The sequence below is a fragment of the Kitasatospora sp. NPDC002543 genome, from assembly GCF_053594915.1.
In genome coordinates this window covers 56,594-101,497 of record NZ_JBSFWR010000018.1, presented here as the reverse complement: position 1 = coordinate 101,497, position 44,904 = coordinate 56,594, and the positions used below count along the sequence as shown (strand labels likewise).

45 protein-coding genes, 1 tRNA gene and 1 pseudogene (1 of these 47 running past the window's edge) are annotated in these 44,904 nt (G+C 72.6%); 16 read left to right on the top strand and 31 right to left on the bottom strand.

Annotated features, from left to right (window positions below; all coding sequences use genetic code 11):
• Positions 1-687 precede the first annotated feature (687 nt).
• The 3 genes and pseudogenes from ACWD4P_RS11210 to ACWD4P_RS11200 form a co-directional block, all read left to right on the top strand.
• Positions 688-1,140: pseudogene (locus ACWD4P_RS11210) on the top strand (GNAT family N-acetyltransferase); the annotation flags it as partial.
• A gap of 265 nt (positions 1,141-1,405) precedes the next feature.
• Positions 1,406-1,639 (top strand): DUF2992 family protein, encoded by a 234-nt coding sequence (locus ACWD4P_RS11205; protein WP_449779398.1) that lies wholly within the window; start codon positions 1,406-1,408, stop codon positions 1,637-1,639.
• Between the two features lie 200 nt (positions 1,640-1,839).
• Positions 1,840-2,238 carry a hypothetical protein gene (locus tag ACWD4P_RS11200; RefSeq protein ID WP_449779397.1) on the top strand — a complete coding sequence of 133 codons (399 nt, stop codon included), beginning with the start codon at positions 1,840-1,842 and terminating at the stop codon, positions 2,236-2,238.
• 54 nt (positions 2,239-2,292) lie between these two features.
• Here the strand turns inward: ACWD4P_RS11200 and ACWD4P_RS11195 are convergent, their stop codons facing one another.
• From ACWD4P_RS11195 to ACWD4P_RS11140, 12 genes are all read right to left on the bottom strand, one after another.
• The gene (locus ACWD4P_RS11195) at positions 2,293-2,883 is read right to left on the bottom strand and encodes a hypothetical protein (RefSeq protein ID WP_449779396.1); all 591 of its coding nucleotides are present in this window, start codon (positions 2,881-2,883) and stop codon (positions 2,293-2,295) included.
• Between the two features lie 111 nt (positions 2,884-2,994).
• The gene (locus tag ACWD4P_RS11190; protein WP_449779395.1) at positions 2,995-3,792 is read right to left on the bottom strand and encodes an ABC transporter permease; all 798 of its coding nucleotides are present in this window, start codon (positions 3,790-3,792) and stop codon (positions 2,995-2,997) included.
• Positions 3,789-4,793 carry an ATP-binding cassette domain-containing protein gene (locus ACWD4P_RS11185; RefSeq protein WP_449779402.1) on the bottom strand — a complete coding sequence of 335 codons (1,005 nt, stop codon included), beginning with the start codon at positions 4,791-4,793 and terminating at the stop codon, positions 3,789-3,791. Before ACWD4P_RS11185 ends, ACWD4P_RS11190 begins: the two co-directional genes overlap by 4 nt.
• Positions 4,793-5,632 (bottom strand): DUF4097 family beta strand repeat-containing protein, encoded by an 840-nt coding sequence (locus tag ACWD4P_RS11180; RefSeq protein ID WP_359819425.1) that lies wholly within the window; start codon positions 5,630-5,632, stop codon positions 4,793-4,795. The genes ACWD4P_RS11185 and ACWD4P_RS11180 overlap by 1 nt, the downstream gene beginning before the upstream one ends.
• Positions 5,633-5,748: 116 nt before the next feature.
• The gene (locus ACWD4P_RS11175) at positions 5,749-6,339 is read right to left on the bottom strand and encodes a toxin-antitoxin system HicB family antitoxin (protein WP_449779394.1); all 591 of its coding nucleotides are present in this window, start codon (positions 6,337-6,339) and stop codon (positions 5,749-5,751) included.
• A 307-nt stretch (positions 6,340-6,646) separates the two neighbouring features.
• Positions 6,647-7,708 (bottom strand): adenosine deaminase, encoded by a 1,062-nt coding sequence (locus ACWD4P_RS11170; protein ID WP_449779401.1) that lies wholly within the window; start codon positions 7,706-7,708, stop codon positions 6,647-6,649.
• Between the two features lie 114 nt (positions 7,709-7,822).
• On the bottom strand, positions 7,823-9,118 hold the full coding sequence (locus ACWD4P_RS11165; RefSeq protein WP_449779393.1) for a DUF445 domain-containing protein: 1,296 nt from the start codon (positions 9,116-9,118) through the stop codon (positions 7,823-7,825).
• 125 nt (positions 9,119-9,243) lie between these two features.
• Complete coding sequence (locus ACWD4P_RS11160; RefSeq protein WP_359819495.1) at positions 9,244-10,539, bottom strand: nucleotide sugar dehydrogenase; 1,296 nt, start codon at positions 10,537-10,539, stop codon at positions 9,244-9,246.
• Positions 10,540-10,541: 2 nt separating this feature from the next.
• Positions 10,542-11,780: a glycosyltransferase family 2 protein gene (locus tag ACWD4P_RS11155; protein ID WP_449779392.1), complete on the bottom strand. Its 1,239-nt coding sequence runs from the start codon at positions 11,778-11,780 to the stop codon at positions 10,542-10,544.
• A gap of 211 nt (positions 11,781-11,991) precedes the next feature.
• Positions 11,992-12,954 (bottom strand): ABC transporter ATP-binding protein, encoded by a 963-nt coding sequence (locus ACWD4P_RS11150; protein WP_449779391.1) that lies wholly within the window; start codon positions 12,952-12,954, stop codon positions 11,992-11,994.
• Positions 12,955-12,984: 30 nt separating this feature from the next.
• Positions 12,985-13,887: an ABC transporter permease gene (locus ACWD4P_RS11145; RefSeq protein WP_359819435.1), complete on the bottom strand. Its 903-nt coding sequence runs from the start codon at positions 13,885-13,887 to the stop codon at positions 12,985-12,987.
• Complete coding sequence (locus ACWD4P_RS11140; RefSeq protein WP_449779390.1) at positions 13,880-14,677, bottom strand: ABC transporter permease; 798 nt, start codon at positions 14,675-14,677, stop codon at positions 13,880-13,882. The genes ACWD4P_RS11145 and ACWD4P_RS11140 overlap by 8 nt, the downstream gene beginning before the upstream one ends.
• Before the next feature lie 224 nt (positions 14,678-14,901).
• On the opposite strand from ACWD4P_RS11140, the gene ACWD4P_RS11135 reads away from it, so the two are divergent.
• Complete coding sequence (locus ACWD4P_RS11135; RefSeq protein ID WP_449779389.1) at positions 14,902-17,247, top strand: transglycosylase domain-containing protein; 2,346 nt, start codon at positions 14,902-14,904, stop codon at positions 17,245-17,247.
• A 21-nt stretch (positions 17,248-17,268) separates the two neighbouring features.
• On the opposite strand, the gene ACWD4P_RS11130 is transcribed toward ACWD4P_RS11135, so the two are convergent.
• The 3 genes from ACWD4P_RS11130 to ACWD4P_RS11120 all read right to left on the bottom strand — a co-directional run bounded on the left by ACWD4P_RS11130 (position 17,269) and on the right by ACWD4P_RS11120 (position 19,371).
• Positions 17,269-18,438 carry a winged helix DNA-binding domain-containing protein gene (locus tag ACWD4P_RS11130; RefSeq protein WP_359819442.1) on the bottom strand — a complete coding sequence of 390 codons (1,170 nt, stop codon included), beginning with the start codon at positions 18,436-18,438 and terminating at the stop codon, positions 17,269-17,271.
• Positions 18,439-18,544: 106 nt separating this feature from the next.
• Positions 18,545-18,847: a GroES family chaperonin gene (locus ACWD4P_RS11125; RefSeq protein WP_188306426.1), complete on the bottom strand. Its 303-nt coding sequence runs from the start codon at positions 18,845-18,847 to the stop codon at positions 18,545-18,547.
• A gap of 182 nt (positions 18,848-19,029) precedes the next feature.
• On the bottom strand, positions 19,030-19,371 hold the full coding sequence (locus ACWD4P_RS11120) for a DUF3618 domain-containing protein (protein WP_359819444.1): 342 nt from the start codon (positions 19,369-19,371) through the stop codon (positions 19,030-19,032).
• A gap of 165 nt (positions 19,372-19,536) precedes the next feature.
• Between ACWD4P_RS11120 and bcp the strand changes: the two genes are divergently transcribed.
• The gene (bcp, locus tag ACWD4P_RS11115; protein WP_359819446.1) at positions 19,537-20,010 is read left to right on the top strand and encodes a thioredoxin-dependent thiol peroxidase; all 474 of its coding nucleotides are present in this window, start codon (positions 19,537-19,539) and stop codon (positions 20,008-20,010) included.
• A gap of 131 nt (positions 20,011-20,141) precedes the next feature.
• Here the strand turns inward: bcp and ACWD4P_RS11110 are convergent, their stop codons facing one another.
• Entirely contained in the window at positions 20,142-22,613 is a 2,472-nt protein-coding gene (locus tag ACWD4P_RS11110; protein ID WP_449779388.1) for a chitinase C-terminal domain-containing protein, read from the bottom strand.
• A gap of 265 nt (positions 22,614-22,878) precedes the next feature.
• On the opposite strand from ACWD4P_RS11110, the gene ACWD4P_RS11105 reads away from it, so the two are divergent.
• Both ACWD4P_RS11105 and ACWD4P_RS11100 read left to right on the top strand, forming a co-directional pair.
• Positions 22,879-23,526: an HNH endonuclease signature motif containing protein gene (locus ACWD4P_RS11105; protein WP_449779387.1), complete on the top strand. Its 648-nt coding sequence runs from the start codon at positions 22,879-22,881 to the stop codon at positions 23,524-23,526.
• A 73-nt stretch (positions 23,527-23,599) separates the two neighbouring features.
• Positions 23,600-23,674, top strand: a tRNA-Leu gene (locus ACWD4P_RS11100).
• A gap of 66 nt (positions 23,675-23,740) precedes the next feature.
• Here the strand turns inward: ACWD4P_RS11100 and rdgB are convergent.
• From rdgB to ACWD4P_RS11080, 4 genes are all read right to left on the bottom strand, one after another.
• Positions 23,741-24,346 (bottom strand): RdgB/HAM1 family non-canonical purine NTP pyrophosphatase, encoded by a 606-nt coding sequence (rdgB, locus tag ACWD4P_RS11095; protein ID WP_449779386.1) that lies wholly within the window; start codon positions 24,344-24,346, stop codon positions 23,741-23,743.
• Between the two features lie 38 nt (positions 24,347-24,384).
• On the bottom strand, positions 24,385-24,774 hold the full coding sequence (locus tag ACWD4P_RS11090; RefSeq protein ID WP_359819455.1) for a hypothetical protein: 390 nt from the start codon (positions 24,772-24,774) through the stop codon (positions 24,385-24,387).
• A gap of 318 nt (positions 24,775-25,092) precedes the next feature.
• A complete protein-coding gene (gene rph, locus ACWD4P_RS11085) occupies positions 25,093-25,818 on the bottom strand; it encodes a ribonuclease PH (RefSeq protein WP_359819458.1) in 726 nt (241 codons plus the stop codon).
• A gap of 244 nt (positions 25,819-26,062) precedes the next feature.
• Complete coding sequence (locus tag ACWD4P_RS11080) at positions 26,063-26,296, bottom strand: glucose PTS transporter subunit EIIB (RefSeq protein ID WP_030060521.1); 234 nt, start codon at positions 26,294-26,296, stop codon at positions 26,063-26,065.
• Between the two features lie 402 nt (positions 26,297-26,698).
• Here ACWD4P_RS11080 and ACWD4P_RS11075 point away from each other — a divergent pair, with 402 nt between their 5' ends.
• From ACWD4P_RS11075 to ACWD4P_RS11060, 4 genes are all read left to right on the top strand, one after another.
• A complete protein-coding gene (locus ACWD4P_RS11075; protein WP_359819461.1) occupies positions 26,699-28,000 on the top strand; it encodes a PTS transporter subunit EIIC in 1,302 nt (433 codons plus the stop codon).
• A 432-nt stretch (positions 28,001-28,432) separates the two neighbouring features.
• Positions 28,433-29,710 (top strand): PTS transporter subunit EIIC, encoded by a 1,278-nt coding sequence (locus tag ACWD4P_RS11070; RefSeq protein ID WP_359819464.1) that lies wholly within the window; start codon positions 28,433-28,435, stop codon positions 29,708-29,710.
• A 429-nt stretch (positions 29,711-30,139) separates the two neighbouring features.
• Positions 30,140-31,210 carry an LLM class flavin-dependent oxidoreductase gene (locus tag ACWD4P_RS11065; protein WP_449779385.1) on the top strand — a complete coding sequence of 357 codons (1,071 nt, stop codon included), beginning with the start codon at positions 30,140-30,142 and terminating at the stop codon, positions 31,208-31,210.
• Positions 31,207-32,493: an LLM class flavin-dependent oxidoreductase gene (locus tag ACWD4P_RS11060; protein ID WP_449779384.1), complete on the top strand. Its 1,287-nt coding sequence runs from the start codon at positions 31,207-31,209 to the stop codon at positions 32,491-32,493. The genes ACWD4P_RS11065 and ACWD4P_RS11060 overlap by 4 nt, the downstream gene beginning before the upstream one ends.
• Positions 32,494-32,560: 67 nt before the next feature.
• Here ACWD4P_RS11060 and ACWD4P_RS11055 read toward each other — a convergent pair whose 3' ends face one another.
• Both ACWD4P_RS11055 and ACWD4P_RS11050 read right to left on the bottom strand, forming a co-directional pair.
• Entirely contained in the window at positions 32,561-33,307 is a 747-nt protein-coding gene (locus ACWD4P_RS11055) for an MBL fold metallo-hydrolase (protein ID WP_359819472.1), read from the bottom strand.
• Positions 33,308-33,549: 242 nt separating this feature from the next.
• Positions 33,550-33,741, bottom strand: a complete 192-nt coding sequence (locus ACWD4P_RS11050; RefSeq protein WP_359819474.1) for a MarR family transcriptional regulator — start codon at positions 33,739-33,741, stop codon at positions 33,550-33,552.
• A gap of 200 nt (positions 33,742-33,941) precedes the next feature.
• Between ACWD4P_RS11050 and ACWD4P_RS11045 the strand changes: the two genes are divergently transcribed.
• A complete protein-coding gene (locus ACWD4P_RS11045) occupies positions 33,942-34,394 on the top strand; it encodes a type II toxin-antitoxin system PemK/MazF family toxin (protein WP_449779383.1) in 453 nt (150 codons plus the stop codon).
• 44 nt (positions 34,395-34,438) lie between these two features.
• Here the strand turns inward: ACWD4P_RS11045 and ACWD4P_RS11040 are convergent, their stop codons facing one another.
• From ACWD4P_RS11040 to clpS, 7 genes are all read right to left on the bottom strand, one after another.
• Positions 34,439-35,407 (bottom strand): PLP-dependent cysteine synthase family protein, encoded by a 969-nt coding sequence (locus ACWD4P_RS11040; RefSeq protein ID WP_359819476.1) that lies wholly within the window; start codon positions 35,405-35,407, stop codon positions 34,439-34,441.
• Between the two features lie 97 nt (positions 35,408-35,504).
• Positions 35,505-35,783, bottom strand: a complete 279-nt coding sequence (locus tag ACWD4P_RS11035) for a MoaD/ThiS family protein (RefSeq protein ID WP_030242903.1) — start codon at positions 35,781-35,783, stop codon at positions 35,505-35,507.
• 118 nt (positions 35,784-35,901) lie between these two features.
• Positions 35,902-36,021, bottom strand: coding sequence for a putative leader peptide (locus ACWD4P_RS11030; RefSeq protein ID WP_310593142.1), 120 nt, complete (start codon positions 36,019-36,021; stop codon positions 35,902-35,904).
• A gap of 138 nt (positions 36,022-36,159) precedes the next feature.
• Positions 36,160-36,591 (bottom strand): M67 family metallopeptidase, encoded by a 432-nt coding sequence (locus tag ACWD4P_RS11025; RefSeq protein WP_359819478.1) that lies wholly within the window; start codon positions 36,589-36,591, stop codon positions 36,160-36,162.
• 54 nt (positions 36,592-36,645) lie between these two features.
• The gene (locus ACWD4P_RS11020) at positions 36,646-38,097 is read right to left on the bottom strand and encodes an amino acid permease (protein WP_449779400.1); all 1,452 of its coding nucleotides are present in this window, start codon (positions 38,095-38,097) and stop codon (positions 36,646-36,648) included.
• 210 nt (positions 38,098-38,307) lie between these two features.
• Positions 38,308-38,880, bottom strand: coding sequence for a DUF2017 domain-containing protein (locus ACWD4P_RS11015; protein ID WP_449779382.1), 573 nt, complete (start codon positions 38,878-38,880; stop codon positions 38,308-38,310).
• 130 nt (positions 38,881-39,010) lie between these two features.
• On the bottom strand, positions 39,011-39,304 hold the full coding sequence (gene clpS, locus ACWD4P_RS11010) for an ATP-dependent Clp protease adapter ClpS (RefSeq protein WP_049654313.1): 294 nt from the start codon (positions 39,302-39,304) through the stop codon (positions 39,011-39,013).
• 140 nt (positions 39,305-39,444) lie between these two features.
• On the opposite strand from clpS, the gene ACWD4P_RS11005 reads away from it, so the two are divergent.
• Together ACWD4P_RS11005 and ACWD4P_RS11000 are read left to right on the top strand one after the other, a co-directional pair.
• Complete coding sequence (locus ACWD4P_RS11005; protein WP_449779381.1) at positions 39,445-40,785, top strand: nicotinate phosphoribosyltransferase; 1,341 nt, start codon at positions 39,445-39,447, stop codon at positions 40,783-40,785.
• A 266-nt stretch (positions 40,786-41,051) separates the two neighbouring features.
• A complete protein-coding gene (locus ACWD4P_RS11000; RefSeq protein WP_359819485.1) occupies positions 41,052-41,642 on the top strand; it encodes an isochorismatase family protein in 591 nt (196 codons plus the stop codon).
• A gap of 160 nt (positions 41,643-41,802) precedes the next feature.
• Here the strand turns inward: ACWD4P_RS11000 and ACWD4P_RS10995 are convergent, their stop codons facing one another.
• On the bottom strand, positions 41,803-42,816 hold the full coding sequence (locus ACWD4P_RS10995) for a hypothetical protein (protein WP_449779380.1): 1,014 nt from the start codon (positions 42,814-42,816) through the stop codon (positions 41,803-41,805).
• Positions 42,817-43,072: 256 nt separating this feature from the next.
• Here ACWD4P_RS10995 and ACWD4P_RS10990 point away from each other — a divergent pair, with 256 nt between their 5' ends.
• Both ACWD4P_RS10990 and ACWD4P_RS10985 read left to right on the top strand, forming a co-directional pair.
• Complete coding sequence (locus ACWD4P_RS10990) at positions 43,073-43,756, top strand: hypothetical protein (RefSeq protein ID WP_449779379.1); 684 nt, start codon at positions 43,073-43,075, stop codon at positions 43,754-43,756.
• 540 nt (positions 43,757-44,296) lie between these two features.
• Positions 44,297-44,737: a hypothetical protein gene (locus tag ACWD4P_RS10985; protein ID WP_359829573.1), complete on the top strand. Its 441-nt coding sequence runs from the start codon at positions 44,297-44,299 to the stop codon at positions 44,735-44,737.
• A gap of 75 nt (positions 44,738-44,812) precedes the next feature.
• Here ACWD4P_RS10985 and ACWD4P_RS10980 read toward each other — a convergent pair whose 3' ends face one another.
• On the bottom strand, positions 44,813-44,904 hold the 3' end of the coding sequence (locus ACWD4P_RS10980) for a DinB family protein (protein ID WP_449779378.1). The gene runs 523 nt beyond the window's last position; only the last 92 of its 615 coding nucleotides appear in the window; the start codon falls outside the window, past its right edge; it ends in the stop codon at positions 44,813-44,815.

Here is a 44,904-nt window from a genome sequence, read left to right as displayed (position 1 = left end):
GGAAGAGTCCGTGCGACCCGGGCCTGGCGCTCCACAGTCGGAAGGGTCCGGCACCCACCAAGGTGCCGGACCCTTCCGCGTTTCCCACAGCCTGTGGACGGAGCCCCGGAGCGGGAAGTCGGACCCGCCGACTTCCCACTCCGGGCGAAGAACCGGTCAGCCGTGGCGGCGGCTGAGAACGAAGGCCAGACCGCCCAGGACGAGCAGGGCGCCACTCTGATCGCGGCCGTGGTGACCACGGTGGCACCGGTGGACGACGGCGCCGGGGTCGGCGCCGGGGTGCTTCCGGCCGGACCCGTGTGGTCGGTCTCGCGACCCTTCCCGGTGTCGCAGGTGCCGCGCTTGTCGTCGGAGGTGGCGACCGCGCCGTGCAGCCGGCCGTCACCCCCGCCGGTCACGGTCACGGAGTACGTGACCGTCACACCGGAGCCTCGCCCATCGCCACCCCGAGCGGGGCCGTCCCCGTGGGGAGCTCGATTCGGCACACGGCAGCTGAGCTGCTAATATTCCTGATGTCGCGAGGGACATGAGCCCTCGTCAGGCGTCAGCGGTGCTACCAGAGCACGTCCTACTTTCAGTAGGAAGAGTCCGTGCGACCCGGGCCTGGCGCTCTACAGTCGGAAGGGTCCGGCACCTCCCAAGGTGCCGGACCCTTCCGCGTTTGCCGCCCCAGGAACAGGAGCACCGGTGAAGATCTCGACGGACGACCTCTCCGGCCCCGAGATCGCCCGGTTCCTCGACGAGCACGTCCAGCAGATGCGGGCCACCTCCCCTCCCGAGAGCACCCACGCCCTCGACCTCGACGCCCTCCGTCGGCCCGGGATCACCTTCTGGTCGGTGCGGGACGGTGGCGTGCTGGTGGGCTGCGGTGCGGTCAAACGACTGGACGCGGACCACGCCGAGCTGAAGTCGATGCGCACGGCACCCCTGCGCAAGCGCAGCGGCGTCGCCTCCTCGCTGCTGGAGCACATCCTCGCCGAGGCCGCACGCATGGGTTTCACCCGGCTGAGCCTGGAGACCGGCTCGGCAGAGTTCTTCCTGCCCGCCCGGAAGCTGTACGAGAAGTTCGGGTTCACCCCCTGCGAGCCCTTCGGGGACTACCGGCCGGACCCGAACAGCGTCTTCATGACGCGAGAGCTCCAGCGGACCGCGCCCGGGCAGTCGCCGACCGGGTCGAGGCCCCCGAGTTCCGACGGCCTCCGGAAAGCCATGTGAATCCGGCCCGCTCGCGCCCGTGCGGTCCGTCGCGGAGCACGCGAGACCACGGCTCCCGGTCGGTAGTCCGGGCGCCGTCGGCGGTGGCCGGCGGTCAATAACCTCCCTCCCGGGGTGTCCGGTGCGTTTCCTCCCGGCGCGCGGCCGCGCGCGTGGGAAGCGGCACGACACCCATGGGAGGAAACGCACCATGCCGAACACGTTCACCGTGTTCTTCGAAGGCCCGTTCCGGGTCGGGGTGCTGGAGATCGCGGGCCCGCCAGGGGTCCGTGCGGCACGCCATGTCTTCGGGGCCGAACCGGGCAACGCGGAGCTGCTGGAATTCGTCCGCGGGGACTACGGCCGGCTGCTGGACGCCGCGCTCGCGGCGCCGGAGGTGGCGGCCGACGGGCGGCGGGCGGGGCAGCGGCACCGGGGCCGCTGAGCCCCCATGCCGCGGCCAGTTCAATGCTATTGAAGCAAAATCAGGAAAAGGCTTGATCTCATCCTCTCCGAACTCCCGGAGCGGAAGCCGGTTTTCCGCCACCGGCGGCCGGGGTAGGGCGGAGACGTTCGCACCCCTACTGTTTCGCCGACCGTTTCGGGGCGAATCCTTGACACTTTTCTTCTCGGAAGGACACCCTCATGCACAGGACCCTTCGGAACGCCCTCGCCTCCGTCATCGTGACGGGCGCGCTCACCGCCGCAGCCACCCCCGCCGCCGTGGCCGCCGAGCAGGCGCAGTCGACGGCCGGGGTACAGGCGGAGCTCCGCAACCCGAAGACGATCAAGGTCGCCGACTACAACCAGGCCAGCAGCACCCTGATCAACGCCGGCAGCAAGACCGCCGCCAAGTCCCACCCGGCGCACGGCACCAAGGACGTCCCGGTCTCCCACGGCACCAGCCTGCTGGCGGAGGCCCGCGACGAGTTCCGCGCCGCCGACCGGAACCTGCCGGCGAGCCAGAAGAAGTCCGACATGTCGATCCCGCACTACAACGCCATCCACAGCGCGGCCGGGACCATGGGCATCGACCGCTGGTGACGCCCGCCCGCCGAGGCGGCCGGGGCGGCCGGGGCGTCACCGGGCCTTGGGGTATCACCGGGCCCGGGAGGTCACCTCGGGGCTGCTCAGCGTCCCGTCCTCGTCCACGGTGAAGACCTGGATCTCCTTCTCCGAGGTCACCGTGATCCGCCCCGGGCCGGACCATTCGGCCCTGACGAAGCCGTCCTCCTCCTCCCAGGTCCCGAGGCCCCAGTGGCGGGCCGACCAGCCGCTGCCGGTCACCAGCTCCACCCGGTAGACCGGATCGATCGAGAAGGCGATGTCGGTGACGCTCAGTACGTGGTCGGAGCGGCTCGGGTCAGGCTTTCTGTCGACCAGCCGGCCCTCGCCGCCGAAGAAGTACGCCAAGGCTCCGACCGCGGCCCCGATCACGAGGAGCGGGGAGACGACGGCCGCGCAGCCGATGTGCGCCCACCTGGTGCGGAACTCGACCTGGGCCACGGCCGAGGCCACGGCCAGCGCGACCGCCGTCCCGAGCAGCGGCACCGGGTGGTTCAGCCAGCGCTCGACCTCGACCAACCCGCCCTGGCGGGAGGAGAAGTAGCCCGGCAGGTACACCAGGAAGGACGCCAGCGCCGCACCTCGGAGCCACCACACGATCCGTCTGCGGCGCGTTACCGTCATTTGCTCCCCCCGGAGTCGTCCTTTGCCGGGACATTACTACGGGGGTGCCGGACGGCCCGGACGACGGGTGCTCCGCCGTCCGGGCCAGGCGTCCTGCCGGCCGCTCCCCTGTCACCGCCGGTAGAACACGCTCCGCGACCAGAAGTAGCCGACCAGCGTCAGCCCGGTGCACCAGGCCAGGGCGCTCCAGGCACTGGTACCGATCCCGGTGCCCATCAGCAGGCCGCGCAGGGTCTCGATCATGGGGGTGAAGGGCTGGTACTCGGCGAACCAGCGCAGGGCCGTCGGCATGGAGTCGGTCGGCACGATGGCGCTGCCGACGAACGGCAGGAACTGCAGCGGCATCGGCATGTTGCTGGCGCTCTCGACCGTCTTGGCCACCAGGCCGATGCCGGCCGATATCCAGGTCAGGGCGATGGTGAGGAAGAGCAGCAGGCCCGTCGCGGCCAGCCACTCCACCGGACCGGCGTTCGGCCGGAACCCCATCGCGAGGGCCGCGCCGATCACCAGCACCAGCCCGATCATGGTCTGGACGACGCTGCCGACCACGTGCCCCGCCAGGAAGGCGGAGCGCGATATGGCCATCGTGCGGAAGCGGTTGACGATGCCCTCGGTCATGTCGGTGCAGATGCCGATCGCGGTGACCAGCGACCCGGAGGTGGCCGCCATCAGCACGATACCGGGCGCGACGTAGTCGATGTAGTGGCCGCCGCCGATGCCCGCGCCCAGCGTGCTGCCGTAGGCGTAGTTGAAGAGCAGCAGCATCATGACCGGCGTCACCACGACCGCGAAGGTCAGGGACGGGTACCGCAGCGCGTGCTTGAGGTTGCGCCGCAGCATGGTCAGCGAGTCGCCGAGCGCGTGGCCGACCGCACTCGTGGCCGTACTCGTGGCCGTGGCCGTGCTCATCGTGCCCCTTCCCCGGTCAGTTGGAGGAACGCGTCGTCCAGGCCGGCCGTCTCGACGACCAGCGACTCGGCCTGCACGGAGGCGTTGTCGAGCGCGTCCAGCACGGCCCTCACGGTGACGACGGAGTTGTCCCCCGGGATCTCCAGCCACAGCGCCTCGGCATCGACGGTGGCGTACTCGAACAGCGCGGCGGCGGCGGCCAGTCGGCCGGCGTCCGCGAACCGGAGCCGGATCCGCCCGCCGGGGGCGTACCGCTTCAGCTCCTCGGCCGTGCCCTCGGCGACGATCCGGCCGCCGTCCAGGACGGCTATCCGGTCGGCGAGTTGGTCGGCCTCCTCCAGGTACTGGGTGGTGAGGAAGATCGTCACCCCGTGGTCGGCGACCAGACTCCGGATGATCTCCCACATGGTCCGCCGGCTCCGTGGGTCCAGCCCGGTGGTCGGCTCGTCCAGGAAGATCACCTGTGGTTCCCCGACCAGGGTCATCGCGAGGTCGAGCTTGCGCCGCATGCCTCCTGAGAAGGTGATGACGGCCTTGCGGGAGGCCTCGGTGAGATCGAAGCGCCGCAGCAGTTCCTCCGCCCGCCTCCGCCCCTCCCGACGGCGGAGGTGGTTGAGGTCGGCCATCAGCATCAGGTTCTCCTCGGCGGTGAGCAGGTTGTCCACCGCCGAGAACTGGCCCGTCACGCCGATCGCCTTCCGCACCGCGTCGGCCTCGCGCTCCACGTCGTGCCCGGCCACCCGGGCCGAGCCGCCGTCGGCGGGGATCAGGGTGGAGAGGATCTGCACCGTGGTGGTCTTGCCCGCCCCGTTGGGCCCGAGCAGGGCGAACACGCTGCCCGCCGGGATCTCCAGGTCGATGCCCTCGAGCACCGCCTTGTCCCCGTAGGACTTGGTCAGCGCGGTCGCCGAGATCGACGAGGCCGCCGGGCTCGCCGGGCGCCCGCGGGCCGACGAAACCGAGGAGGCCGAGGATGCCGGGATCCGCCCGTCCGCCGTCATCACGCCCGCCGGACGATGACGTTGCCGACATTGGTGCGGCCGCGGACCTCCACCGTCTCCACCGCGTCCCCGGGGCCCTGGGTGGGGCCGAGGTCGTTGCGGACGCCGCCGACCCTGCTGTGCACGTCGAGCCAGGCCGCGGTGCCCTCCGCGATGCCGACCTCGACGTCCCCCACGCTGGTCTGGAGGGTGACCTGCCCGCGGACCACCCGGCCGATCCGGACGTGCCCGTGCGCCGAGGTGGCCTCCACGTTCCCCTCGGCCCGGCCGACCTGGATCCGGCCGCTGGAGGCGTTGGCCTGGAGCTCGCCGCGCACCTCGTCGATCTCGATGTCGCCGTTGCTGTTCTTGACCGTCAGCCGGCCCCCGACGGAGCCGATCTCGATCCGGCCGGTGCCGGACACCTCGGCGTCCCAGGCGGTGCCCCCGAGCCGGATGTCCCCGAAGCCGGTGTCCAGCCGGGCGCTGTCGGCCTGCTCCACCTGGATCCGGCCGAGCGAGGTCTTCAGCCGGCAGGCGCCGAGCGGCCCCTCGGTGACGAACTCGGCCATCGGGGACTCGCTGTGGACCTCGGAGCCGATCGGCAGCTCGACCAGGACCTCGACCGCGCCCTTCTTGGCGGAGAAGACGCTGCGCTGCTTGGGCGCCTTGACCCCGAGCCGGCCACCGGAGAAGTCGACCTGGGTCTGCTCGGCGGCCTTGACGTCCGCCTCCTTGGCCGGGTTGGCCGGCCGGACCTCGACCACGGCGTCGGTGCGCTTGCTCGCCTTGATCCAGACCGAGCCGATGTCGAACTCGAGGATGGCGGAGATCGGTCCGTCGGTCTCGTACGTGGGCATGGCTGTCCCGTCCTCTTGACTCGTGTGGTGTTCCCGCTGGTCGGAGCGGGGGTGACGTCGAAGGTGCAGAAGGTGGTGCGGGAGGTCGTACGGGTGTTTCGGATACCGCGGAGGCGCTAGTGGACCCAGCCGGTGAAGCCCTGGCTGCCGATGCTGCGGGCGACCCGGCCACCCGGCTCGGGGGCCGGCCGGCGGGCCGGCTCGCCGCCCTCCAGCGCGCCGGCCAGGGCCCGGACCAGCCAGGCGTTGAGCGAGAGGCCGGCCTCGGCGGCGGCCTCCTCCGCCCGCGCCTTGAGGTGAGCGGGCAGGCGGAAGTTGATCCGGGCGGTGCCCGTCTCGTCCGACTCCGCCGCCCCCGGCGGGACCGCCGGCGGCACCACTGGCGCCAGTGGTGCCAGCTGTGGCGCCAGTGGTGCCGACGGTGGCACCGCCGGCGGCAGATCGCCGTGGAAGGCACCCGACCCGGGCGGCGCCGTCACCACGAACTCCGGGTCGAGTCCGCGCAGGCGCACGTCCACCGAGCCGGGGGCGAGGTCACGGGTGACCTCGCCCATGGCGGCCGAGAGCGCGTTGAGCAGGGTGAGCCGCACGGCCGACTCCAGCGGAAGCGTCAGCCGCTCGGCCAGCGCGCGGGCCTCGTCCCCGCCGGCGGCGGCGGCCACCGCGAGCTCGTTCCGGAGGTTTTCCACGTACGGCGTCAGGTCCATGGCCGACAGCTTGGCACAGCGATGGCGCCATGTCGAGGCATTTGTGGCACCACTTTGGCGCCATCACCCGAACGAGGGATCGGCACCCCCCGGCACCAGCCAGCACCACCCGGCGACACCCGGCACGGAGCCGCACGGACAAGCAGAACCGCCCCGCCGACCGAGGTCGACGGGGCGGTCCGGAGGCGTGCTCCCGGGCGATCCCCGGGTGGTCCCGGGCTGGTCCCCCGACTGGTCCGCCCCCGGGGTCCCCGGGTGGTCCGCCCCCGGGGTCCCCGGGTGGTCCGCCCCCGTGGCCCCCGGCCGGCTACGCCTGCCGCCAGGCCGCCAGGTGGGCGTCGATCTCCCCCGCCAGCCGTTCCTTGCCCGCCCGGTCCAGGAAGGAGGCCTCGACCGCGTTGCGGGCCAGCCCGGCCACCCCGGCCTCGTCCAGGTCCAGCAGCCGCGCCGCCACCGCGTACTCGGTGTTGAGGTCGGTGCCGAACATCGGCGGGTCGTCGGAGTTGACCGTCACCAGCAGCCCGGCGTCCACCATCCGCTTGATCGGGTGGTCCTCGATCCGCTCCACGGCCCGGGTGGCGATGTTGGAGGTCGGGCAGACCTCCAGCGGGATCCGGTGCTCGCCGAGGTGGTCGATCAGTGCCGGGTCCTTCACCGCCTGGGTGCCGTGCCCGATGCGCTCGGCGCCGAGCACCCGGATCGCGTCCCAGACCGTCTCCGGCCCGGTGGTCTCGCCCGCGTGCGGGACGCTGTGCAGGCCGGCCGCCCGGGCCCGGTCGAAGTACGGCTTGAACTGCGGGCGCGGCACGCCGATCTCCGGGCCGCCCAGGCCGAAGCTGACCAGGCCCTCGGGGGCCAGCTCGGTGGCCAGCCGGGCGGTCACCTCGGCCGACTCCAGCCCGGCCTCGCCCGGAATGTCGAAGCACCAGCGCAGCACCACGCCGAGTTCCTTCTCGGCGCGCAGCCGGGCGTCCTCGATCGCCTCCATGAAGGCGACCTCGGGGATGCCCCGCCGGACCGAGGAGTACGGGGTGATGGTCAGCTCGGCGTACCGGATGTTCTGCCGGGCCATGTCCTCGGCCACGCCGTAGGTGAGCGCGCGCACGTCCTCGGCGTCCCGGACGAGGTCCACCACGCTCAGGTAGACCTCGATGAAGTGCGCGAAGTCGGTGAAGGTGAAGTACTCGGCGAGCGCCGCCGGGTCGACCGGCACCTTGGAGTTCCCGGCGTGCCGGGCGGCCAGCTCCGCGACGACGCGCGGCGAGGCCGATCCGACGTGGTGGACGTGCAGTTCCGCCTTGGGCATCCCGGCGATGAACGCCTCGATGCTCCGGTCCGGGGTTGCGATCCGAGTGACACTGGGGCCGATCCGACTTCCGTCCGGCTGGACCACGGTGGTTCCCTTCTTCCTTCTCCGTGCTTCTACGCGCGTATCGCGGATTTCGGCCCAGGATAGGCCCAAGTCGGGTGCGTGGTGGCCCGATCACCCGCCGAGCGCGACCGCCACGGTGTGGATCAGCAGTCCGGCCAGGGCGCCGACCACGGTGCCGTTGATCCGGATGAACTGGAGGTCGCGGCCGACGTTGGCCTCGATCTTGCGGGAGGCGTCGTCGGCGTCCCAGCTCGCCACCGTCTCGGAGATCAGCGAGGTGATCTCGGCGCGGTAGGTGTCGACCAGGTACTGGGCGGCGTCCTGGAGCCAGCCGTCCGCCTTGGCCTGGAGCTTGGGGTCGGTGGCCAGGCGCTCGCCGAAGCAGCGCACGCCGTCGCGGATGCGCCGGCGCAGTTCACTGTCCTCGTCCTCGGCCGCGCCCATCACCAGGGTGCGCACGGCCGCCCAGGTGGAGTTGATCAGGTCCTGGACCTCGGGGCGGGCGAGCAGTTCGGCCTTGGCCCGCTCGACCCTGGCGATGGTCTCCGGGTCGGTCTGCAGCTCGGTCGCGAAGTCGGCGAGGAAGTTGTCGATCGCGCCGCGGGCCGGGTGGTTCGGGTCGTCCCGGATGTCGGTGACGAAGCGCATCAGCTCCTTGTAGACCCGCTCGCCGACCTGGTGGTCGATGAACCGGGGCGTCCAGCCCGGGGTCTTCTGGGTGACCTTCCGGACCACGTCCTCGTGGTTGGCGGTCAGCCAGCCGTGCGCCCGGACGGCGACCAGGTCCACCACCCCGTGGTGGCCGCCGTCCGCGACCACCTTGCCGAGCATCCGGCCCATCGGCTCGGCCACCGAGGTGGCGGCGGCCCGCCTGGTCACGGCCTCGGCGACCACCTCCCGCACGTCGTCGTCGCGGAGCACCGCGAGCAGCCCGCGCAGCGCCGCCGAGGCCTCCTTGGTGACCCGTTCGGCGCTGCCCGGCGCGGCCAGCCACTCCCCCAGCCGCCGGCCGATGCCGAGCGCCGCCAGGCGGCCGCGGACCACGTGGCCGGAGAGGAAGTTCTCGCCGACGAAGTCGCCGAGCGACCGGCCGAAGGCGTCCTTCTTGGTCGGGATGATCGCGGTGTGCGGGATCGGCAGGCCGAACGGCCGGCGGAACAGCGCGGTCACCGCGAACCAGTCGGCCAGCGCACCGACCATGCCCGCCTCGGCGGCGGCCGCCACGTACCCGGCCCACGGGCCGGCGCCGGCCGCCTTGGCCCAGGTGGCCAGGGCGAAGACCAGGGTCGCGAAGGCCAGCAGGCCGGTCGCGATGGTCTTCATCCGGCGGACGCCGCGTCTCTTCTGCTCGTCGGCCGCGGTGAACCGGACCCCGGGGCCCTTCCCGCTGAAGGCATCGTCACTCACCCCGCCAGTCTGCCCGCTGACCGGCGCGAACGGGGGCGCGCCCCGCGATCACGCGCTCCGGCCGGACATCGCGAGCTGGGCATGACAGGCCGCGCGCCCCCACCCGGAGCGCGCGGGAGGCCTCTTCACTCCCCGCCCAGCACCATCCGCCGCACCTCCGCGCCCGCCCAGCGCTTCGGGTCCGTGCACCGCCGCCCGTCCAGCAGCACCCGCACCCCCGGCAGGTCCACCGGCGTCAGGTCCCGGTACTCCGGGTGGTCCGCCTGCAGCACCGCCGCCACCACCGGCTCCCCGCCGTACGGCGGCAGACCGAGCGCCGCCAGCTCCTCCGCCTCGTAGAGCGGGTCGCTGACGTACGGCCGCGCACCCGCCGAACGCACCGCCTCCACCAGCGGGAACACCCCGGAGTACGCCGTCTCCTTGACCCCGCCCCGGTACGAGGCGCCGAGCACCAGCACGCCCTGCCCGGCGATCCCGCCGGGCACCGCGCCCGCCAGCACGCCCACCGCGTACCCCGGCACCGCCAGGTTGGCCTCGCGCGCCGCCCGGACCACCGTCGCGCCCGGGTCGTTCCACAGGTACAGCCGCGGGTACACCGGGATGCAGTGCCCGCCGACCGCGATGCCCGGCCGGTGCAGGTGGCTGTACGGCTGCGAGTTGCAGGCGTCGGCGATCTCCGCGAAGTCCACCCCCACCTCGTCCGCGTACCGGGCGAACTGGTTGGCCAGCGCGATGTTGACGTCCCGGTACGTGGTCTCGGCGAGCTTGCTGAACTCGGCCGCCTCCACCGAGGCCAGCTCCCAGACGCCGTTGGGCCGGGGCAGGTCCGGGCGCGGGTCGAAGTCCAGCACCTCCCGGTAGAACTCGGCGCCGCGCCGCGTCGAGGACGCGTCCAGGCCGCCGACCAGCTTGGGGTAGCGCCGCAGGTCGGCGAAGACCCGGCCGGTGCGCACCCGCTCCGGGCTGAACACCAGCGCGAAGTCCGTCCCGGCCGCGAGCCCCGACCGGGACGCCAGCCGGGGCGCCCAGCGCTCCCGGGTGGTGCCGACCGGCAGGGTGGTCTCGTAGCTGACCAGGGTGCCCCGGCGCAGCCCGGCCGCGACGGCGTCGGTGGCCGCGTCGAGCAGGGCGAAGTCCGGGCTGCCGTCGGCGGCGGTGACCAGCGGGACGACCAGGACGACGGCCTCGGCCCGGGCCACCGCGGCCGTGGTGTCGGTGGTGGCCCGCAGCCGGCCCTCGGTGACGACCCGCTTGAGCGCCTGGTCCAGCCCCGCCTCCCGGGGGAACGGCGGCACGCCACGGTTGACGCTGTCCACCACACCGGGCGCGATGTCGGCACCGGTCACCCGGTGGCCCTTCTGCGCGAACTGCACCGCCAGCGGCAGGCCCAGCTTGCCCAGCCCGACCACGCAGACGTCCAGGCTCATCCCCGTCCTCCGTTCACCGAGTCGGCCAGCCGCCGCCACGCCGCGTTGCGCCGCAGTCCGCGCCGCAGCTGCTGCGGGACGAGCCCGCGCCACAGCCGCTGCGCGGGGTTGAGCGGCCCGGGGGGCTCCGCGGCGGCGCCGCCGGCCTCCTCCTCGGGCAGCAGGAACAGCTCGTCCGGCAGTCCCAGCCGGGCGTCCCGGAACGCCGGGTAGTGCGCGTACCGCCGCCCCGCGTCCACCAGTACGGGTGGATCGCCGTGCGCCGCCTCGTAGCGGATCTGGTCGCGCAGCGCCTCCGGCGCTACCGCGCAGGCGAGTTCGAGCCGCACCCGGGCGGCGACGGGCAGCCGGCCGTACACCTCGCGGGCGCCGAACCGCTCGACCATCCGGGCGACTTCGACGCACACCCGCTCCTGCACGTCCTCCGCCAGCAGCAGGAAGCCGTCCTGCAGCAGCCGCGGCACGTCCCAGGTGAAGCTGCGGGCCCGGATGGCGTCCAACTCCTCACCGGGCGCGGCCAGTTCGACGGCCACCTGCTGGAGCGCGGCGATCCCGCGCAGCCGGTCGAGCACCCCGGCCCGCTCGGTGACGTTGCCCCGGTCCTCGCGCAGCACCAGGAAGTAGCAGTCGTAGGAGGCGAGGACGGAGACCCTGGCCGCCCGCAGGCACGCCGCCAGGGTGAACGGCTGGTCCGAGAAGACCTTCAGCCCCTCGTCGCGGCGCAGCCCGTGGCGCCGGACGAGGTCCCGCCGGAACAGCTTGGTGTCGGCCAGCGCCCAGGCCAGCGCGGAGTCGGCGAAGCCCACCGACTCGGCGTCGGCGTGGAAGATCCCCTGCGGCACCAGCCGCCCGTTCACCCCGACCTGCTTGGGCACCACCACGTCCGAGCCCCAGGCGTCGGCGGCCTCGACCAGCCGCTCCAGCGCCTCCGCGCCGAGCCAGTCGTCCGCGCCGAGGAACAGCACGTAGCGGCCGCGGGCCAGCTCCAGGCCGCGGTTGGTCGGCCCCGCCGGGCCGCCCGAGTTGGGCTGGTGCACCACCGTGAACAGCCCGGGGTGGCGGGCGGCGTACTCGTCCAGCAGCTCCCCGCCGCCGTCCGTGGAGCCGTCGTCCACGGCCACCACCTCCAGCCGCCCCGGCGCCAGGGACTGCCCGACCAGCGAGTCCAGGCAGGCGGTGAGGTACGGCATGGTGTTGTAGACCGCGACCACCACGGTCACGTCGGGTACGGCCATCTGGCGGCGGGCCTCCGGTTCCGGCTCTGCGGGTGATACCCGGTCAACTCGCGCCCGGGGCCCGGGGTCACGATGATCACCCGCACCGACTACGGGGACCGGAACGCGCCGTCGACCGCCGAACGGACGTGCGGCGGCCGGGCCGGATCGCCCGGCCACCGCACGTCCGACCCGCTCCGGGACCGCCCCGGGACCGCCAGGGGCCGTCCCGTCAGCCGATCGCCACCTCCGCGTACATCCGGGCGATCACGTCCTCGATCGCCGGCTCGCGCACCGACAGGTCCACCAGCGGGTAGCGGGCGGCGACCGCCGCCACGATCGGCGCGGCGCTCTCCTCGGCCGGGAAGGCCAGCCACTGGCGCGGCCCCTCGACCCTCGTCACCCGGGCCCCGGGCACCTCGACCGGGTGGGCGAGCTCCTGCGCGAGGTCCACCACCAGCGTCCGCTCGCTGCGGCCGGCGGTGTGCAGGCCCTCCAGCCCGCCGTCGTACACCACCCGGCCGTGGTCGATCACCATCACCCGGTCGCAGAGCTGCTCGATGTCGGTCAGGTCGTGGGTGGTGAGCAGCACGGTGGTGCCCCCGTCCCGGTTGACCTCGCGCAGGAACTCGCGCACCCGGCCCTTGCTGACCACGTCCAGGCCGATGGTCGGCTCGTCCAGGTAGAGCACCTGGGGGTCGTGCAGCAGCGCCGCCGCGAGGTCGCCGCGCATCCGCTGGCCGAGCGAGAGCTGGCGCACCGGGGTGTCCAACAGGCCGCCGAGGTCCAGCAGTTCGACGCAGCGGCCGAGGTTCGCGCGGTAGCGGGCGTCGGGGATGCGGTAGATCCGGCGGGCGAGCTCGAAGGAGTCGCGCAGCGGCAGGTCCCACCAGAGGGTGGTGCGCTGGCCGAAGACGACGCCGATCCGCCGGGCCAGCGCCACGCGTTCTCGGGCCGGATCGACCCCGGCCACCCTCAGCCGCCCGGAGCTGGGCACCAGGATGCCGGTGAGCATCTTGATCGTGGTGGACTTCCCGGCCCCGTTGGGCCCGATGTAGCCGACGCACTCGCCGGCCTCGACGGTGAAGCTGAGCCCGTCCACCGCGCGGACCCGGCGCTTGGCCCGGCTGAACCAGCCGGTGCGGGTGCGCACGGTGAAGTCGCGGTGGACGTCGTGGAGTTCGATCAGTGCCATGGGGAGTGCTCCTCGGGAGGGGTCGGGGGTTCAGCTGCCGGTGCCGCGGTAGGCGCGCAGCCCGGCCCGCCAGGCGAGCCCGGCGGCGAGGACGCAGAGCGCGGCGGCGACCGGGGAGGCGAACCGGAAGGCCTCGGGCAGGCCGAGCGGGTCGGGCCGGTCGAGGATGCGCAGCGCGGGCAGCCAGTTGACGAAGGCCAGCGGGACGCCGAAGACCACCCCGGCGACCAGCTCCTTGGCGAAGATCGTCGGCGGGTAGTGCAGCAGGGTCGCGCCGCCGTAGGTGAAGGAGTTCTGGATCTCCTTGGACTCGCCCCACCAGAACTGGACGGTGGCGCCGCCGACGAAGATCGCGCCGAAGATGACGGTGCCGCAGACCAGCAGGACGGGCACCAGCAGCACCCGGTCCCAGGTCCAGTGCACGTCCAGGGCCGTCAGCGACCAGCCCAGCACCACCGCGGCCTGGAACGGCCGGCCGAGCCGGCGCAGGCTGAAGCGTTCCGCGCACAGCTGGGAGAGGGCGGGCGCGGGCCGGACCAGCATGGTGTCCAGGGAGCCGCTGCGGATCCGCGCGCCGAGCCCGTCGGCCGAGCCGACCAGCGCGTTGGCGACGCCGAGCGAGAAGGTGGCGGTGCCGTACAGGAAGGCGATCTCCGGCAGGTTCCAGCCGCCGAGCCGGTCGGTGTGCAGGAACATGATCACCAGGACGACGAAGTCGAGGGAGTGGATGACCACCGCGGCCACCAGGTTCAGCACGAAGGAGGCCCGGTAGGCCATCATCGAGCGCATCCACATCCGGGCGCAGAGCCACCAGGAGCGCAGCGCCCAGGCGGCGCGGGGTCCGAAGGACTCCCGGACGAGGGGCTCCCGCGCGAAGGGCTCCCGGACGGAGGGTCGCCGCGTGCGCGGCTCCCGGGCGAGTCGCTCAGCCACCCTGGACCACCACCCGGCGGGTCGCCAGCCACTGGGCGGCGCGGCCGGCGGCGAGCAGCGCCGCCGCCCAGCCGAGCTGGAAGCCGAGCGCCCCGAGCAGCGCGGTGCCGCCGGTGCGTTCCAGGAAGACGTCGGTGGGCACGTTCACCAGCGCCGACCAGGGCAGCACCCGGCCGAGGTCGCCGAGCCAACCGGGGAACAGCGCGACCGGCAGCAGCATCCCGGAGAAGAACATCGAGACCACCAGCATCACCGAGCGCACTCCCTCCGAGTCGTGCAGCCAGAAGCCGGTGAGCGAGACCAGGAAGCGCAGCCCGAAGCTGACGACCAGCGCCAGCAGCACCGAGATCAGGAAGAACGCCCAGGTCAGCGGGTGTTCGGGGAGCCGGATGCGGAACACCAGCCCGCCGATCAGCATCGGCACGGTGCCGCGCACCAGCGCCTGGAAGCCGGCCCGGCCGAGGTCGGAGGCCAGCCACCAGGTCTGGAAGTCGACCGGGCGGTAGAGGTCCACGGCGATGTCGCCGCTGCGGAAGCGCTCCTGGAGGTCGTCCTGGAAGCCGCCGCCCCACACCGCGACGGTGACCAGCAGGCTCTGGCTGACCCAGATGTAGGTGACGGCCTGGGCCTGGTCGTAGCCGCCGAGGCCGGGGCGGGCCTGCCAGAGTGCGAGGAAGGAGGAGGCCAGGATCATGCCGAAGACGGTGTTGGTGAAGGCGCCGGCCACGGTGGCGGCCCGGTAGGTGGAGTAGCGGCGGAAGGCGCCGCGGGCAACGGCGGCGTAGAGCATATTGTCTCCTTGTCGACAAATATGAGCAGAGAGGGGCGCGCCTCGACACACGCGCACGCCCCAGCGGCTCCGACCGGCCGCACCCGGGGGTACCGGGCCGGTCGAGCGGAGCTGCGAAAGCGAGTGCGCTATGCGGTTTTCACCTTTCACCGTACCTCCGGGCACCACCACCCGCACCCGGTTTTCCGCGCCTGATCCGGCGTCAAATAGCAGATAATCTCGGCATGACCTTGAGCACCCGCCGGCAGGCCAAACGGGCCGCCCGCCGCGAGGCCCGCCGCGCCCTCCCGCTCCGGCGCCGGCTCCTGCCCACCTGGCGGGTCACCCTCGGCACCCTCACCACGCTGTTCCTGCTCGCCGTCGGCGGCTTCGCCGTGCTCTACGTCATCGTCCCGGTGCCCGACCCCAACGCCCACGCCGTCGCCCAGAACAACATCTACCTCTACGCCGACGGCACCACCGAGATCGCCCGCACCGGCGCCGTCAACCGCACCGACGTCCCCATCGACCAGATCCCGCTCCAGACCCAGCAGGCCGTCGTCTCCGCCGAGGACCGCACCTTCTACCAGAACCGCGGCATCGACCTGAAGGGCATGCTCCGCGCCGGCTGGAACACCCTGCTCGGCAAGGGCATGCAGGGCGGCTCCACCATCACCCAGCAGTACGTCAAGAACTACTACCTCACCCAGGACCGCACGATCGAACGCAAGGGCCGCGAACTGCTCATCGCCCTCAAGGTCGACCAGCAGCGCGACAAGCGCGAGATCCTCGCCGGCTACCTCAACAGCAGCTACTTCGGCCGCGGCGCCTACGGCATCCAGAGCGCCGCCCACGCCTACTACGGCGTCGACGCCTCCGCACTCACCCTCGGCCAGGGCGCCTACCTCGCCTCCCTCCTCCAGGCCCCCAGCCTCTACGACGTCAAGACCGCCACCCCCGCCAACCGCGAGAAGGCCGTCGCCCGCTGGAACTACGCCCTCGACGGCATGGTCCAACTCGGCTTCCTCACCCCCGCCGACCGCGCCGCCACCACCTTCCCCGACCCGATCGACCCCCAGCCCACCACCGGCCTCGCCGGACAGGCCGGCTACCTGGTCGGCGTCGCCGACGACTACCTCGTCTCCTCCGGCACCCTCGACGCCGCCACCCTCAAGGCCGGCGGCTGGCGCATCACCACCACCTTCGACAAACCCCGGCAGGACGCCTTCGCCAAAGCCGTCCAGGACCAGCTCACCGGCGAACTCGACCCCCAGGCCCGCCCCGCCACCGACACCGACGTCCGGGTCGCCGGCGCCTCCGTCGAACCCGCCACCGGCCGCGTCGTCGCCGTCTACGGCGGCCCCGACTACGCCAAGCAGCCCTACAACGACGCACTGCGCCAGGACAACCAGATCGGCTCCACCTTCAAACCGATCGACCTCGCCGCCGGCCTCGTCGCCCAACACACCCCCGACGGCCACCCGATCACCACCGAGTCCCGCTACGACGGCACCAGCGAACGCCCCGTCACCGGCGGCCCCACCCCCTACGCCCCGCCCAACGAGGACGACATCGACTACGGCACCATCACCCTGCGCCAGGCCATGGTGAAGTCCGTCAACTCCGTGTACGCCCAAGAGGGCGTGGACGCCGGACTCGCCCGCGTCCGCGAGACCGCCATCAGACTCGGCATCCCCGACAGCGTCCGCGGCATGGACCCGGCCAACACCTCGATGACCCTCGGCACCGCCACCCCCAGCGCCCTCGACCTGGCCGGCGCCTACGCCACCCTCGCCGACCACGGCCAGGCACACGCCCCGTGGTCCGTCCTCAAACTCGAACGCGCCAACTCCGGCGGCGCCGTCGACATCCCCAAGATGCCCGAACACAACCCCACCGACGCACTCGACCGGGAGATCGCCGACTCCGTCACCGACGTGCTGCGCGACGTCATCAGCCCCCGCGGCACCGGCTCCGCCGCCCTCGACCTCGGCCGCCCCGCCGCCGGCAAGACCGGCACCACCGACTCCAACCTCTCCGCCTGGTTCGCCGGCTACACCCCCGAACTCGCCACCACCGTCGGCCTGTTCAGGGAGAACCCGAAGACCCACGCCAAGGAACCACTGGCCGGCACCGCCGGACTCACCCGGATCAACGGCGGCACCTTCCCCACCCGGATCTGGACCGCCTACACCTCCGCCGCCCTCGACGGCACCCCCACCCAGGACTTCGACCTCCAGACCGGACACGGCGCCCCCGCCACCACCCCCTGGCCCACCACCCCCACCGGCGCCACCCCCACCGCCACCACCGCCCCGACCGCCCCCGCCCCCGGCGGCGCCCCCACCGACACCGACCCGGCCCCCGCCCCGCCCGCCGGCCACACGCCGCCCAGCGCCCCCGCCACCACCGGCCAACCCGCCCCCGGCCCGAACACCCCCAGCCCCCAGGCCCCCCGGCCCACTACGGACCCGGACCGGCCCAGCCCCACCCCCAAACCCAGCCAGGTCCAGCCGACCCGCCCCACCGCCCTGCCCAGCGCCACCGGCGGCCCCGCCAGCCGCCCGGCACCCCCGCCCGCCACCCCCTGATCGAGCCCGCGGTCGGCCCGTCTAGCCCCTGAGCTCCTTCTCCAGCGGAGTGCGGAACCGCGGCGTCACCCGCACCTCCCCCAGCCAGCCCGCCAACCGCTCCGCCTCCGCCGCCACGGCCCGCTCCGCCTCCGCCCCGACGTCCCGGAACACCCGCCACACCACCTCGCCGTCGGCGCGCTGCGCCCAGCCGCCGACCACCTCGCCGCACCACCAGAGCGTCGGCCCGGCATTGCCCGCCCGGTCGAACAGCGCGGGCACGTCCTCCGGCCGCAGGTACCAGTCCCGGCCGCGCCAGCCCATCACCGCCGGGTCCAGCGCCGGCAGCAGCGCCGCCCACGGCTCGGACTCCGCCGCCGGCGCCTCGTCACCCGGCAGCACCAGGGCGGGCGTTCCACCGGCCAGCGCCACGTCCCGCGCCCCGAGGTCCGCCAGCGCCCGGCGGACGTCCCCCAGCGTCCAGCCCGTCCACCACTTCACGTCCTCGACCGTCGCCGGCCCGTACGCCGCCAGCCAGCGCCGCACCACCTCGGCCTTCGCCTCCCGCACCGGCACCTCCGGCCACTGCGGCACCGGCGCCCACGGGTAGCTGCTGCTCAGCCACGAGCCGCGCGGACGGCAGCGGCGCACGTGCCCGTCCGAGGCCAGCAGCCGCAGCAGCCGGCTGCCCACGCTCTGCCTCGCCTCGTACGCCTTGCCCGGCGACATCAGCATCGTCTCGCGCAACTGCGGTACGTCCTCGGACAGTTCCTTGGTCGTCGCCTCGCCGCGCACGGCCAGCGCGGCCAGCACCTCGCGCTCCGTCCGGGCCAGCCGGGCCTCGTCCCAGCCCTCGGCGTGGTCCCGCAGGTGCTTCAGCAGCGTGGCCCGCTCCTTCGCCGCGATCGCCCGCGCCGCCGCCGAGCTCACGTACGGGGCGAAGCCCTCCGTCACCGCGAAGATCGTCCGCCGCATCGACAGCAGCTTCACCAGCGAGACGTCCTCGTACAGCGCCCGGTCCACCTCGGCCGCCGAGGGCTCCGCCAGCCGGGCGCAGGCCGACAGGTACACCGTGGCCGCGTCCGTCGCGTGCAGCCCGACCACCGCGTCGGCCACGTCCTCCACCCGCGCCGCCCGCGCCGACGGCGCCAGCGACTGACGCCGCCCCAGCCTGGCCCGACGCTCCGCATCCCCGATCACCGGCACACTCATGCCGGGACCATAGCCCGCACCACCGACACGCCGCCGCAGGAACGCACCCGCGGGTGCCCCCGGCGTGGACCGGGGGGCACCCGCGGGTGCCGGGCGGATCAGGCCGTCACAGGTAGAGCCCGGTCGAGCCCTCCGTGTCACCGAAGCGGGACGCGGCGACGGCGTGCAGGTCGCGCTCGCGCAGCAGCACGTAGGTGGCGCCGCGGACCTCGACCTCCAGCTTGTCCTCCGGGTCGTACAGCACCCGGTCGCCCGGCTCCACCGAGCGCACGCTCTGGCCCACCGCGACGGCCTCCGCCCAGGTGCAGCGCTTGGACAGCTCCGCCGTCGCCGGGATCAGGATGCCCCCGGTCGAACGGCGCTCCCCCTCACCGCCCTCGATGCGCACCAGCACGCGGTCGTGCAGCATCCGGATCGGCAGCTTCTCGCCGAGCCGGTCGTGGCGGACGGAGTCCTGCGGGTGGTCGGAGTGGCTCTCGCGGTTCGTACTCACGGTCCCGAAGGTACCTCCCCCGGGCGCGGCGCGTGACGCTGGCCCGGCCATGCGGAAGGCCGGGCGCGCGGGGCGCCCGGCCTTCCGTCCCGCGGTGCTCAGCCCTTGCGGCGCTTGCGGGCCGAGGCGACCAGCAGCACCAGGCCCACGCCGACCAGCGCGGCCGGGACGATCCGCTCGCGGCGCGGCTGCCCCTGCTCGTCCACGAACTGCGCCCGGAGTTTCTCCACCGCGCCGCTGGCGGCCACGTACGCCCGGGCGGTCTTCTCCTCGACGGCGGCCGCCGCCTTGGCCTTGACCTGGGCCGAGATCGTGCTCGGGTGGACGCGGACGGCCAACTCGTCGAGGGTCGACGCCAGCCGGTCACGCGTCCGCTCGATGTCCGCCTCGATCTGGGAGGTCGTCCGCGCCGACTTGTCCTGCGTGCTCGCCTCGCCCACTCGGGCCACCCCATTCACTTGCCGATGTTGTTCCGCCGATCCGTGCGATCGGTGTGACTGACCCAGTGTGTCAGCTGCCGCACGCGGTCGCGCGGCCCCACCCACCATCGGAGGTAAGTTTGCCGTGGTACGACCGACCGTCCCAGCCCCCAGGAGAGTACGACCGTGAGTGAGCGTCTCCAGCCCGGCGACACCGCACCCGCCTTCAGCCTGCCCGACGCCGACGGCAACCAGGTGTCCCTCGCCGACCACGCGGGCCGCAAGGTCATCGTCTACTTCTACCCCGCCGCCCTGACCCCGGGCTGCACCAAGCAGGCCTGCGACTTCACCGACAACCTGGAGCTCCTCGCGGACGCCGGCTACGACGTCATCGGCGTCTCCCCGGACAAGCCGGAGAAGCTCGGCAAGTTCCGCGAGGCCGAGAACCTCAAGGTCACCCTGGTGTCCGACGTCGAGAAGAAGGTGCTGGAGGCGTACGGCGCCTTCGGCGAGAAGCAGAACTACGGCCGCACCTACCTCGGGGTGATCCGCTCCACGATCGTCGTGGACGAGCAGGGCAAGGTCGAGCACGCGTTCTACAACGTGCGGGCCACCGGCCACGTCGCCAAGCTGCTGCGCGACCTGAAGGTCGGGGCCTGACGCTCCGGCCCGGCACGGGCCGGGGCCGCCGGGCCCCGGCCCGCGCCCCCGGCCACGACGAAGCGGTGGCGGCACACCCCCCGACCGGGTGCACCGCCACCGCCGTATCTCACCTCAGCGGACCGCCCTGATCAGCAGGCCCCGAGGTCGTTCCAGACGCCCCACGCACCGCTGGCCGCGGGGTCGTCGCCCTTGGTCCACCACTTGTTCTGGTAGTAGTGCCCCTTCCACGAGACCTTGGTGGGGGTCGCGTAGGTGGTGCCGGCGTCCCAGCTCGGGGCGGCCGCGCAGGTGCCCGAGGTCGGCGTCGAGGTCGGGGTCGGGGTGACCGTGCCGGTCGGCGTCGGGGTCGGCGTGGCCGTGCCCGTGGGGGTCGGCGTCGGGGTGGCCGTCCCCGTGGGGGTCGGGGTCGGGGTCGGCGTGCCGCCGTCCACCGCGCCGCGGGTCAGGTCGCCCTTGATCCCGTACAGCGTGCCGCCCACGTTGACCGTCCAGTTCGACGGCGTGGACACCGGCAGGTAGTAGACGAAGTCCATGTCGATCGAGGCGCCCGGCGCCAGCGACTGCCAGCCCGGCAGCTTGACCGACACCCGGTTGTAGTTGCCCTTCAGGCCGCCCACGTTGCCCGCACCCGGGTTGTCCTGCTTGATGACCTGGAGACCGAAGCCCGACTGGTCCTTGGCGTTGCCCGGGGCCGAGTTGGCGTAGTCGAACTGGAACTCGGTGCCGCCCGGCAGGGTCAGCGTCGAGTTGTTGACGATGTGCAGCTTCGGGTTGATCGGGTAGTTCGAGTCGCCCAGCGCGAAGTTGGTGAACGACACGTCGATCGGCAGGGTCTGCTGCGGCAGCGTCGTCGTCGAGCGGATCGCGCCGTACGGGGTCGCCGACTTGAACTTGTCGTACATCAGCGAGGTCAGCGTCGACCCGGGGACGTATTCGCCCTTGCCGCCGTTCGCGGCGGCGTCCCACTTGTAGTCGCCCGCCAGCTCCCAGATCATCGCGCCGCCGGCGCCCTGGTTGACGATGTAGTCCGCCTTGGCGCCCACCGACTGCTCGTCCTCGGTGGAGAGGAACACCTTCTTGGTGTCGTTCCACAGCCACGGCGCCACCAGGGTGGAGCTGTAGTTGCGGGTGTAGGTGCCCTGCAGCGCGGTGTCGGACACGCCGTACTTGGCCAGGTAGTCGGGCAGGATGCCCTTCTCCAGGTTCTTGGCGTGCCACATCGGGTTCGACCCGGCCGGAGACTCCTTGCCCGCGTCGTCCTTGTCGTTCCAGATGTTGTCGATGCCGACCGCACCGTCACCGCAGGCGGTCAGGCCCGAGCCGACCGGGCAGGTCGTCGCCGAGGCGGTGCCCCAGAGGCCGTTGGTGCCGCCCTGCACGTTCTTGAAGCCGCGGGTGTAGTACGGCAGGCCCACGTTGATCCGGCCGCCGGGCATCGAACCGCGGAAGTAGTGGTACGACCAGTCGGCGTTCAGGTAGCCGATGCCGCCGTACTGCGCGGTGCCGTAGACGTTGGCGGCGGCCAGCTCGCCGTCCTTGCCGTCGTCGAACAGCGAGGCGTTCGGGCCGACGTACTTGTTCCAGGCGCCGTGCAGGTCGTACGACATGATGTTGACGTAGTCCAGGTACTTGGCCACCTGGAAGGTCTCCATGCCGCGCAGCAGGTAGCCCGAGGACGGGGCGGCGACCGACAGCAGGTAGTGCTTGCCGTCGGCGGCGCCGGCCTTGTCCAGGCTCTCGCGCAGGGTCTTCATCAGCGCCGCGTAACCCTTGGCCAGCGAGCCGCGCTTGGCGTTGGCGAGCTGCCAGTCCAGCGGGTTGCCGGCGTCCTTCATCGAGGTCGGGTACTCGTAGTCGACGTCGACGCCGTTGAAGCCGTACTTGCGGATGAAGTCGACCGAGGAGGCGGCGAAGGTGTCGATGCCGGCCTGGTTGACGCTGCCGTCCGGGTTGACGGTCATCGAGTAGAAGCCGCCGGTGTTGACGCGCTTGCCGTCGTCCCCGAAGTAGCCGCCCGTCTCGGTCCAACCGCCCACCGAGATCATGGTCTTGACGTTCGGGTACTGCTTCTTGTACTTCGTCAGCAGGTTGAAGTGGCCCTTGTACGGCAGGCTCGGGTCCAACTCGGCACCAGGGACGCCGGGGAAGGAGATCCCGGTGGCCTCGTTGGTCGGGCCGTCGGTGCCGACCGAGAGCTTGTTGTCGCCGCCGACGTGGCCGAAGGCGTAGTTGAGGTGGGTGACCTTGTCCCAGGGGACGTCGCTCACCAGGTACGGGGCGTCGCCGTTCTTTCCGGTGCGCCAGCCGGTGAAGTACCCGATGATGCGGCGCTGGTGGTCCGCGCCCATCTTCTCGCGCCCGCTGGTGTCGTAGACCGAGCAGTACGGGACGTCCACGCCGGGCGTCTGGTACAGGCCGTCCGGCCGACACGCGGAGTTGTCGACGGCCGCCGACGCCTGCGAGGGCGCCGCGCCCAGCGTCGCCATCAGCAGCCCGGCCAACGACGCCGCCGCGAGCGACGCCACACCGGCCCGGGCCGCCGGGCTCTTCCGGCGGTGAGCGGCGGTGGGACGCCGCTCCGCCGTGTTTCGGATCAACACTCGGTCCTCCAGGAGAGAGTGTCGGCACGTGCCTGTGGGGGAGCACGCACGTGGGGGATTGCAATTGGCGCAGAAGCTATGTGGTCTGAACCACATAGGTCAATAGGTCTGTACCAATTGGTAATCAACAGCCAAACATCACAGGTCGGAGCCCCCGACAACCAGTCAACCGATGGCCGAAACCCACCACCCCCGTAACCGAACCCCTCCCCGCTCGTTACCCCCTCCGGAAGAAGGCCCGCACGAGCCCACATCGGGGGCCACCATGCCGGTCAAGTACACCCGCGAACTGCTGACCGAAGCCGCGGCAGCCGCAACCACGCTGGACGAGATGCTCACGGCGCTCGGCCGGGAGCCCACCCCGTACAGTCGCTCGTACCTGCGCCAGCGCATCAAGGCGTACGGCATCGAGGCCTCGCACTTCCCCGAGCCCGCCACCTTCTACACGAAGGAACTTCTCCAGGAGGCCGTTGCCGCCTCGGACAGCGTGGCCGGAGTCATCCGCTACCTCAACCGGCGCCAAGCCGGCGGCACACAGGCCCATGTCGGACGCCGCATCAAACAGTTCGGGATCGATACCTCCCACTTCACAGGCGCGGCCCACAACCGCGGCAAGCCGTCGCCTCGACGGCTCGCACCGGCCGAGGTCCTGGTCCTGGGCGCGGCGGACGACAAGCGCCGTCCCGGATTCCGCATCCGCCGAGCGCTGACCGCGATCGGCCGTCCGGAAGTGTGCGAGGGCTGCGGCACCGGCCCCGAGTGGCGCGGGAGTCCGATGACCCTGGAGGTCGATCACGTCAACGGCGACTGGTCCGACAACCGGCCCGAGAACCTTCGGCTGCTCTGCCCGAACTGCCATTCCGTTACCCCGACCTACTGCCGGAGAAAGAAGAACGGTCCCGCCACCCGGTGACGCCCGAAACGGAGGTGCCGAGCGTGAACGTGGCCCCACCCCGCACTGCCAACCGGTAGGCTTGCTCTGGCCTGCGCCCGTACTCCAGCTGGCTAGAGAGATGCGGTTTAGGTCCGCAGTGTCGTGGGTTCGAGTCCCACCGGGCGTACTGAGCAAAATGGCCCTCTTCCCTTCGGATCGAAGGGAAGAGGGCCATCTGCATTCCGGCGAGGCGTCAGGCCAGGAGGTCCTTCACCACGGGGGCCAGGGCGCGGAAGGCCTTGCCGCGGTGGCTGATGGCGTTCTTCTCCTCCGCGGTGAGCTCCGCGCAGGTGCGGGTCTCGCCGAGGGGCTGGAGGATCGGGTCGTAGCCGAAGCCGCCGTCGCCGGCCGGGGCGGTGCGCAGGGTGCCGAGGAGGCGGCCTTCGACGACGTGCTCGGTGCCGTCGGGGAGGGCGAGGGCGGCGGCGCAGAAGAAGTGGGCGGCGCGGTGCGGCTCGGCGATGTCGGAGAGCTGGGCGAGCAGCAGGTCGAGGTTGGCGCGGTCGTCGCCGTGCTTGCCGGACCAGCGGGCGGAGAAGATGCCGGGCGCGCCGTTCAGCACGTCCACGCAGAGGCCGGAGTCGTCGGCGACGGCGGGCAGGCCGGTGGCGCGGGCCAGGGCGTGCGCCTTGAGCAGGGCGTTCTCGGCGAAGGTGACGCCGGTCTCGGGGACGTCCGGGATCTCCGGGTAGGCGTCGGCGCCGACGAGTTCGACGTCCAGGCCGGCGTCCGCCAGGATGGCGCGGAGCTCGGTGACCTTGTGCTGGTTGCGGGTGGCGAGGATCAGGCGGGTGGACATATCGCCCACCCTACCGAGCCGCGGGGATGCCGGGGCGGTCAGCCGGTGCAGATCGAGGTGAGGTTGCCGGCGGCGTCGCCGAGCGGCTTGAGGTCGGGGATCTCGTTCTTGTCCGCGGCCCGCTGCACGTTCTCGACCTGCTTCTGCAGATCGGTCACGGCCTTGGCGACGTCGGTGTTCTTGGAGTTCTTCCCGACCTGGTCGAGGTCGTTCTTGAGTTTCTGGAGGGCCTTGCCGGCGGCCGCCGAGTCGTTGCTCGCGTTGTCGTAGGCCTGGGTGACGTCGGCGAGGTCGCCGGTGATCCTCACCGCGGTGTTGCCGCAGTCGATCGCCTTCTGGGCGGCGGAGCAGCTCACCATGCTGAGCGGGAGGATCGCGATGAGTCCGGCCACGGCGAGGGCGGCGGGGCGGGCGATGCTCGACGGCATCCGATCCTCCTGTGGGGCGCGGGTTCCGTGGTGTGGGACGCGCGCCGGGGGGTGCGCGGTTCCCGCAGCGGGAGTGCTGCGGGAACCGTACGGTCTCCGGGCCCGGCCTGTACAGCAGGCCGTCCGTTCGGCGGGCCGTTCGCACTGCGGCCCGCGCGTGCGGCCGTCCGCGGCCGAACGGCCGTTCCCGTTCGGGGTCTGACCGTGCGTCCGATCCGGTCCACGGCTGCGGGGCCCGCGCGGGTTCAGCGCGCGCCGGTTGGCCCGGGCCGGTTCAGCGCGTGCCGGTTGGCCCGGGCCGGTTCGGCCCGCGGGGGTTCAGCCCTCCAGGGCCTTGCGCTGGATCTCGTCCAGCTCCGCGCAGCCGAGGCTGCCGAGGTCGAGGAGCCGGTCGAGGAGCGCGCGGTCGAACGGGGCGCCCTCGGCGGTGCCCTGGACCTCGACGAAGCGGCCGTCGGAGGTGCAGACGATGTTCATGTCGGTCTCGGCGCGGACATCCTCCTCGTACCGGAGGTCGAGCATCGGGACGCCGTCGATGATGCCGACGCTGACGGCGCTGACGCCGCCGGTGATCGGCTGGCCCTTGGCGCGCAGCAGCTTCTTGTCGCGGGCCCAGGAGACGGCGTCGACCAGTGCGACGTAGGCGCCGGTGATGGCGGCGGTGCGGGTGCCGCCGTCGGCCTGGAGGACGTCGCAGTCGAGGACGATGGTGTTCTCGGCGAGCGCGCGGTGGTCCACCACGGCGCGCAGCGAGCGGCCGATGAGCCGGCTGATCTCGTGGGTGCGGCCGCCGATGCGGCCCTTGACGGACTCGCGGTCGCCGCGGGTGTTGGTGGCGCGCGGGAGCATGGAGTACTCGGCGGTGACCCAGCCCTCGCCGCTGCCCTTGCGCCAGCGGGGCACGCCCTCGGTGACGCTGGCGGTGCACAGCACCTTGGTGTCGCCGTAGGAGATGAGGACGGAGCCTTCGGCGTGCTTGCTCCAGCCCCGTTCGATGGTGATCGGGCGGAGCTGTTCGGGGGTGCGGCCGTCGATGCGTGACATAGGCACTGAGCGTAGTCGCTCCGGGGGGCCGCTCAGGGATGCGGCGGGGAGGCCGGCGGGGCAGCCGGCGGGGTAGCCGGTGGGGAGCCCGGCGGGGTAGCCGGCGGGGTAGCCGGTGCCCGAGCCGGTGAGGGGCGTGGGCGGGCGAGGGGGCCGCCCCGGGAGGGGTGGCCGGACGCGCCGCGGCCCGCCGTCCCCCTGAGCGGGTCGGCGGGCCGGGCGGGCTGAACCTGGGTGGCTCAGCTCACATCATGTCCTCGATGTCGGCGGCGATCGGGTCGGCGTCGGTGCCGATGACGACCTGGATGGCGGTGCCCATCTTCACGACGCCGTGGGCGCCGGCGGCCTTGAGGGCGGCCTCGTCGACCAGGGAGGCGTCCTTGACCTCGGTGCGCAGGCGGGTGATGCAGCCCTCGACCTCTTCGATGTTGTCGATGCCGCCCAGACCGGCGACGATCTTCTCAGCCTTGCTGGCCATCTGATTTCTCCCTCTGTCTCGGCCCTTCGGCGGCTCTGCCGGGTGCCGTCCTGCGCTGGTGCTGGGGTGTCCCTCGGCCGTCGGGCGGCGAGGTCCGTGCCGGTGGCTGACGCGGGTTCGGCTGCGGCCGTGCCGTCGGACAGCGCGACCAGCATCACCCGCGCCGGTCCGGTCCGCCACGTTAGTCCACTTTTGGCCCACTCCCGCAGGCAGGCTCCCGATCGCCGCCCGAGGATGACGATCAGCGGGGTTCCCGCCCTCGGAGTGCGGCCTGCGTTCAAGTGGTCTACACCAATATATGTGTACTCCGAGGAACGCGGGAACGGCCCCGGGTGTTCCCGGGCCCCGCCCGAGGGTCCCGCAGGGGACCTCCGGCCGGCAACTGCTCTCGGAGGGCGAAGGATGAGTTCGGCAGGCGCCACGGCCCCGCGGACCACGTGGTGGCACACCTTCTACGGCGGCCTCCAGAAGATGGGCCGCTCCCTGCAGCTACCGGTGGCGGTGCTTCCCGCCGCGGGCATCCTCAACCGGCTCGGCCAGCCGGACGTGTTCGGCAAGGACGGCCTCGGCTGGAACAACGTCGCGAAGGTCTTCGCCTCCGCCGGCGGCGCGCTGCTCGACTCCTCCTTCGGCCTGCCGATGCTGTTCTGCGTCGGCGTCGCGATCGGCATGGCGAAGAAGGCGGACGGCTCGACGGCGCTCGCCGCCGTGGTCGGCTTCCTGGTCTACTACAAGGTCCTGCACGCCTTCCCGGAGAGCTGCCCGGCGGGGACGGCCCTCGTCCCGGACGCCTGGACCGGCCAGTGCGTGAGCTACTCCTCGGCGAAGGCCGCGGCCGCGACGTACCAGAACCCGGGCGTGCTGGGCGGCATCCTGATCGGCCTGCTGTCGGCCTGGCTGTGGGTCCGGTTCCACCGCACCAGGCTGGTCGACTGGCTCGGCTTCTTCAACGGCCGCCGCCTGGTGCCGATGATCACCGCCCTGGTGGGCCTGGTCGTCGCCGTGCTGGCGCTCTGGGTCTGGCCCCCGATCGGCCGCGGCCTGAACGACTTCTCGCAGAACCTCTCCGACCTGGGTGCGGGCGGCGCCGGCATCTTCGGCCTGTTCAACCGCGCGCTGCTGCTGATCGGCATGCACCAGCTGCTGAACACCTTCGTCTGGTTCCAGTTCGGGGAGTTCGTCAAGCCGGACGGCACGATCGTGCACGGCGACATCCCGCGCTTCCTGGCGGGCGACCCGACGGCCGGCCAGTTCCAGTCCGGCTTCTTCCCGATCATGATGTTCGCGCTGCCGGCCGCCGCGCTCGCGATCGCCCATTCGGCGAAGCCGCACCGGCGCAAGGAGATCTACGGCCTGATGCTCTCGGTCGGCCTGACCTCCTTCGTGACGGGCGTCACCGAGCCGATCGAGTACTCCTTCGCCTACATCGCCCCGGCGCTGTACGCCGTGCACGCCCTGCTGACCGGCGCCTCGATGGCGGTGACCTGGGGGCTCGGGGTGCACGACGGGTTCAGCTTCTCGGCCGGCCTGATCGACTACGTGATCAACTGGGGGCTCGCCACCAAGCCGTGGCTGATCATCCCGATCGGTCTCTGCTTCGCCGCCGTGTACTACGCGCTCTTCCGGTTCATCATCGTCAAATTCAACCTGAAAACACCGGGGCGGGAGGACGAGGCCGAGGTCGAGGACGTCACCAAGGCCTGAAACGGAGCGCCGCCCGGGTTATCCCGGCAATGGCCCCCGGACCCACCGGTCCGGGGGCCGTCGGCATTTCCGAAAGGCCGCCGCCGCGGGCCCGAACCAGGCCCGGCACCGCCCCAGCCCTGGCCCGACCCCCGTCAGACCCTGGCCCAACGCATCCGACGGGGCACGCTGTGTTTTTGTTGCGCGATTAGCCAAAATCGATTTTGTTGCGCGATCGGCCAAAGTCCCAATCACGGCGGATACCATGATCGCCATTCGGTAAGTAGGTTTCGATTTCATAGCGCTTCCCGGCCACGGCGCTTTCCGGGGTTCCTCGACTTCTCCACCCGTGCTACAAAACTGGTCTACACCACGTGTGGTGTAGACCAGTTCGCGGTTGGCCCCCTGTGCCGTCCCCCCGACCGACCGCCATGCCGTTAGGAACCCACCCCCATGAGTCAGTCTGAGCAGGCACCGGCGCCCGCTACGGCTCCGGCCACGCCAAGCCCCGCCAAGAAGTTCGGCCAGAACCTCCTCCAGGGTCTGCAGAAGATCGGTCGCAGCCTCCAGCTGCCCATCGCGGTGCTCCCCGCCGCCGGTCTGCTGATGCGTCTCGGCCAGGACGACGTGTTCGGCAAGGACGGCCTCGGCTGGAACAAGGTCGCCTCGGTCTTCCTGACCGCCGGCAACGGGGTCTTCGACAACCTGCCGCTGCTCTTCGCGGTCGGCATCGCGATCGGCTTCGCCAAGAAGGCCGACGGCTCCACCGCCCTCGCCGCCCTCGTCGGCTTCCTGGTCTACAAGAACGTGCTCACCGCGTTCCCGATCGCCGAGGGCCACATCGCCGACGGCAAGTGGGTCCCCCCGACCTACCAGAACCCCGGCGTGCTCGGCGGCATCGTGATCGGTCTCCTGGCCGCGGTGCTCTGGCAGAAGTACCACCGCACCAGGCTGGTCGACTGGCTCGGCTTCTTCAACGGCCGCCGCCTCGTCCCGATCCTGATGGCCTTCGTCGGCACCGGCATCGGCGTCTTCTTCGGTCTGGCCTGGGGCCCGATCGGCGACGCCATCAAGAGCCTGAACGACACCCTGATCGGTGCCGGCGCGTTCGGTGCCGGCGCGTTCGGCCTGGTCAACCGCGGTCTGCTGCCGGTCGGCATGCACCAGTTCGTGAACTCCTTCGCCTGGTTCCAGACCGGTGACTTCACCAAGCCCGACGGCACCGTCGTGCACGGCGACCTGACCCGCTTCTTCGCCGGCGACCCGACCGCCGGACAGTTCATGTCGGGCTTCTACCCGATCATGATGTTCGCGCTGCCCGCCGCCGCGCTGGCCATCGCCCACTCCGCCAAGGCGCACCGCCGCAAGGCCGTCACCGGCATGATGGTCTCGCTGGCCCTGACCTCCTTCGTCACCGGTGTCACCGAGCCGATCGAGTTCGCCTTCGTCTTCATCGCCCCGATCCTGTACGTCATCCACGCGGTGCTCACCGCCGTCTCGATGACCGTCACCTGGGCGCTCGGCGTGCACGACGGCTTCACCTTCTCCGGCGGCCTGATCGACTACGCGCTGGCCTGGAACAAGGCCACCGACCCGTGGATGATCATCCCGCTCGGCCTGGTCTTCGCCGCGGTCTACTACTTCCTGTTCCGCTTCGCGATCACCAAGTTCGACCTCAAGACCCCCGGTCGCGAGGACGACGACGAGATCGAGGACGTCACCAAGGCCTGACGCCCGCGTCACCGCCCCTCCCCGAAGGCCCCGCCCCGCCGCTGCTCCCCCAGCGGCGGGGCGGGGCCTTCGGCGTGCCCGGGCCCGGGTGTGCCGCGGGAACGACGGTTGACGAACCGACGGAGGCCCTGGTCAACTGAAGCGGTGAACGCCTCGTGCCCGCTGGTCACCCGCAGCCACATCGACTTCGGTCGTGTGTGGTCCGCGGCGTGTCGCGGCTGAGCTGACCGTTCCCCCGCCGCCGCCCGGCTGACGACCCGCCCGGCGCCGGTTCCATCCCCCCGCCCGTACGGGCTCCGCCCCCGGGCCGCCACCGCGCTCCGACCCGCGCCGCGCACCCGCGCAGCCGTGCCCCCCGCACAGCCGCGCCGGTGTCCGGGCGCGGCCGCCCGCGACCGCACGCGTCCGCACGAGGAAGTCAGGCTCACCATGCCCCGCCAGTTGCACCTGTCCGCCGCCCTCGACAGCCCCGGCCACCTCGACGCCGGGCACTACGCCTACCTGGCCCGCCTCGCCGAACGGGCCACCCTGGACTTCGTCACCCTCGACGACTCCTTCGCCGCCGCGCCGAGCCGCCCCGACGCGCTCGCCGCCCTCGCCCGGATCGCCCCGCTCACCGACCGGGTCGGGCTGGTGCCGACCGTCACCACCACCCACACCGAGCCCTTCCACACCTCGATCTCGGTCAACACCCTGGACTGGGCGAGCGAGGGCCGGGCCGGCTGGCTGGTCGGCGTCTCCGCCACCGAGGCCGAGGCCCGGGCCTTCGGCCGCCGGCCGGTCGCCGCCGAGGACGAGCTCTGGGCCGAGGCCGCCGACGCCGTCGAGGTGGCCGCCCGGCTCTGGGACAGCTGGGAGGACGACGCGGAGATCCGCGACACCGCCACCGGCCGCTTCGTCGACCGAGACAAGCTGCACCACATCGACTTCGAGGGCCCGCACTTCTCCGTCCGCGGCCCGTCCATCACCCCGCGCCCGCCGCAGGGCCGCCCGGTGGTCGCCCTGCCCGTCGGCGCCGCCGACCTCGCGCCGGACGCCTCCCCCGGCGGGCGCGCCCGGGTCGCCGCCGCGATCCGGCACGCCGACGTCGTCCTGCTCGACGCCCCCGACCGCGCGACCCGGCTGACCGCCGCCACCGAGCTGCGGCTGCGGTCCGGAGAGAACCTGCGCATCCTCGCCCGGCTCGGCCCGGCCCTGTCCGCCCTGCCCGACCGCGCCGCCGACGAGCGGCTGCTCGCCGAGCTCACCTCGACCGGCGACGGCGTCGACGGCTTCCACCTCACGCCCGCCGACCCGCCGCGCGACCTGGCCGCACTGGCCGACCGGATCGCCCCCGCCCTGCGCGCCGCCGGGCTGCTGCGCGCCGAGTACACCGGCCGCACCCTGCGCGACCACCTCGGCCTGGCCCGCCCGGCCAGCCGCTACGCCACCCGCCCCGCCTCCCCCACCGATTCCCCCGCTTCCCCCGCTTCCCCCGCCCTCGCCGAGGTGACCCGATGACGGACCGACCGCTCAAGCAGATCCACCTCGCCGCGCACTTCCCCGGCGTCAACAACACCACGGTGTGGAGCGACCCGGCCGCCGGCAGCCACATCGAGTTCTCCTCCTTCCGCCACCTCGCGCAGACCGCCGAACGCGGGAAGTTCGATTTCTTCTTCCTCGCCGAGGGACTGCGGCTGCGCGAGACCAAGGGCCTGATCCACGACCTCGACGTGGTCGGCCGCCCCGAGTCGCTCACCGTGCTGAACGCGCTGGCCGCCGTCACCGAACGGCTCGGACTGGCCGCCACCGTCAACGCGACCTTCAACGAGCCGTACGAACTCGCCCGCCGCTTCGCCTCGTTGGACCACCTCTCCGGCGGCCGCGCGGCCTGGAACGTGGTCACCTCCTCGGACGCCTTCACCGGGGAGAACTTCCGCCGCGGCGGCTACCTGGACCGTGCCGACCGCTACACCCGGGCCGCCGAATTCGTCCAGCTGGCACGGGAGTTCTGGGACGCGGAGGAGGAGCCCGTCCGGCACTCCGGCCCGCAGTTCGAGGTCGAGGGCCGGCTCTCGCTGCCGCGCCCGCCGCAGGGCCACCCGGTGGTGATCCAGGCCGGGGACTCCGACGAGGGACGCGAGTTCGCCGCCGCCACCGCCGACGTGGTCTTCTCCCGGCACTCCACTCTCACCGAGGGCCAAGCCTTCCACGCCGACGTCAAGCGCCGGCTCGCCGCGTACGGACGCAAGCCGGACGAGCTGAAGATCATGCCCGGGGCCACCTTCGTCGTCGGCGACACCGACGCCGAGGCGGCCGAGCGGGCCCACGGGATCCGCCGGGCCCAGGTCGGCCCGCGGACCGCGATCGCCTTCCTGGAGCAGGTCTGGGGCGTCGACCTGTCCGACCACGACCCGGACGGTCCGCTGCCGGCCGTCGACCCCGACCCGGACAGCGCGCTGGTCCAGGGCAGGGTCCGGCACGGCGACCCGGTGGCCGTCGCACGGCGGTGGCGGGCGGTGGCCGCGGAGAAGAAGCTGACCAGCCGCGAGCTGGTGATCGAGCTGACCGGCCGGCAGTCCTTCATAGGATCGCCCGCCACCGTCGCCGCGCAGATCGACCACTTCGTGCAGAACGACGCGGCCGACGGCTTCATCCTCGTCCCGCACCTCACCCCCGGCGGCCTGGACGAGTTCGTCGACCGGGTCGTCCCGCTGCTCCAGGAGCGCGGGGTGTTCCGCACCGACTACACCGGCCCGACCCTGCGCGACCACCTCGGTCTGCCCCTCCCCGGGCGGCGCTGAACGTCCGGGGCCCGCCCGGAACGCCGGGCGCGGCGGCGGGGTGCCACCCGGTACCCCGCCGACCTGCTCAGACCTCGTACACCGCGCCGGCCCGGGCGACCTCGACCGGCCCCGGGTAGGCGTCCGCGGCGTCCCGCCGGTTGCGCTCGGCGTCGGTCCACGGCGGGATGTGGGTGAGGACGAGCCGGCGGGCGCCGGCCGCCGCGGCGTGCTCGCCCGCCTCGCGGCCGTTGAGGTGGACGGCCTGGTAGGTGTCGCGCCCGTCGATGTACGCGGCCTCGCAGAGGAACAGGTCGGTGTCGCGGGCGAGTTCGACGAGTTCGGCGCTCTCACCGGTGTCCCCGCTGTAGACCAGCGAGCGGCCGTCGTGCTCCACCCGGAAGGCGAAGGCGTCGACGGGGTGGTTGACCTGGGCGACGCCGATCCGGAACGGGCCGAGCTCGAAGCTGCCGGGCGTGAGGGTGCGGAACTCGAACACCTCCTTCATCCCGGGGTTCTCCGGCATGTCGTAGGCGCGGGCGAGCCGCTCGGCGGTGCCGGCCGGGCCGTACACGGGCAGCAGTTCGGGGCAGCCCTCGGCGCGGTAGTTGCGGGCCACCCAGTAGGCGCACAGGTCGACGCAGTGGTCGGCGTGCAGGTGGCTGAGCAGGACGGCGTCGACGTCGTAGAGGCCGGTGTACTTCTGCAGGGCGCCGAGCGCTCCGTTGCCGAGGTCGAGGACGACGCGGTAGCCCTCGGCCTCGACCAGGTAGCTGGAGCAGGGCGAGTCGGCGGCCGGGAAGCTCCCCGAGCACCCCACCACGGTCAGTTTCATCCGAGCCCCTCCGCCCCGACACATCCTGGCTGCTGTTGGAAAACGGCATCGCCGTCCTCCACGGGAAGCGTGCAGGACAGCATGGAAAACGGCAGGCCGGACCCGGTGGACCGGCCGGTAGCACTGCGTTGGTGTGTCGAGGGTAAGGGCGGAGCGGCACTTTGCCCCCGTCCCCGTGCCGGGCTGTGGGCGGAATCACCAGAACGCCCGGGGCGGGTGCGCGGCCGGTTGACGGGCCGGGATCAGCGGCGCCGGGGCCGGTTCCGGGCCCAGGCGCGGATGGTGAACGGGTACCACCTCGGGTGGCCGCTGCCGTTGATCACGTCCGGATCGGGCAGCAGCCGGTGCCGGCGGTAGCTGCGGACGGTCGCGGGCCGGACGTTGATGTGGCGGGCGATCTCGGCGTAGGACCACAGCTCGGGGCCACTGGTCACGAGGGCACCTCCGGGGGGACGGCGGCGGGCGTTCGTGACGCAGCCTGGCCGGGCCGGTCGGGGCTTCGGGCCGAACTCCGGGCACAGAACGGGCATTGTGGCAGGACCGTGACGAACCGGGAGCAACCCGCGGACAAATGCCCGACTGTCACGGCCCGCACGGTGGTGGCCTCCGCCGCGGGCCCGGTACGGTTCGCCGCATGAACGCCATGACCGCCACGTGGATCGTCCTGGCGCTGCTCGGCATCGCGCTGTCGGCCGCCGCCGTCGCGGCGCTGGTGCGGCGCACGCGCCCGACCGGCCCACGGCCCGCCGGCCCGCGACCGCGGACGGGCCCGGGCCCGCGGCCGCAGGAGATCTGGTGGGCTCAGGTGCCGTTCGAGGACGGCCCCGGCTCCAAGGACCGCCCGTGCCTGGTGCTGCGGGTGCACGGCCGGACCGCCACCGTCGCGAAGATCACCAGCAAGCACCACACCGAGCGCCCGGGCGTGCTGCCGCTGCCGCCCGGCACGGTGGGCAACCGGCAGGGCCGGGCCAGTTGGCTGGAGACCGACGAGCTGCGCGAGGTGCCGCTGTCGGAGTTCCGCCGCCGGGCCGGCACGCTGGACGGGCAGGTCTGGGCCCGGGCCCGGCGGACCGTCCAGAGCCGCTGAGGCGTCGGGCCCGGAGCGCCGCCCCCGTCAGGGGCGCCGGGGCGTCACGCCCAGAGCTGGCCCTGCAGGGCCTCGACCGCGGCCTCGGTGGACTCGGCGGTGTAGATGCCGGTGGACAGGTACTTCCAGCCGCCGTCGGCGACCACGAAGACGATGTCCGCGCGCTCCCCGGCTGCCGCCGCCTTACGCCCGACGCCGATCGCCGCGTGCAGGATGGCGCCGGTCGAGACGCCCGCGAAGATGCCCTCCTGCTGGAGGAGTTCGCGGGTGCGGCGGACGGCGTCGGCGGAGCCGACCGAGAAGCGGGTGGTGAGCACCTCGGCGTCGTACAGCTCGGGGACGAAGCCCTCGTCCAGGTTGCGCAGCCCGTACACCAGGTCGTCGTAGCGCGGTTCGGCGGCGACGATCTTCACGCCGGGGACCTTCTCGCGCAGGTAGCGGCCGACGCCCATCAGGGTGCCGGTGGTGCCGAGGCCGGCCACGAAGTGGGTGACGGTCGGCAGGTCGGCGAGGATCTCGGGGCCGGTGCCGGTGTAGTGGGCGCCCGCGTTGTCGGGGTTGCCGTACTGGTAGAGCATGACCCAGTCGGGGTGCTCGGCGGCGATCTCCTTGGCGATCCGGACGGCGGTGTTGGAGCCGCCCGCCGCCGGGGAGGGGATGATCTCGGCGCCCCACATGCGGAGCAGTTCGCGCCGTTCCTCGCTGGTGTTCTCGGGCATCACGCAGACCATCCGGTAGCCCTTGAGCTTGGCGGCCATGGCCAGCGAGATGCCGGTGTTGCCGCTGGTGGGCTCCAGGACGGTGCAGCCGGGGGTGAGCCGGCCGTCGGCCTCGGCGCGCTCGATCATGTGCAGGGCCGGGCGGTCCTTGATCGAGCCGGTGGGGTTGCGGTCCTCCAGCTTGGCCCAGAGGCGCACCAGGCCCTCGTCGTTGCCGGGGACGGCGGCGGACAGCCGCGGCAGGCGGACCAGCGGGGTGTTGCCGACGGCTTCGAGCGGACTGTCGTAACGCAAGGGAGGCCTCCGGCCGGGGCGGTGAGGGTGGCGGGGGCGGTTCCCCCGGGTCGGTTCCCCCGCCGTGCCGCGGGGATCCGGCGGGGGAACCGGGAGGTCAGCGGGCGCCGCCGGCCACGGCGGGCAGGATGGTGACGCTGTCGCCGTCGGCGAGGGCGGTGGAGATGCCCTCCAGGAAGCGGACGTCCTCGTCGTTCAGGTAGACGTTGACGAAGCGGCGCAGTTCGCCGCCCTCGACCAGTCGGGCGGCGATGCCCGGGTGGCGGGCGTCGAGGTCGGTGAAGAGTTCCCCGAGGTTGCTGCCGTTGCCCTCGACGGCCTTGGCGCCGTCGGTGTAGGTGCGGAGGATGGTCGGGATGCGGACCTCGATGGCCATGAGTGCGCTCCTGTGCGGGTCGTGGAGTGGGTGGCCGCGGCGGACGCGGCGGGGCGGGCGGGCGCCCGGGCCCGGCGTCGCCGGGGCGGCGGGCCCGGGTGGGGTGGTGAAGCGGCTCTCAGCGCGAGCGCGCGGGCGTGCCGGGACAGATCGCACCGGCGTGCCGGCACAGGTCGATGTGCAGGCGCGCCACGAGGCGGGTGCCCGGGGCCTGAGTGCTCACATCGACGGAACGCATGGACTCATCGTATAGATTCCCGGTCCCGCTCCGACATGCCCGTCTCGGGATCCGGATGTTTCCGTTCCCAGGGCTGAGACGGCGGAGGCCCGCCGCCCCTCGGGGAGGGGCGGCGGGCCGGGTCCGCGGGGGTGCCGGTCAGGCCGGGTAGGCCTCGACGACCTGCACGTCTTCCTCTGTGATCTCGCCGTCCACGATGCGGAACGAGCGGAACTGGTACGGGTCCCCCTCGTCGTTGCCCTCGGCGGTGGAGACCAGCACGTAGTGGGCGAACGGCTCGGAGGCGTAGCTCACGTCGGTGCGCGAGGGGTAGGCCTCGGTGGCGGTGTGCGAGTGGTAGACGATCACCGGCTCCTCGTCCCGGTCGTCCATCTCGCGGTAGAGCTTGAGCAGGTCGCCCGAGTCGAACTCGTAGAAGGTGGGCGAGCGGGCGGCGTTGAGCATCGGGACGAACCGCTCGGGGCGGCCGCTGCCGGCCGGTCCGGCGACCACGCCGCAGGCCTCGTCCGGGTGGTCGGCGCGGGCGTGGGCCACGATCCGGTCGCGGAGTTCTCGGGTGATGGTCAGCATGCGGTCAGGATAGCCACGGCCCGACGGCCGTCCGCGGTGGTGTCCGAGGTGCGGTCAGCGGGTGTCCACGTTCCCGCCGGGGGCGTCCGCGGTCCCCTCCCCGACGGGCTCCCGGGCCGGCGTGCCGCCGTGGAGGGCCCGCGGGTCGCGGCGCTTGAGCACCTGGTAGCCGATCACCAGCAGCAGCGCCCAGCACGGGAAGACGAACAGCGAGATCCGGTTGTCCCGGTCCAGCCCGATGAGCACCACGACCAGGGCGAGGAAGGCGAGCGCGGCCCCGCTGACCCAGGCGCCGCCGGGCGCCTTGAAGGTGGGCGCCGGCAGCCGTCCGGCCTGCCAGGCCCGGCGGTAGCGGATCTGGGAGATCAGGATCATCGCCCAGGTCCACAGCCCGCAGACCGTGGCGACGGAGGTGATGTACTCGAACGCCCGTGCCGGGACGAGGTAGTTGAGCACCACGCCGAGGCCCATCAGCAGGCTGGAGACGGTGATCGCGAAGGCCGGGGTGCGGCGGGTGTTGAGCTTGGTCAGCCGTCCCGGGGCCTGGCCGCTGAGCGCGAGGTCGCGCAGCATCCGGCCGGTGGAGTACATCCCGGAGTTGCAGGAGGAGAGCGCGGCGGTGAGCACCACGAAGTTGATGATGCCGGCTGCCGCCGGGATGCCGATCTTGCCGAAGGCGGCGACGAACGGGCTGACGCCGGGCTGGAATTCGGTCCACGGCACGAGGGAGAGGATGACCACCAGGGCGCCGATGTAGAACAGCATGATCCGCCAGGGCAGGGTGTTGATGGCCCGCGGCAGGGTCTTCTCGGGGTTCTCGCTCTCGCCCGCGGTGACGCCGACGAGTTCGACGCCCAGGTAGGCGAACATGACGATCTGAAGGGTCATCACGGTGGAGCCGATGCCCTGGGGGAAGAAGCCGCCGTCCTGCCAGAGGTGGCCGAGTGAGGCGGTGTCACCGGCCTTGCTGAAGCCGAGGGTGAGCACTCCGACGCCGATCAGGATCATGCCGATGATGGCGGTGACCTTGACCATGGAGAACCAGAACTCGATCTCGCCGAACAGCTTCACCGAGATCAGGTTGGCCGCGTAGAGCAGGACCAGGAAGGTCAGCGCGCTGATCCACTGCGGTATGTCGGGCGCCCAGAACCGCACGTAGACCGCGGCTGCGGTGGTCTCCGCCATTCCGGTGACGACCCAGAACAGCCAGTACGTCCAGCCGGTCACGTAGCCGGCGAAGGGGCCGAGGAACTCCCGGGCGTACTCGGCGAAGCTGCCGGAGACCGGGCGGTAGGTGAGCAGTTCGCCGAGGGCCCGCATGATCACGAAGATCACCAGGCCGGCCACGGCGTAGGAGAGGATCAGGCTCGGGCCGGAGCGGGAGATCGCGGTGCCGGCGCCGAGGAACAGGCCGGTGCCGATCGCGCCGCCGATGGCGATCATCTGGATCTGGCGGCTGCCGAGCCCGCGCTCGTAGCCCTCCGCGTCGGGTGAATTGTCGACCATTTCGTCGTACGACTTCTCGACCACTGTGCACCGTCCTGGTCGGTCTCGGGGGTGGAGAAGTCGTACCACGCGAGGTTCGGATAGCGGTGTCCATCTGAGCGTTATTTGAGCATGACCTGGCATGGTTTGCCCGATTTTCATAAGAAATGCCCCGGCTGATCGTCCACATCCTGGACAAAACGGCCGGGGCTTGCCCGAAAGCGGGCAGGATCAGTCCGCGATCGCCTCCAGCAGCGACTCCTGCAGGGCGCCCAGCCACAGGTACGCCATCACCAGCGGCTTGCGCTCGTCACCGTCCGGCAGCTCGTAGAGGCCGTCCTCGTCGTCCTCGGTGACCTCCAGCCGGACACCCACGGCCAGCCGCAGGTCGTTCAGCGCACCCAGCCAGCGCGGGCAGTCGGGCGCGGCCAGCTTGAGCACCCCGCCGTCGCCGAGCCCGTCCAGCGCCCGGACGACGAACAGCGCGTCGTCCCGCTTGCGGGCCCGCAGGTCCAGCTCGGTGAAACGGCGGAACTCCCCGGACGCGACCCTGGACTCCTCGTCCTCCGGCTTCCCCGGGTCGCCGTAGGCGTCCGGGAAGAACCGGGCCAGCACCGGGTCGGCCGGCGCCTCGGTCGGGCCCTCGGCGAACAGCGCGGCCAGCGGGTCGTCACCGGCCCCGCCCGGACCGGGGCCGATCAGCTCCAGCAACTGCACTTCCAGCGAGCGCAGGATGGAGGCCTCCCACTCGTCCAGCGCGATCGCCGCGCCGCCACCGCCGGTGCTCTCGAACAACCCAGCCATCTGTATCGGTCAGCCCGTCTTCGTCGTCTTCGGTCGTACGGCCGGCGGTCCGGCACCCATCGGGCCGGCGCCGGCCGCTCCTGCGCCGGTCGCGCCGGCGCCCGCCCAGCCGGCACGGGCCGGCCCGGCGTCAGTCGTGCTGCAGCGTCGCCCAGAGGCCGTAGCCGTGCATCGCCTGGACGTCGCGCTCCATCTCCTCGCGGGAGCCGCTGGAGACCACCGCCCGGCCCTTGGTGTGGACGTCCATCATCAGCTTCCGGGCCTTGTCCTTCGGGTAGCCGAAGTAGGCCTGGAAGACGTACTGGACGTAGCTCATCAGGTTCACCGGGTCGTTGTGCACGATGGTCACCCAGGGCGTGTCCGGTTCGGTCACCGGTACCCCTTCGACCTCCGGGCGCTCGATCTCCACGGGCGCGACGCTCACGCCGGGTCCTCCTCGCTGCACAGTCGTCCGTAACCCCTCACGCCCCATGCTGCCATCCGGGGGACAGCCGGGCGATTCCGGCCCGGCACGCTCCACGAGAAATCGTCACTCTGACGCTAAGTGGTAGTAGCATCATCCGCATGGACGCCACTTCAGTGCGCGCGGCCGGCTCGACCGCGCTGCTCACCGACCGCTACGAGCTCACCATGCTGCAGGCCGCCCTGCGCAGCGGGGCCGCGCACCGCCGCTCCGTCTTCGAGGTGTTCACCCGCCGCCTGCCCAGCGGTCGCCGCTACGGCGTCGTGGCCGGCACCGGCCGGGTGCTGGACGCCGTCGAGAACTTCCGCTTCACCACCCCCCAGCTGGACTGGCTGGCCGACCAGGACGTGGTCGACGAGGACACCCTGCGCTTCCTCGCCGACTACCGCTTCCGCGGCGACATCCACGGCTACCCCGAGGGCGAGGTCTACTTCCCCGGCTCCCCGCTGCTCACCGTCGAGGGCAGCTTCGCCGAGGCCGTGATCCTGGAGACGGTGATCCTCTCGATCCTCAACCACGACTCGGCCATCGCGGCCGCCGCCTCCCGGATGACCGCCGCCGCCGGCGGCCGCCCGGTGATCGAGATGGGCGCCCGCCGGGCCCACGAGCAGTCCGCCGTCTCCGCCGCCCGGGCGGCCTACGTGGCCGGCTTCGCCGCCACCTCCGACCTGGAGGCCGGCTTCACCCACGGCATCCCGACCACCGGCACCGCCGCCCACGCCTTCACCCTCGTGCACGACAGCGAACGGGACGCCTTCACGGCGCAGATCGCCTCCATGGGCAAGGGCACCACCCTGCTGGTCGACACCTTCGACCTGCCCGAGGCCGTGCGCACCGCCGTCGAGGTGGCCGGCCCCGAGCTGGGCGCCGTCCGGATCGACTCCGGCGACCTCACCCTGCTGGCCCACCGGGTCCGCCGCCAGCTGGACGACCTCGGCGCCGACCGGACCAGGATCATCGTCACCTCCGACCTGGACGAGTACGCGATCGCCGCCCTGGCCGCCGCCCCGGTGGACGGCTACGGCGTCGGCACCAGCCTGGTCACCGGCAGCGGCCACCCCACCTGCGCGATGGTCTACAAGCTGGTCGCCCGGGCCGAGACCGACGGCGGCCCGCTGGTGCCGGTCGCCAAGCGCGCGGCCGGCGGCAAGACCAGCATCGGCGGCCGCAAGTGGGCGGCCCGCCGGCCCGACGCCGACGCCGACGGCGTCGCCGAGGCCGAGGTCGTCGGCACCGGACCCGTCCCGGACGAACTGCGGCCGCACCTGGTGCAGGTGCCGCTCGTCCTGGACGGCGAGACCGTCGGCCGGGAGCCGCTGAACGCCGCCCGCGACCGGCACGTGCGCGCCCGCGCCGCACTGCCCCTGTCGGCGACCCAGCTCTCCAAGGGCGACCCGGTACTGCCGACCGAGCTGGTCCTGCCCGCCGACCCGGCCCACTGACCGGAGCCCGGGGCCGGTCCGGCGGTTCGGATCCGGTCCCGGGCTCCGTCCCGCACACCCCGCGCGGACACGGGCCCGAAGACCCGCCACGGGGCTTCCGCCCCCGCGCGCCACTCCCTAGAGTCAGCCGTAGAGTTCCCGAGTTCCCCCGGAGCTCCCCGAGGACCCCCCGCGCCCGGCACGACCGGGCCGCGCACCCCCGAGGGCTCCCCCACCGGGGCGCCGCCTCCCGCGGGCCCCCGAGATCCGAGGATGCGAGTCACGTCATGCACCGGGCACTGATCGTCGTCGACGTGCAGAACGACTTCTGCGAGGGCGGCAGCCTGGCCGTCGCCGGCGGCGCCGAGGTGGCCGCCGCCATCACCGACCTGATCGCCGAGTCCTCCCCCGGATACCGGCACGTCCTCGCCACCCGCGACCACCACATCGACCCGGGCGACCACTTCTCGGACGAGCCGGACTACGTCGACAGCTGGCCGCCGCACTGCGTGGCCGGCACCGAAGGCGTCGGCTTCCACCCCAACTTCGCGCCCTCCGTCATCTCCGGCGCGGTCGAGGCGGTCTTCGACAAGGGCGCCCGCTCGGCGGCGTACAGCGGCTTCGAGGGGCTGGACGAGAACGGCCGCGGCCCGGTGGAGTGGCTGCGCGAACGACAGGTCGACGAGGTCGACGTGGTCGGCATCGCCACCGACCACTGCGTCCGGGCGACCGCCCTGGACGCCGCCCGGGCCGGCTTCACCACCCGCGTGCTGCTGGACCTCACCGCCGGGGTCGCCGCGGAGACCACCGCCGCCGCGCTGGCGGAGCTGCGGGCGGCCGGGGTCGAGCTGGTCGGCGAGCCGGTGGTCCGTTCGTAACGACTCCGGGGGGCCGGCTGCGGGGGCGCGGTGCGTGGGTTTCGCGGCGCGTGCGTCGTGGTGTGGGTTTCGCGGCGCGTGGGTGCCGCGGGGAGTGGGTGCCGCGGGGAGTGGGGGGGCGTTCGCGGCGCGGGGGCGGCCCGCCGTCTCGGGGCCGCGCTCAGACCACCAGCAGCTCCACCACGTCCGTCCCCCCGATCCGGTAGGCCTCGCGCAGTTCGCCGCCGACCACGTCCGGGTCCTCGGCCAGCCGGGCTCCGGAGACGTACACCACCCGGATGCCCAGGTACTCCATCCGGTGCTGGCCGCCGCGCACCCAGGCGGCCTCCCCCTCGCTCACGCTGCGCAGCTCCGAGTCCACCTCCACCGCGACACCCCGCTCCGGCCAGTAGAGGTCCGGGACGGCGATGTACGTGCCTCCGCGCATCCGCAGCTCGGGGGCGTTCAGCGGGGCCGGCAGCAGCCACTCGTCCGCCAGGCGGCCGATCCGCTCCAGCGCCAAGTCCCGCTCGGTGGCGATCAGTTCGTCCAATGCGGCCCGCACCCGGGGCTCACCGGTCAGTCCGGAGTCGGTCAGCTCCGCCACCAACTCCCCTACCGTGCAACGGTCCTCGGGCCGGGAGACCGCCTCCCGCAGCACCTCGCGCACCGGCGCCGAACCTCCCGGACCGACCGGACCGGCCGTCCACTCGACCAGCGCGTCGGCGACCGCCCTGGCCACCGGCGCACAGGCCAGGCCGTGCACCGAGCGGGCCACCAACTCCCGTTCGGTGCGCCGGATCCGCACCTCGCCGGCGTCCTTCAGCCGGCGCTGCCGGGGCACCAGGACGTCCACCCCGGTCACCGCGGGCAGCCGGGGCACGACGGTGAATCCGTACAGCGCCAGCGCGGCCGCACCGGTGATCACCGCACCCTCCCGGCGGCCCTCCTCACGGCCGTTCTGCGCGGCGTACAGCAGCGCGGCCCACATCCGCTGCTCCGGGGTGGGCTCGGCGGCCTGCAGGAGATAGACCCGGGGCAGCACCCGCTGCCAGGGGCCGCCCCGGCGGCAGTGCTCGGTGATGATCCGGGCCGGCACGCCCCGGGCCCGCAACTGGCTCGCGGTGACGACGTTCTGTTGACGCTTCGCCAGCTCCTCCAGGGACGGCGGCGGCGACGGAATCCGGTAGCTCATGCCGACACCATCCCCGCCCGTCAGGACCTGCGACCGGGACCCTGACGCACTGTTACTCAACCGTCGCGAAACCGGGATCAGCCCGCACTAAAGTCCTCATACCCTCACTCATTTGGAGTAATTGACGCTCATCAGGTTGTCATATGTGATCGAAAACGATCGGCGACCTGGTCGCCTGACCCAGAGTGACCAAAGGCATACGGCGAGGGACCCCCAAGGCGTCAATCCGGCCCCGGGGATTGCCTAGGCTTACGTCATGTCACGTGACGAGACCGCCGGCCTCCGCGCGGCCCAGCTCCGCCTCGGCCGCCTGCCCGGATACGTCCGCCGCCCGGACCCCGCCCGCCGAAGCGGCGAGAAGGGGCATACGTACAAGAAGGGCTGGGAGGTCCGCTTCACCGCGCGCAGTGAGGCCGAGATAGCAGAGATCCGCGACCTCGTGGTCGCCGCCGGGTTCGCCCCGGCCAGACCCTTCTTCAAGGGACACCAGCTCATCCAGCCCGTCTACGGCATGGCCGCCGTCCAGGCCTACCTGGCCGCTAGACAGGCCGCCGAGGAACACGCCGCCCGGGCCGCGCTCGGCCGCCGGCGACGGGCCGCGGGACGGCCCGCCGGCGGACTCGCCGCCGCGGCGCTCGCCGGCGGCGGGCACGGCTCCGGCGGGCACGGCCCGGGCTCGCACGCCTCGGGTTCGCATGCCCCGGGTTCGCATGCCTCCGGTCACGCCTCGGGTTCGCACGCCCCCGGTCACGCCTCGGGTGCGGCGCACCGGCGCGAACGCGAGGAGGCCGCATCCGGGGCAGCCGCGGCGGCTGCGGCCGTGGCTGCCGCGGCGGCGCAGTCGGCCCGGCGACGGGCCGTCGAAGCCTTCCCGACCCAGGTCGAGCGGGACACCGCCGCCGACCGGATCTCCCCCACGGAGGCCCGGACGACCTCCTGACCGGCGGCCGCTCCGGCCGCCACCCGCCCCGGCAGGTCCCGATCGGGCCGCCGGGGCGTGCTTCGATCCGCGGCCGGCGTCCACTCCGCGCACGCCCCCACCCCACCCCGAACGGTCGTCACCGTGATGACGGCCATGCCCTCATCCGTGGTGATCTTCCCGCGCGATCACGAGTGCGGTTGTGCAGGTGGTTGTGCGGGCGCGGGTTCGCGCCCCGGGCGTGGACGCCAGCCTCCACAGGGCCTACGGTGGCACATCAACCACCCCGCAGCCACCGCCGCCCCACCCCTCTGACCAGCCGCGACTCGCTCGCACCTACGCCTCCCGCGCCACCGCGCAGCACAGCCCCGCCGGCCCTCGCCGGCCGCCCGCCCGACCGCCCCGCCGCCGCTCCGCACCCGGTCGCCACCGGAACCGGCCTGGCGGCGGCGGGTTCCGGGCATTCCATCGGATTGGTCACCCAGCGCACCGAGGGCCTACCGTAGAGTGAGCACAGATGATCGACCGTCAGAAACCCATCTCCCTTTCCGAGAAGCCGAGATGACCAACCGTCACAGGAGTTCCGCCGAGCCGCCCCCGGGGCCCGGCGAGCCGGCGGACGTACCACTGGAGTTCACCGCCTTCTGCGAACTCCACCGCCCCCGGTACCTCAGCTACGCGCACGTGTGGCTGACCGAGCACAGCGCCGCGGCCGCCGCCGTCCAGCAGGCCTTCGCGGAAATCGCGGTGCACTGGCGGGAGTTGATGGGCAGCTCCAACCCGACCGCGCACGCCTGGGAGATCCTGCGCGGCACCGTCGCCGACCACACCCGCAGAGTGACCGCCGACCCGGACCGCCACCCGGCCGACGACGACCTGGCGATCCTGCACTACGTCGTCGGCCTCGCCGCCCCCGAGATCGCCGACGTCATCGGCACCGACGCCGCCAGCGTCGCCGGACGGCTGCGCCGCACCATGCTGCGCGAGGCCTCCGGCTGGTGACCCCGCGCCCCGGCCCGCCCCTTCCCGGCCCTTCCCGGCCCCGCTCTTCCCGGCCCGGCTCTTCCCGGACCGGCCTCAGACCCGCTCGCCCGTCACGTCGAACAGATGGTGCACCGGGTCGTGGATCAGGTACCGGGAGAACGACTCGACCGTGAACCGCGCCCCGT

Excerpts from the sequence above, each read along its gene's own strand:
- ACWD4P_RS11190 (WP_449779395.1), bottom strand. The coding sequence starts at position 3,792 with ATGAGCACGGCCACGGCCACGAGTACGGCCACGAGTGCGGTCGGCCAC.
- ACWD4P_RS11035 (WP_030242903.1), bottom strand. The coding sequence starts at position 35,783 with ATGGCCATCGAGGTCCGCATCCCGACCATCCTCCGCACCTACACCGAC.
- ACWD4P_RS11180 (WP_359819425.1), bottom strand. The coding sequence starts at position 5,632 with ATGCCCACGTACGAGACCGACGGACCGATCTCCGCCATCCTCGAGTTC.
- ACWD4P_RS11200 (WP_449779397.1), top strand. The coding sequence starts at position 1,840 with ATGCACAGGACCCTTCGGAACGCCCTCGCCTCCGTCATCGTGACGGGC.
- ACWD4P_RS11060 (WP_449779384.1), top strand. The coding sequence starts at position 31,207 with ATGACGGACCGACCGCTCAAGCAGATCCACCTCGCCGCGCACTTCCCC.
- ACWD4P_RS11025 (WP_359819478.1), bottom strand. The coding sequence starts at position 36,591 with ATGCTGACCATCACCCGAGAACTCCGCGACCGGATCGTGGCCCACGCC.
- ACWD4P_RS11130 (WP_359819442.1), bottom strand. The coding sequence starts at position 18,438 with ATGAGTGTGCCGGTGATCGGGGATGCGGAGCGTCGGGCCAGGCTGGGG.
- ACWD4P_RS11065 (WP_449779385.1), top strand. The coding sequence starts at position 30,140 with ATGCCCCGCCAGTTGCACCTGTCCGCCGCCCTCGACAGCCCCGGCCAC.
- ACWD4P_RS11205 (WP_449779398.1), top strand. The coding sequence starts at position 1,406 with ATGCCGAACACGTTCACCGTGTTCTTCGAAGGCCCGTTCCGGGTCGGG.
- ACWD4P_RS11105 (WP_449779387.1), top strand. The coding sequence starts at position 22,879 with ATGCCGGTCAAGTACACCCGCGAACTGCTGACCGAAGCCGCGGCAGCC.
- ACWD4P_RS11045 (WP_449779383.1), top strand. The coding sequence starts at position 33,942 with ATGAACGCCATGACCGCCACGTGGATCGTCCTGGCGCTGCTCGGCATC.
- ACWD4P_RS11020 (WP_449779400.1), bottom strand. The coding sequence starts at position 38,097 with ATGGTCGACAATTCACCCGACGCGGAGGGCTACGAGCGCGGGCTCGGC.
- ACWD4P_RS11195 (WP_449779396.1), bottom strand. The coding sequence starts at position 2,883 with ATGACGGTAACGCGCCGCAGACGGATCGTGTGGTGGCTCCGAGGTGCG.
- rph (WP_359819458.1), bottom strand. The coding sequence starts at position 25,818 with ATGTCACGCATCGACGGCCGCACCCCCGAACAGCTCCGCCCGATCACC.
- ACWD4P_RS10995 (WP_449779380.1), bottom strand. The coding sequence starts at position 42,816 with ATGAGCTACCGGATTCCGTCGCCGCCGCCGTCCCTGGAGGAGCTGGCG.
- ACWD4P_RS10985 (WP_359829573.1), top strand. The coding sequence starts at position 44,297 with ATGACCAACCGTCACAGGAGTTCCGCCGAGCCGCCCCCGGGGCCCGGC.
- ACWD4P_RS11005 (WP_449779381.1), top strand. The coding sequence starts at position 39,445 with ATGGACGCCACTTCAGTGCGCGCGGCCGGCTCGACCGCGCTGCTCACC.
- ACWD4P_RS11000 (WP_359819485.1), top strand. The coding sequence starts at position 41,052 with ATGCACCGGGCACTGATCGTCGTCGACGTGCAGAACGACTTCTGCGAG.
- ACWD4P_RS11080 (WP_030060521.1), bottom strand. The coding sequence starts at position 26,296 with ATGGCCAGCAAGGCTGAGAAGATCGTCGCCGGTCTGGGCGGCATCGAC.
- ACWD4P_RS11075 (WP_359819461.1), top strand. The coding sequence starts at position 26,699 with ATGAGTTCGGCAGGCGCCACGGCCCCGCGGACCACGTGGTGGCACACC.
- ACWD4P_RS11055 (WP_359819472.1), bottom strand. The coding sequence starts at position 33,307 with ATGAAACTGACCGTGGTGGGGTGCTCGGGGAGCTTCCCGGCCGCCGAC.
- ACWD4P_RS11070 (WP_359819464.1), top strand. The coding sequence starts at position 28,433 with ATGAGTCAGTCTGAGCAGGCACCGGCGCCCGCTACGGCTCCGGCCACG.
- ACWD4P_RS11030 (WP_310593142.1), bottom strand. The coding sequence starts at position 36,021 with ATGCGTTCCGTCGATGTGAGCACTCAGGCCCCGGGCACCCGCCTCGTG.
- ACWD4P_RS11125 (WP_188306426.1), bottom strand. The coding sequence starts at position 18,847 with ATGCTGCACGACCGCGTGCTGGTGCGCATCGAGGGCGGTGAGGGGGAG.
- ACWD4P_RS11185 (WP_449779402.1), bottom strand. The coding sequence starts at position 4,793 with ATGACGGCGGACGGGCGGATCCCGGCATCCTCGGCCTCCTCGGTTTCG.
- ACWD4P_RS11135 (WP_449779389.1), top strand. The coding sequence starts at position 14,902 with ATGACCTTGAGCACCCGCCGGCAGGCCAAACGGGCCGCCCGCCGCGAG.
- ACWD4P_RS11015 (WP_449779382.1), bottom strand. The coding sequence starts at position 38,880 with ATGGCTGGGTTGTTCGAGAGCACCGGCGGTGGCGGCGCGGCGATCGCG.
- rdgB (WP_449779386.1), bottom strand. The coding sequence starts at position 24,346 with ATGTCCACCCGCCTGATCCTCGCCACCCGCAACCAGCACAAGGTCACC.
- ACWD4P_RS10990 (WP_449779379.1), top strand. The coding sequence starts at position 43,073 with ATGTCACGTGACGAGACCGCCGGCCTCCGCGCGGCCCAGCTCCGCCTC.
- ACWD4P_RS11175 (WP_449779394.1), bottom strand. The coding sequence starts at position 6,339 with ATGGACCTGACGCCGTACGTGGAAAACCTCCGGAACGAGCTCGCGGTG.
- ACWD4P_RS11150 (WP_449779391.1), bottom strand. The coding sequence starts at position 12,954 with ATGGCACTGATCGAACTCCACGACGTCCACCGCGACTTCACCGTGCGC.
- ACWD4P_RS11155 (WP_449779392.1), bottom strand. The coding sequence starts at position 11,780 with ATGGCCGTACCCGACGTGACCGTGGTGGTCGCGGTCTACAACACCATG.
- ACWD4P_RS11140 (WP_449779390.1), bottom strand. The coding sequence starts at position 14,677 with ATGCTCTACGCCGCCGTTGCCCGCGGCGCCTTCCGCCGCTACTCCACC.
- ACWD4P_RS11090 (WP_359819455.1), bottom strand. The coding sequence starts at position 24,774 with ATGCCGTCGAGCATCGCCCGCCCCGCCGCCCTCGCCGTGGCCGGACTC.